51 protein-coding genes and 1 other annotated feature are annotated in these 53,315 nt (G+C 36.5%); of the genes, 5 read left to right on the top strand and 46 right to left on the bottom strand.

The features are described 5' to 3' along the window. Nucleotides 1-194: 194 nt before the first annotated feature. From HBB17_RS12205 to rpmG, 11 genes are all read right to left on the bottom strand, one after another. Nucleotides 195-884 carry a DUF6709 family protein gene (locus tag HBB17_RS12205; protein ID WP_167957778.1) on the bottom strand — a complete coding sequence of 230 codons (690 nt, stop codon included), beginning with the start codon at nt 882-884 and terminating at the stop codon, nt 195-197. A 248-nt stretch (nt 885-1,132) separates the two neighbouring features. Beyond that, nucleotides 1,133-1,498, bottom strand: coding sequence for a 50S ribosomal protein L7/L12 (gene rplL / locus HBB17_RS12200; RefSeq protein WP_167957777.1), 366 nt, complete (start codon nt 1,496-1,498; stop codon nt 1,133-1,135). Nucleotides 1,499-1,584: 86 nt separating this feature from the next. Further along, on the bottom strand, nt 1,585-2,079 hold the full coding sequence (gene rplJ / locus HBB17_RS12195) for a 50S ribosomal protein L10 (RefSeq protein WP_167957776.1): 495 nt from the start codon (nt 2,077-2,079) through the stop codon (nt 1,585-1,587). Nucleotides 2,080-2,169: 90 nt separating this feature from the next. Further along, nucleotides 2,170-2,307: a sequence feature (ribosomal protein L10 leader region), on the bottom strand. A gap of 626 nt (nt 2,308-2,933) precedes the next feature. After that, on the bottom strand, nt 2,934-4,502 hold the full coding sequence (locus HBB17_RS12190; RefSeq protein ID WP_167957775.1) for an ABC transporter substrate-binding protein: 1,569 nt from the start codon (nt 4,500-4,502) through the stop codon (nt 2,934-2,936). 52 nt (nt 4,503-4,554) lie between these two features. Further along, complete coding sequence (locus HBB17_RS12185) at nt 4,555-5,481, bottom strand: carbohydrate ABC transporter permease (RefSeq protein WP_167957774.1); 927 nt, start codon at nt 5,479-5,481, stop codon at nt 4,555-4,557. A gap of 14 nt (nt 5,482-5,495) precedes the next feature. After that, nucleotides 5,496-6,413: an ABC transporter permease gene (locus HBB17_RS12180; RefSeq protein ID WP_167957773.1), complete on the bottom strand. Its 918-nt coding sequence runs from the start codon at nt 6,411-6,413 to the stop codon at nt 5,496-5,498. A gap of 1,129 nt (nt 6,414-7,542) precedes the next feature. Further along, on the bottom strand, nt 7,543-8,238 hold the full coding sequence (rplA, locus tag HBB17_RS12175) for a 50S ribosomal protein L1 (RefSeq protein ID WP_167957772.1): 696 nt from the start codon (nt 8,236-8,238) through the stop codon (nt 7,543-7,545). Nucleotides 8,239-8,424: 186 nt separating this feature from the next. Beyond that, on the bottom strand, nt 8,425-8,850 hold the full coding sequence (gene rplK / locus HBB17_RS12170) for a 50S ribosomal protein L11 (RefSeq protein ID WP_167957771.1): 426 nt from the start codon (nt 8,848-8,850) through the stop codon (nt 8,425-8,427). 83 nt (nt 8,851-8,933) lie between these two features. Next, nucleotides 8,934-9,452: a transcription termination/antitermination protein NusG gene (nusG, locus tag HBB17_RS12165; RefSeq protein WP_167957770.1), complete on the bottom strand. Its 519-nt coding sequence runs from the start codon at nt 9,450-9,452 to the stop codon at nt 8,934-8,936. An 11-nt stretch (nt 9,453-9,463) separates the two neighbouring features. Continuing rightward, nucleotides 9,464-9,679, bottom strand: coding sequence for a preprotein translocase subunit SecE (gene secE, locus HBB17_RS12160; protein ID WP_167957769.1), 216 nt, complete (start codon nt 9,677-9,679; stop codon nt 9,464-9,466). Nucleotides 9,680-9,745: 66 nt separating this feature from the next. Further along, nucleotides 9,746-9,895 (bottom strand): 50S ribosomal protein L33, encoded by a 150-nt coding sequence (gene rpmG / locus HBB17_RS12155; RefSeq protein WP_040893796.1) that lies wholly within the window; start codon nt 9,893-9,895, stop codon nt 9,746-9,748. 308 nt (nt 9,896-10,203) lie between these two features. Here rpmG and HBB17_RS12150 point away from each other — a divergent pair, with 308 nt between their 5' ends. Continuing rightward, nucleotides 10,204-11,481, top strand: coding sequence for a hypothetical protein (locus HBB17_RS12150; RefSeq protein WP_167957768.1), 1,278 nt, complete (start codon nt 10,204-10,206; stop codon nt 11,479-11,481). Between the two features lie 189 nt (nt 11,482-11,670). Here HBB17_RS12150 and HBB17_RS12145 read toward each other — a convergent pair whose 3' ends face one another. From HBB17_RS12145 to spoIIID, 10 genes are all read right to left on the bottom strand, one after another. Continuing rightward, entirely contained in the window at nt 11,671-13,260 is a 1,590-nt protein-coding gene (locus HBB17_RS12145; RefSeq protein WP_167957767.1) for a helix-turn-helix domain-containing protein, read from the bottom strand. Between the two features lie 108 nt (nt 13,261-13,368). Then, entirely contained in the window at nt 13,369-14,460 is a 1,092-nt protein-coding gene (locus tag HBB17_RS12140; RefSeq protein WP_167957766.1) for an HD-GYP domain-containing protein, read from the bottom strand. A 286-nt stretch (nt 14,461-14,746) separates the two neighbouring features. Next, on the bottom strand, nt 14,747-15,538 hold the full coding sequence (locus HBB17_RS12135) for an RnfABCDGE type electron transport complex subunit B (RefSeq protein ID WP_167957765.1): 792 nt from the start codon (nt 15,536-15,538) through the stop codon (nt 14,747-14,749). A gap of 12 nt (nt 15,539-15,550) precedes the next feature. Then, the gene (gene rsxA / locus HBB17_RS12130; RefSeq protein WP_167957764.1) at nt 15,551-16,126 is read right to left on the bottom strand and encodes an electron transport complex subunit RsxA; all 576 of its coding nucleotides are present in this window, start codon (nt 16,124-16,126) and stop codon (nt 15,551-15,553) included. Then, nucleotides 16,123-16,917 carry an RnfABCDGE type electron transport complex subunit E gene (locus HBB17_RS12125; RefSeq protein ID WP_167957763.1) on the bottom strand — a complete coding sequence of 265 codons (795 nt, stop codon included), beginning with the start codon at nt 16,915-16,917 and terminating at the stop codon, nt 16,123-16,125. Before HBB17_RS12125 ends, rsxA begins: the two co-directional genes overlap by 4 nt. An 11-nt stretch (nt 16,918-16,928) precedes the next feature. Continuing rightward, nucleotides 16,929-17,570: an RnfABCDGE type electron transport complex subunit G gene (locus HBB17_RS12120; RefSeq protein ID WP_167957762.1), complete on the bottom strand. Its 642-nt coding sequence runs from the start codon at nt 17,568-17,570 to the stop codon at nt 16,929-16,931. Continuing rightward, nucleotides 17,563-18,501, bottom strand: coding sequence for an RnfABCDGE type electron transport complex subunit D (locus HBB17_RS12115; protein WP_167957761.1), 939 nt, complete (start codon nt 18,499-18,501; stop codon nt 17,563-17,565). The genes HBB17_RS12120 and HBB17_RS12115 overlap by 8 nt, the downstream gene beginning before the upstream one ends. A 135-nt stretch (nt 18,502-18,636) precedes the next feature. Beyond that, the gene (rsxC, locus tag HBB17_RS12110; protein WP_167957783.1) at nt 18,637-19,956 is read right to left on the bottom strand and encodes an electron transport complex subunit RsxC; all 1,320 of its coding nucleotides are present in this window, start codon (nt 19,954-19,956) and stop codon (nt 18,637-18,639) included. A gap of 691 nt (nt 19,957-20,647) precedes the next feature. Beyond that, nucleotides 20,648-21,271, bottom strand: a complete 624-nt coding sequence (locus HBB17_RS12105) for a TetR/AcrR family transcriptional regulator (RefSeq protein WP_167957760.1) — start codon at nt 21,269-21,271, stop codon at nt 20,648-20,650. A gap of 135 nt (nt 21,272-21,406) precedes the next feature. After that, a complete protein-coding gene (gene spoIIID / locus HBB17_RS12100; protein ID WP_167957759.1) occupies nt 21,407-21,667 on the bottom strand; it encodes a sporulation transcriptional regulator SpoIIID in 261 nt (86 codons plus the stop codon). Nucleotides 21,668-21,890: 223 nt separating this feature from the next. Between spoIIID and HBB17_RS12095 the strand changes: the two genes are divergently transcribed. Then, the gene (locus HBB17_RS12095) at nt 21,891-22,178 is read left to right on the top strand and encodes a hypothetical protein (protein WP_167957758.1); all 288 of its coding nucleotides are present in this window, start codon (nt 21,891-21,893) and stop codon (nt 22,176-22,178) included. Between the two features lie 207 nt (nt 22,179-22,385). Here HBB17_RS12095 and nspC read toward each other — a convergent pair whose 3' ends face one another. The 7 genes from nspC to aguA all read right to left on the bottom strand — a co-directional run bounded on the left by nspC (nt 22,386) and on the right by aguA (nt 30,494). Continuing rightward, on the bottom strand, nt 22,386-23,585 hold the full coding sequence (gene nspC, locus HBB17_RS12090; RefSeq protein ID WP_167957757.1) for a carboxynorspermidine decarboxylase: 1,200 nt from the start codon (nt 23,583-23,585) through the stop codon (nt 22,386-22,388). 16 nt (nt 23,586-23,601) lie between these two features. Further along, on the bottom strand, nt 23,602-24,801 hold the full coding sequence (locus HBB17_RS12085) for a saccharopine dehydrogenase family protein (protein ID WP_167957756.1): 1,200 nt from the start codon (nt 24,799-24,801) through the stop codon (nt 23,602-23,604). Between the two features lie 157 nt (nt 24,802-24,958). Continuing rightward, nucleotides 24,959-25,810 carry a polyamine aminopropyltransferase gene (speE, locus tag HBB17_RS12080; RefSeq protein ID WP_167957755.1) on the bottom strand — a complete coding sequence of 284 codons (852 nt, stop codon included), beginning with the start codon at nt 25,808-25,810 and terminating at the stop codon, nt 24,959-24,961. A 91-nt stretch (nt 25,811-25,901) separates the two neighbouring features. Continuing rightward, entirely contained in the window at nt 25,902-27,359 is a 1,458-nt protein-coding gene (locus HBB17_RS12075; protein ID WP_167957754.1) for an aminotransferase class I/II-fold pyridoxal phosphate-dependent enzyme, read from the bottom strand. An 83-nt stretch (nt 27,360-27,442) separates the two neighbouring features. Further along, nucleotides 27,443-28,246: an adenosylmethionine decarboxylase gene (gene speD / locus HBB17_RS12070; RefSeq protein WP_334297184.1), complete on the bottom strand. Its 804-nt coding sequence runs from the start codon at nt 28,244-28,246 to the stop codon at nt 27,443-27,445. Between the two features lie 228 nt (nt 28,247-28,474). Beyond that, nucleotides 28,475-29,344, bottom strand: coding sequence for an N-carbamoylputrescine amidase (gene aguB, locus HBB17_RS12065; RefSeq protein ID WP_167957753.1), 870 nt, complete (start codon nt 29,342-29,344; stop codon nt 28,475-28,477). A 43-nt stretch (nt 29,345-29,387) separates the two neighbouring features. Further along, nucleotides 29,388-30,494, bottom strand: a complete 1,107-nt coding sequence (gene aguA / locus HBB17_RS12060; protein ID WP_167957752.1) for an agmatine deiminase — start codon at nt 30,492-30,494, stop codon at nt 29,388-29,390. Between the two features lie 238 nt (nt 30,495-30,732). Here aguA and HBB17_RS12055 point away from each other — a divergent pair, with 238 nt between their 5' ends. Next, nucleotides 30,733-31,113 carry a CidA/LrgA family protein gene (locus HBB17_RS12055; protein WP_167957751.1) on the top strand — a complete coding sequence of 127 codons (381 nt, stop codon included), beginning with the start codon at nt 30,733-30,735 and terminating at the stop codon, nt 31,111-31,113. Continuing rightward, nucleotides 31,094-31,771 (top strand): LrgB family protein, encoded by a 678-nt coding sequence (locus HBB17_RS12050; protein WP_167957750.1) that lies wholly within the window; start codon nt 31,094-31,096, stop codon nt 31,769-31,771. Before HBB17_RS12055 ends, HBB17_RS12050 begins: the two co-directional genes overlap by 20 nt. Nucleotides 31,772-31,813: 42 nt before the next feature. Here the strand turns inward: HBB17_RS12050 and HBB17_RS12045 are convergent, their stop codons facing one another. Beyond that, complete coding sequence (locus HBB17_RS12045) at nt 31,814-32,674, bottom strand: metallophosphoesterase family protein (protein WP_167957749.1); 861 nt, start codon at nt 32,672-32,674, stop codon at nt 31,814-31,816. A 323-nt stretch (nt 32,675-32,997) separates the two neighbouring features. Between HBB17_RS12045 and HBB17_RS12040 the strand changes: the two genes are divergently transcribed. Next, nucleotides 32,998-33,720: a phosphatase PAP2 family protein gene (locus HBB17_RS12040; RefSeq protein WP_330588220.1), complete on the top strand. Its 723-nt coding sequence runs from the start codon at nt 32,998-33,000 to the stop codon at nt 33,718-33,720. Between the two features lie 148 nt (nt 33,721-33,868). Here the strand turns inward: HBB17_RS12040 and HBB17_RS12035 are convergent, their stop codons facing one another. The 17 genes from HBB17_RS12035 to HBB17_RS11955 form a co-directional block, all read right to left on the bottom strand. Further along, nucleotides 33,869-34,885, bottom strand: a complete 1,017-nt coding sequence (locus HBB17_RS12035) for a glycosyltransferase (RefSeq protein ID WP_167957748.1) — start codon at nt 34,883-34,885, stop codon at nt 33,869-33,871. Between the two features lie 288 nt (nt 34,886-35,173). Then, nucleotides 35,174-36,082: a hypothetical protein gene (locus HBB17_RS12030; RefSeq protein WP_167957747.1), complete on the bottom strand. Its 909-nt coding sequence runs from the start codon at nt 36,080-36,082 to the stop codon at nt 35,174-35,176. 97 nt (nt 36,083-36,179) lie between these two features. Continuing rightward, entirely contained in the window at nt 36,180-37,505 is a 1,326-nt protein-coding gene (locus tag HBB17_RS12025) for a pyrimidine-nucleoside phosphorylase (protein WP_167957746.1), read from the bottom strand. A gap of 110 nt (nt 37,506-37,615) precedes the next feature. After that, nucleotides 37,616-38,032, bottom strand: coding sequence for a cytidine deaminase (gene cdd / locus HBB17_RS12020; RefSeq protein ID WP_167957745.1), 417 nt, complete (start codon nt 38,030-38,032; stop codon nt 37,616-37,618). A 179-nt stretch (nt 38,033-38,211) separates the two neighbouring features. Then, the gene (deoC, locus tag HBB17_RS12015) at nt 38,212-38,877 is read right to left on the bottom strand and encodes a deoxyribose-phosphate aldolase (protein WP_167957744.1); all 666 of its coding nucleotides are present in this window, start codon (nt 38,875-38,877) and stop codon (nt 38,212-38,214) included. Between the two features lie 73 nt (nt 38,878-38,950). Beyond that, nucleotides 38,951-39,655 carry a purine-nucleoside phosphorylase gene (deoD, locus tag HBB17_RS12010; RefSeq protein ID WP_167957743.1) on the bottom strand — a complete coding sequence of 235 codons (705 nt, stop codon included), beginning with the start codon at nt 39,653-39,655 and terminating at the stop codon, nt 38,951-38,953. Nucleotides 39,656-39,861: 206 nt separating this feature from the next. Next, a complete protein-coding gene (locus HBB17_RS12005) occupies nt 39,862-41,043 on the bottom strand; it encodes a phosphopentomutase (RefSeq protein ID WP_167957780.1) in 1,182 nt (393 codons plus the stop codon). 58 nt (nt 41,044-41,101) lie between these two features. After that, nucleotides 41,102-42,220, bottom strand: a complete 1,119-nt coding sequence (locus HBB17_RS12000) for an aminopeptidase (RefSeq protein WP_167957742.1) — start codon at nt 42,218-42,220, stop codon at nt 41,102-41,104. Nucleotides 42,221-42,316: 96 nt separating this feature from the next. Beyond that, complete coding sequence (locus HBB17_RS11995) at nt 42,317-44,857, bottom strand: hypothetical protein (protein ID WP_167957741.1); 2,541 nt, start codon at nt 44,855-44,857, stop codon at nt 42,317-42,319. A gap of 77 nt (nt 44,858-44,934) precedes the next feature. After that, on the bottom strand, nt 44,935-46,116 hold the full coding sequence (locus tag HBB17_RS11990) for a class I SAM-dependent methyltransferase (protein WP_167957740.1): 1,182 nt from the start codon (nt 46,114-46,116) through the stop codon (nt 44,935-44,937). Nucleotides 46,117-46,438: 322 nt separating this feature from the next. After that, on the bottom strand, nt 46,439-47,758 hold the full coding sequence (locus tag HBB17_RS11985; protein WP_167957739.1) for a hypothetical protein: 1,320 nt from the start codon (nt 47,756-47,758) through the stop codon (nt 46,439-46,441). Between the two features lie 57 nt (nt 47,759-47,815). Further along, the gene (locus tag HBB17_RS11980) at nt 47,816-48,709 is read right to left on the bottom strand and encodes a sensor histidine kinase (RefSeq protein WP_167957738.1); all 894 of its coding nucleotides are present in this window, start codon (nt 48,707-48,709) and stop codon (nt 47,816-47,818) included. A gap of 85 nt (nt 48,710-48,794) precedes the next feature. Continuing rightward, a complete protein-coding gene (locus HBB17_RS11975) occupies nt 48,795-49,577 on the bottom strand; it encodes a hypothetical protein (protein ID WP_167957737.1) in 783 nt (260 codons plus the stop codon). Further along, nucleotides 49,570-50,499: an ABC transporter ATP-binding protein gene (locus HBB17_RS11970; RefSeq protein WP_330588218.1), complete on the bottom strand. Its 930-nt coding sequence runs from the start codon at nt 50,497-50,499 to the stop codon at nt 49,570-49,572. The genes HBB17_RS11975 and HBB17_RS11970 overlap by 8 nt, the downstream gene beginning before the upstream one ends. Before the next feature lie 97 nt (nt 50,500-50,596). Then, a complete protein-coding gene (locus HBB17_RS11965) occupies nt 50,597-51,268 on the bottom strand; it encodes a response regulator transcription factor (RefSeq protein WP_167957736.1) in 672 nt (223 codons plus the stop codon). Nucleotides 51,269-51,634: 366 nt separating this feature from the next. After that, nucleotides 51,635-52,450 carry a YwmB family TATA-box binding protein gene (locus tag HBB17_RS11960; RefSeq protein WP_167957735.1) on the bottom strand — a complete coding sequence of 272 codons (816 nt, stop codon included), beginning with the start codon at nt 52,448-52,450 and terminating at the stop codon, nt 51,635-51,637. Between the two features lie 229 nt (nt 52,451-52,679). Continuing rightward, complete coding sequence (locus HBB17_RS11955; RefSeq protein ID WP_167957734.1) at nt 52,680-53,165, bottom strand: flavodoxin family protein; 486 nt, start codon at nt 53,163-53,165, stop codon at nt 52,680-52,682. Nucleotides 53,166-53,315: the final 150 nt, after the last annotated feature.

Genomic DNA, 53,315 nt, shown 5'->3' with positions numbered 1-53,315 from the left:
AAACGAATCAAAAAATACAAAGAAAAATGGTGTGCATAAAAAATGACCATACCTCATACGAAGTATGGTCATTCAGTAAACACTCATTTTAGATATTTAACCTGTCTACTTGACAGGGGGCATATCAGGAACCCGTACTACGCCATTTATCTGTTCTTTTATTTCATATAGGTTGTTTATGTATATTAATATGATTATCTAGAATTCTCCGATACTATTTTGTTGCGATCTGAGTAATTTCCATGTGCAATGTCCGGTAGTAAATTGTAAAAATAAAAGTAAACATTTTCTCGGTTTTTATCTGAACCAACAATAATCTTTGTCTCGTTCTTATCCTTATCTAAAAATAATATATTATGCTCAACTCGGGTTGTTCCTCTCTTGTAATTGGTATAAGTGAAGTCGCATCGATATACTCCAATTAGTTGATCTAATTTCACCATCTTATAGCCAAATGGCCAAACACGACCAATAAGCCACTTCTTTCCAACCCATATTCCTTTTGAACGAAATTGAACCTGTTGAAGATCATTGTTAGCCTCTTCTAGCTCTTCCTTGAATGACTTTCCATTGGTGACATAACGCAGAATAGACTTTCCGATCTTCGTTTTTTGGGGCCATACAATTCCCCGCAGCGCAACCAACAGTGCCACAAATCCAAAAACTGCTATAATCGCATACGGAATCGCCAAACTTTCCACACTTGGTGTGCTACACAATGGTTCTGACCAGCCCATTGCCTCCGCTTGTTTCTGATATGTAATTTGAATATCCAACCTTCTAGCTGGCGCGTCCAATACACCTTTCAATCCCGCTATGAATACACTACAAGGTATGATTGCTCTCTTTAATACCGTATTTCTCATTTTATTCTTTAGATTCATATTTTCTCCCCTTTACTCTCTTATATATAAGTACCTACACGTATTTGATATCCCCCTGATTGTTAAGTGATTAAGTGCGTTTTATCTACACTCTTTTGATTATACCGAAATACATAGGTGTTGACTATAGGAAGAAAGTTTGCATACTTAGTAACGAAAAAACAAATAATCTACCAATCGGCTTATTTATGCGCTCAAAAAAAGAGAAGCATGTCTGCTTCTCTTTTCTATATGCATTATACTCTAAATTATTTAAGAGTAACTTTAGCACCTTCAGCTTCAAGTTTAGCTTTGATATCTTCAGCTTCTTCTTTAGATGCGCCTTCTTTAACCATCTTAGGAGCTCCATCAACAACTTCTTTTGCTTCTTTTAATCCTAAACCAGTTAATTCACGAACTACTTTGATAACTTTAACTTTGTTTGGACCACATTCAGTTAACTCTACGTTGAATTCAGTTTGTTCTTCAGCTGAGTCTCCACCTGCTGCTGGACCTGCTACTACAACACCTGCTGCTGCAGATACACCAAATTCTTCTTCACATGCTTTTACTAAATCATTTAATTCTAATACAGATAAGCCTTTGATAGCTTCGATAAATTCTTGAGTTGTCATTTTATTTACCTCCAATAATTAATTGTTTTATTTGCGTGGTCTATGCCACTGTCTTTTCTAGTAATCTCGTTACGTTTCCGTATGGATTAAGCAACTTCTTCGTTCTTTTCAGCGATTTGTTTAAGAACACGAGCGAAGTTTGTAATTGGTGATTGTAAGCTTCCAAGTAATTTGGAAATAAGAACTTCTCTTGAAGGAATGTTCGCGATAAGCTTAACACCTTCAGCATCATAGTAAGTTCCTTCAACTACACCACCTTTGAATTCAAGAGCTGGAGCATTCTTAGCTACATTGTTAAGAATTCTTGCTGGAGCTGTTGCATCGTCGATTCCGAAAGCTACTGCTGTAGGTCCTTCTAAATGAGAATCTAATTGAGCAAAGTCAGTTCCTTCAAAAGCTCTGTTTAACATAGTGTTTTTGTATACTTTGTATACAACACCTGCTTCTCTTAATTGTTTACGAAGAGCTGTATCTTCTTCAACAGTTAAGCCACGATAGTCAACTAAGATAGCTGATTTCGCATCTTTAACATATCCTTTGATCTCGTCAACGATAGGTTGTTTGATTTCTACTTTTGCCATTTTGCGTACCTCCTTATAGATTGATCGAAGCAAATTCACTTTGACATATTCCTAAGAATTCACCAAAAGTTCATTTCCTTCAAGGCACCGCCGTTAATAAAGAAAACCTCTCTATCAAGACAGAGAGGTTATTATAAGTCATCGTATGATTATCTTATATTCCTCGGTAGGCGTTTTCTCCTTATGCCTTTCGGCACCTACTGTCTTCGGCAGTTATTGATTCGATTAACGAACCTTGTTCATAATATCAGATTTAGGTTTTTTTGTCAACGTTTTTTTTATTATTTTCTTTTTTTATTTTACACCATACTTGAACTATATATTCTCTATTCATTTTTTTCTTCTATTCCATTTTTAGTTTTCATTCCATCATTATATGTTTTGTGTATCTTGTATTCATTTTTTCTTCATCTTATCTTTTAATCTTTGTGTTATATCTTTTAGCCATCTTGTATTCTACCCTATTCTCGATAACTCCCTATTCTCTTCTTCCCCTCTTTCACCTCTTGTATTCTTCCCCTCTAGTCTCCTATCCCTCTTGTCTTTATTTTTTCCGTCGTTTATTCCTCTTGCCTTTTATTCCTCTTGCTTTTTATCCCTCTTGCCTTTTATACTTTTGTTTTTACCCAGTGTATTTATTATCATATATTTTTTACTAGATCTTTTTTCACCTTCGAAGTCAGACTACATCTGTATATCATGTGCCGAAAGATCTGGTTTAATCAGATTCTTATATATCTGGTTTCACATCAACATCAGGTTATCCATTAATCAAAAAAGAGATACCAGAGTGCTAATTTCTTAGCCCTCTGGTATCTCTTATGTATTGATTATCGAATTAATTCTAGAGAAAACTATTTAACTGCTAACCAATCAGTATATTGTTGTTGAGCTGTTGCAAGAACGTCTTGGAATCCTGCTGCATCTAATGCATCTTGGTAACCTTTGATTCCTGCTTCTACATCTGCTGCTGCGTATCCACCATTTTCAAGAACATAACCAAATTCTTGGAATACTTGTTGACAAGCTAAGTATTGAGTTTCAACTGCTGAGAAATCAAATCTGAAACCATCTGCAACTGAATCTTTTGCTCCATTATTAAAATCTGCATACATTTGTACTTTATTTTCTGGTTCACCTTTTTCGATTGGAAGTACAGTAACTGTTGTAGATTCCCACATACTGTGGTTGTATCCAGCACCGTCAACTTTTGCTACAGCACCGTCTTCCATATTGTAATCTACTCCCTCAATACCAAATGTATAAAGATTTGCAACTGTTTGATCAGTGTATAATAAGCTTAAGAATTTTAAGCAAGCATCTGCTTCAGCTTCTGAACACTTTGAAGAGATACAGTAGCAAGAACCTAAAGTACCATTTGATTGTAACCAGTTGTCAGTAACTTTTACCATTTCAGCATCTTGTTTCCAACGAACATTTGCTTCTGCATTGTTTGGTACATCTGTCCACCAAGTAACACCCCAGTCTTTACTTTGTGTAGTTGTATCATTTGTTGTCTTAGTTAAGTCATCTTCATGAAGATATCCTTTATCTGCCCAGTCACCCATTAAAGTACAGAATTCTTTGTATTCAGGTGTTTCAAGAATATTAACTACTTCATTCTTTTCTTTATCTACAGCCATGAAGCTATCTTGGCTAAAGAAATCAAATTTATCAAGGTAATATCTGTAGAACATTGCTGTTCTTTGAGTTAAGTAAGGATATTTTAATCCTTCTGCTTTACAATCTGCTAACATTGGTTCGATATCTTTAATAGATTTAACAGATGATATATCCCAACCATACTTATCTACTAAATCCTTACGGAATGCGATATCATATCCTTCTGCTGACTCTTTGTAAACAGGTACAAAGTAGTTCTTTCCAGAGTATGCAGCTGATCCCCATACCCAGTCAGGTAATGCAGTATAGATATCATAGTTTGGTAACATATCTGTAATGTCATAAACAGCATTTTGTTTTACAACATCATCACATCCGATTGTTTCTTGCCAACTTGCAGTCCAAAGTAAGTCGATTTCTCCACCTACTAAAGCAAGGTTTGCTTTATCACGATATTCTGCACTACTAATATCATGAAGTTCAACTTCTACATTAATTTTGTCGCCTATGTAATCATTAATTGCATCTTGTACTTTCTTTACTTCTTCTGTATCTGGAGCAGCAATATTGAAACATGCTCTGTAAATAGAGATTTTTGTTTTCTTATCACTTGCAGTAGAAGTTTCCTCAGTACTTGTTTCTTCCTTTGTGTTGTCAGTATCTGTTGTCTCTTCAGTAGTTACTTCTTTAGTAGCGTTATTGTTTTTCTTGTTGTTTTTTCCACAACCACACATAGTAGCTACCATTGAAAGAGTTAATAATGCTACAACAACTTTTTTACCCATCTTTTTGTTAAACATATAATATCCTCCCTTTTTTGTTTTATATTCATAGATGCAAGCATCTGGAATATCAACCTTTTACAGAACCAACTGTAAGACCTTTAATGAAGTATTTCTGGAAGAATGGATATACAACCAGAATAGGTCCTACAACCATGATAACTGTTGCCATGATACATGAGTATTGCGGAATATTTCCTTGCATAGCTGCCAATGCAGATCCTGAAATATCCTTACTATTTAATAGGAACTCAATACTCTTTTGAATTCTTACAAGAAGTAATTGTAATGGTGTTTTTGATTCACTTTCAATATAAAGTAACGCATTCTGCCAATCATTCCAATATGCCGTAGCCATCATAAATCCTACAGCGGCTAACGCTGGTTTCATAAGTGGTAATACAATTTGGAAGAATGTACGATATTCGCCTGCTCCATCAATTCTAGCAGAATCCATTAATTCTTCTGGAACACTTGTTGCTACATAAGTTCTCAAAATGATTACATTCATTGTTGTTACACTTAATGGTAAAATTAATAACCAAATGCTATCTTTCAAATGATACATCTGTGTAAAGATAACATAGGATGCCATCTGTCCACCTGAGAAAAGCATTGGGAAAATCATGAATATTGCAAAGAATTTTCTTATTCTAAAATCTCTTCTACTAATGGAGTATGCATACATGCTCATGAAGAGAAGTCCCACAAAAGTACCAACTACTGTAACTGTGATCGTTACTCCATATGATACAAGTAATTGTTTTCCATAACGGAACACATACTCAAAACCTTCAAGTGCAAACGAACTTGGGAAATAAGAGAATCCCTTTGTCGTAATACTATCATTTGATGAAAAGGCTACTATAAATACTAATACAACTGGAAGTAAACAAAAAAGTGTATATATTCCAAGCAGTATTCCAAGGATCAATTGTCCTGTTCTAAACTTTTTCTTTTTTGCTACTGGCTGAACAGTCTTAGCTACTGAACTCATACTTTTCCCCCCTTCTAGAATAGTGCATTATCTGGTGCGAGCTTACGAACTAAGCCATTGGCACCTAAGATTAACAACAGACCTACAATCGATTGATAGAAGGTGGTTGCAGCTGTAAAACCTGGATTTGCTCCTGTAATAACCGCATTCAACACATAAGAATCAATAACCTGTGTTGTTGAGTACAAGATACCTGAGTTTCTAGTTACCTGATAGAAAAGACCGGTATCAGAATGCATGATACCACCAACACCAAGAAGAAGCATTGTTGTAATCATTGGAACAAGTGCTGGTAATGTAATATGTAATATTTGTTGTCTCTTATTCGCACCATCAATCTGTGCTGCTTCATATAATCCTGTATCGATACCTGCAAGTACTGACATATAAAGTACGGAACCATAACCAACGCTGTTCCAAATCTTAACGATCGTTAGGATTGCTGGCCATGATGATGCATGTGTGTACCAACGTACTGGAGTTCCACCGAAAAGTTCAATCATACTATTTACGATACCATCGCTACCATTAAAGAACGCATAAACAATAAACTGAACTGCTGCGAACGAAATAAATACTGGCGCAATCATAATTGTTTGGAACGTTTTACCTAATTTTTTCTTGATAAAATTATCAAGTGCAATTGCTAGTGCAATACTAGCGCCTGTTCCAACAATTGTAAATACGACATAATATAATAATGTGTTCTTCGTCATTCTCCAGAATGTGTCACCTGAAGCTAATACGAATTTGAAATTATCTATGCCATTCCAACTACTATTCCAAATTCCCAAACCATAGTCAAATTTTTTGAAAGCCATTACAAGACCTGTCATTGGAATGTAACTGAATAATAGTAAAACTAAAAAAGCCGGCATACACATAAGAAAGTGTGCTCTATGTTTCCATGTGTTATGCATAAATCCTTTCATAAAAGTTTCCCCCTTTGCGAGCTTGTTGTTTATTACTTAAACCTTTTCGTAACTACACTATATAACATTTTGCACAGTTTTGCAAGTACTTTTTTTGTCTTTATTGATATATATTACTATCCGAATGAAAAAACACAGTAAAATCTATTGTTTTTTACCAACCAAATTAGATATCTTACGCATCAAAAACAGTTTTTTACTTATACCTTTAAGTAACATAAAATCATAACTTGATTGTATATTTTACTTAGGATTTTGCCCATTTATACGCATAAATTAGCGGTTTTGTTTAAGTTTTTGTTGAGTAAAGCCCACCATATTAGTATGAATTTATTCGTGCAATATGCACTTATATTTTGATAGAAAACCACTGTTTAGAATCCATTTTCATGATAAATTGGTTACTTTATCGAAAATTTACTAAACTATATTGTTATATATGCCAAGCATCCAAAATGCTTCATTTTTCCCCATACTTACACGCTTTATTGCGGATTAAGTTATTTTGAGTAAAACTTTCCTGCGTCAGTTTTTATGTCTATTTTTCTTTTTTACACTTACTCCCTTAACATTTTCTTAACGTTTTTAGGATATTTATACAAAAACATATGCGTGAATATTAACAACTCACTTATATTTCATCTGATATATGCATGTGTCTCCATGCCTTACAAGTTAATTAGATCATCCTTTTATTATGATAAATTACAAGAACGGAATTTCAAATGATAGATCGCAAGATCTGTTATACATTTTCATTATTTTATATAAACATATGAAAATTATAGTAGAACTTACTTTTAAGAAGTGTTATTTAGACTTTTATACCAAGATAATTTATCGCTTAATGCATTTAATAATAGCATAGCACACATTGTTTGTTGCCTATCACACGCAAACTCACTTCCTCAAAAGCATTAAAGATATATATTAACTACACTAAAATATACAAGCCACATACATGTTAAGAGAGCATTGTAGCGACTTTAAATCAAAAGATGACCGGATACAATTAACTGAATTGTGTTATTCCTTTGTATACTATCACCCCATTAATAAAACCACCCTAAAAAACAAAGAAGGTATACCAATTGATCAAATCAACTGGTATACCTTCTTCTATATATAATTACTGAGCTAATTTAACAGTGTTTAATTTAACACCAGGTCCCATAGTTGAAGTAAGTGTAACACTCTTCAAGTATTGTCCTTTTGCTGATGCTGGTTTTGCTTTGTTAATTGCGCTCATAAGCGTTTGGAAGTTGTCCGCTAATTGTTCTTCTGTAAAAGAAGCTTTTCCCACTGGCACGTGGATAATGTTTGTCTTATCAAGTCTGTATTCAATCTTACCTGCTTTAATATCGTTAACAGCTTTTGTAACATCCATTGTAACAGTTCCAGCTTTTGGATTTGGCATTAAGCCTTTTGGTCCAAGTACACGACCAAGACGACCAACAACACCCATCATATCAGGAGTAGCAACTACAACATCGAAGTCTAACCATCCTTCATTTTGGATCTTTGGTACTAATTCGTCTCCACCTACAAAATCTGCTCCAGCTGCTTCTGCTTCAGCAACTTTATCGCCTTTTGCAAATACAAGAACACGAACAGTCTTTCCTGTACCGTGTGGTAATACAACAGCACCACGAACTTGTTGATCTGCATGACGTCCATCAACACCAAGTCTGATATGAGCTTCTACTGTTTCATCAAATTTTGCAACAGCTGTTTTCTTTACTAAACTAATTGCTTCTGCTGCGTCATAGAAGTTAGCTCTGTCGATGAGCTTAGCAGCTTCTGCATATTTTTTACCTTTTTTCATTCTATTAACCTCCTAGTGGTAGTATCGGGAGTTAACCCTCCCACGTTTAAAACTTTGCCGTATGAAATCTTTTTATTGCTTAAAAACATCGGTTAATGGTTTCTTAAAAGTAGTTGTTGACATACAAACCTGTACGACAGTTATATGAATAATCATGACATTCTGTCATATCAATTTGTTCAATAATTAGTCAACTACAGTGATACCCATACTCTTTGCAGTTCCTGTGATCATGCTGATAGCTGCATCAATTGTTGCTGCTGTTAAGTCAGGCATTTTAAGTTCTGCAATTTTTTGGATCTCTGCTTTTGTAATAGTAGCTACTTTTGTTTTATTAGGAGCGCCTGAACCAGATTTGATGTTGCAGGCTTTCTTTAATAATACTGCTGCTGGAGGAGTTTTAGTAATAAAGCTAAAACTTCTATCTTGATATACAGTGATAACTACTGGAATAATCATTCCATCTTGGTTTGCAGTTTTTGCATTGAACTCTTTTGTAAATTGTACAATGTTTACTCCGTGCTGACCAAGTGCTGGACCAACTGGTGGAGCTGGTGTAGCCTTTCCAGCAGGGATTTGTAATTTAATATAACCTTGAACTTTCTTTGCCATTATAGCATACCTCCTGAATAATGTGGTGTTCGCGGGATTAACCCTCCCACTATCTAGTAATATAATATTCTAGATGTTTCTTTTTACAATTTTTTAATTTCTGTGAAACTAATCTCAACAGGTGTTTCTCTACCAAACATATCAACATTAATCGTGATAATTTGTTTATGACTATTGATCGTCTTAACAATACCTGTAGTTCCTTCCCATACGCCTGATGTTACTTCAACAGTATCACCAAGTTCAAGGTCGATCATGACTTCGTCAGAATTCTTAATTCCCATACTCTGCATCTCTGCTTCTGTTAAAGGAACTGGTTTTGATCCTGGTCCTACGAATCCTGTTACCCCTCTGGTATTACGTACAACATACCACGTGTCATCATTCATCTCCATATTAAGAAGAACATAACCAGGGAACATCTTCTTCTGAACCTGTTTCTTCACACCATTCTTAACTTCAATTACGTCTTGCATAGGAACGGAAACCTCAAGTATTTGGTCTTGGAGCTTTCTGTTTTCGATTGTTTTTTCAATGTTGGCTTTAACTTTGTTCTCGTATCCTGAATACGTATGAACAACATACCAATTCGTTTCTGACATACACTCACCCTTTATCCTATTTTAAGAATCTGTTCTATGCCATATTGAATGCCTAAATCTAATATAGCGATAACTACTCCAAGAGCTACTGAAATAGCTACTACTGCTGCAGATTGTTTTGCAAGTGTTTGTTTGTCTGGCCATATAATCTTTTTGAATTCAGATTTTACGCCTTTAAAGAAACTTTTCTTTGGAGCATTTTCTGTATTAGTTGCAGTATCTCCCATGCTTTCACTTTCCTTTCTGCAAAACAAAGTATTATTACTTTGCTTGTAACGGATAATTAGACATAATTACTTAGTTTCTTTGTGTAATGTGTGTGATTTACAGAATCTACAGTACTTCTTAGTTTCCATTCTGTCAGGATGTGTTTTCTTATCCTTTGTCATGTTATAGTTACGTTGTTTACATTCTGTACATGCCAATGTGATTTTTACGCGCACGACTTCCACCTCCGCTAAATTTCGTTTGATTGTGATTTATTCGTAGTTTAATCTGATACAGATCTTACGAATATCAGTTTTTAGGCATAAAAAAAAGACCTCTTCCATCGCTAGTCCAATATAGCATAAACAAGCCATTCCGTCAACAACTTTTTATAACTGGGTAGAATTTCTTATACAAATTTCCCCTATACCCTTGTTTTTTTTCCCATATGCTATCGACATTTTAAAATCTACATATTATAATGAAATCAAATATTATAAGATAGAGATTAAAAAGTCTGTTGAACAAAGGAGGTGACTGTTTTATGGTAACATCTACATATAATTATCTTGTTGCAAATTATGAATCCGGAAGACCTATTCGTTACACTTCGCACAAGACAAGTGAATTACGCAAAATTTACAATAATATAGTGAAAATCAGCAAGCAGTCTCCCCTCTATTTATTAGATATCTCTCTCGAGCGGCAAACCTATGCACTTAACTTAAAAGATGCTGCGATGTCATTGCATACGATTCTTAATAATTTTTCAAAGGACGATACTAACTCTGTCTTTCATGATAAGAAGGCTGTTTCCTCTAATGAGAATTATGTATCCGCTACCATTGTCAAAGATCACGCACCTACACTTCCAACAGAGTTTAATATTGAAGTTACTAATCTTGCTAAACCACAACAGAATGTATCCGATTCCTTTCGTCCGAATACATTGCAATTGCAATCCGGTACTTACCAATATTCCATTGACGTGGAAGGTAACTCTTATAATTTTTCATTTCAGGTTGCCTCTGGATCCACACACAAAGATATCATGGCGCAATTATGCAACCAGATTAACAAATCGGAAATTGGCATACACGCTTCAGAATATACAGACAAAAATTCAAATGAACTCCGTTTGATCTTAGAATCAGATACCACAGGAGATACAGGTACCCCGCAGTTTACTTTACAAGATGACGTATATATTGGCGGCGAAGGCATTGTAGATTACTTTAATCTTAATCAGGTATATCAGCCAGCAGAAAGTGCTAAATTTAAAATTGATGGAAAATCAAAAGAATCTTTATCCAATCAATTTACTTTTAATAAATCCCTTACAGTGTCCTTACATAACCTTACCAATGAACCTGTTCATATATCTTATGCTCCAAACTCTGATCGGATCGTAGATGAACTGAATACTATAACAGATGGATACAATTATCTTCTATCCTTAGGCAATGCGCACTCTAACGAGGAACGACGCGCCAACAAATTGGTCTATGAGCTTGATTCTATCGTTTATCAATATCAGAACGAATTAGAGGCTTGTGGTGTTACTAGAAAAGATTCTGGAGAATTATCTCTAGATTCCTTTTTGGCTTTACAAGCAGCTACCGATGGTACGATTAAAGAGCTTTTTACCAACCCAGAAAAGATCTCTACTGATCTTTTACGAGAAACGAATCAAGTTACCGTTAATCCAATGGATTACCTTGATCAAAAGATCTGTACCTATCCGAATTATAACTCACACCACTTCCCAAACCCTTATCTTACTTCTGTATATAGTGGTATGTTATTCAACTTCTATTGTTAACTTTATAATAGGTATATAAACATAAAAACCATCTTCCATAACTCTTAGAAGATGGTTTTTTCATGTCTACATTCTTATATTCTTGTGTACTATTTATTTACTTTTTGTGTTTTTTTCTTTTTTATTTCTTTTAAATATCCAATCTGGCTTTTTCTTTCTTTTATTTTTTCGTTATATTACTTGTTTGCATTACTTTTCTTCTTCCTGTTCTTCATTTCGACGCTTCTTAATCATATCACGAAAATCTTTTGGCGACATATTCTCTACACTTCGAAATGTTCTACTAAAATAATTCGGATCCTTGTATCCTACCATTAGACCAATCTGTTTTAAAGGATAGTCAGAAGTTTGAATTATTTCTTTTGCCTGGTTAATTCTTCTACGTGTAAGATATTCAATAAAGGTATCTTTGGTTTCTTCTTTGAATATCTTACTTAAGTATTGGGAACTAACCCCTACACGTTTTGCAACTTCTTCTAATGTAATATTCTCTTTAAATTCCGCTTCTACAATATTCAATGCGTCACTTACAGCTTTAGAATACAACCGGGTCTGATCAATTTGACTGTGCTGAATAAACTCAAACTTCTGATGTGCCCAAGCTTTTATCTCATTTGCGGGTATCTCTTCAATTTGGTTAAGGTATTCTAAAAAACTTACCTGTGTATATCTTTCCCAATCCACCCCAGAAATCACATGTCTGGTTAATGCCAAAAGTTCAATTATCTTACTTTTTTTCGCATCATCACTGAACAAATCCAGGCAATCCAATAGATTATTCAAGTAATTCGATCCTTCTCCATCTTTCATTCGAAGTGAAATCAAAAATTTCTTCTCTAAATCTTTATAAAGATTGCTATCGTAATATTCTTTCTTTTTCTCAATATACTGCTTTCCTGACTCACCTTCTATTCGAAGACTACGGATAGAATCTTGATAAGAGGCATAGATATTACCTATATCTTCTTCTCTTCCTAATCCAATCTGAACGCATACACCCAGTTTCTTATCCAATACTTTCTTTATATGATGTAATATATCAACCAAATTAAGTTTTATTCCATCAATTGTTTTATCAAAAGAAACATAACATACGACTCTTTTTCCCACACGTGGGCCTACTGCAAATCGAATCATTGCATTCTCATATTCATGAAACACATCATATACCTGTATTGATACCGATTGTTTATTGATCATTTTTACATTATCTGAATAGAATTCCACATTGATCATACACCCATGTGTACCAATATCCAATAATTCGATATACTTTTTTATATCCTTTGTTGTAAGTCTATTGAAAACAATCGTGTAGATTAAGCTATATTCAATATAGATTTTCGCTTCTCTATATTTATTCGTTACGCTACATATATTCTGCTTATATACATTATTCTTTTCAATCTCATCCAAACATAGTTCTGTAGCATACCTTAATTCATTTTCATTGGTTGGAAGCGTTATGAACTCGTCTGCCTTTAAACGTATTGCTTCCCTTGCAAACGCAAGATAACTATATTCTGATAGTATAATAATTCGAGTTTCTAAGTTTTTCTTTCTTACTTTTCGAATCGCCTGAAGACCATTTACACCTGTAATTTCTATATTAATAAATGCAATGTCAATTCCAGAAAAATCTTTTGCTAATAGTTCAATTACTTCTCTTGACGTTCCAACGATATGCGCCACTTCACAATTTGGATAGGAATGATCGATCATATTTTTAATCATTTGTATATACTCTGAATTTCGTTCTGCAATAAGTATCTTAAACATATTTCCACCACCTGTCTAAACCATAGCCTGTTTAATTGATTTTCCTTTTTCTTCTTACATATATTAAAAAGAAAAAGGAAACTGTACGAAACAATCCCCCTTCTCCCTCTAGCCAACTTGTTTGGATTTATCTTCAGTAATATAGTCAAATTCATCCCCAGCTATTACAATATTTAATTCTGTCATCAAATTAACATCATATATATCTTTACTGGTTCCATCTGCTTCTTGTAAAATCCGTACCATCGGGCGTAATGGCATTCCCGGATTTTGTTCCTTTACAATACCTATTCTCCCATCTGAAAGTCTCACCTGTGTTCCATTCGGAAAAACAGCAATTAGATGTAGAAACTGACATACCAGTTCTGTTTCAAATTTAGTTCCACACGATTGCATTAGCATGTCCATCGCTTGGCGATTGGACCATTTTGCCCGATAGCATCGCGTAGAAGTTAATGCATCGTAAACATCCGCTACTGCAACTATTTTCGAAAAAGTATGTAACTCATCTCCTTGTAACCCCCGCGGATACCCCGTTCCATCCACATGTTCATGGTGGGTAAGAGAAATGATTCTTGAAAGCTCTGATAGCGACTTACAGCCCTTTAGAGCATTATATCCTAATATTGTGTGTTTCTTAACATATTCATATTCTTTATCTGTTAATTTTCCTTCTTTGAACATGATATCTCGGTCTATATAGATTTTTCCGATATCATGTAAAATCGTTCCCATAGCCAACCGTTTGAGCATATCTTCTTTATATCCAACTCGTTGTCCTAGCATTAAGGCATATACGGTTGTACTCACCGAATGCGTATATGTATACTCATCGGCAGCGCCAATATCATTTAAGCTAATTAATACATCTTGGTTCTCTAAAATTTCATTTATCACATGGTCTATGACATCTTGCATCGTATCTACTTGTAAGATTCCCTTCTGTGTAAAATCTTTAAACGCAGTACGAAGGGTCTCTTTACATATATTTCTAGTTTTTGATGTGATTACATCTGGAATGGTAATTCCTTCACTGATGTCGTCTTCTACATAAATCTCAAAAATCCCTAAACGATTAAGATTTCTAATATATCTCTCTAGATTATTTGTTCCATTTGCCAAAATCAAACAACCTTCACTGTAAATTGGTCTGGCCAATACCATATCTGATTGAATTTGTGTGGTTGATATTAATCTCATGCCATTCTCCTATATAGAACTATTGTGTATATATAATCTTACCTTTACTACAACAGTTCTTTCTTAACAATACCAACTTATCATATGGAGCTATTCTATCTATTCGTAAGCAAAACATTACATACTATCAAAGTCAAATGTTCATGAGTCTCATGCTTGTATGAAACTCATGACAGTATGACCCTCAAAATACAAGAACATAGCCTAAATAGGACGAAGTTCTAATGTTTTCTTATTGTACGAGCACATAATTGATAGCAAAACATAGAATCTACATTCTATACCATTATATGATCACCTTTACAGGACATTTTTCTGCACATTTTCCGCAGTTTGTACATTTATTATAATCAATATGGGCAAGATTATCAACCAGTTCAATCGCACTATATTCACAATTTTTCTGGCATATACCACACCCAATACATCCTGCTTCACAGGCAACTTTGACTTCTTTTCCTTTATCTTTGGAACTGCATTGTACGCGATGTTGAGATGCATATGGTACAATTTCAATCAAGTGATTTGGACATTCTTGCACACATTTCCCACAAGCAACGCATTTTTCCTGATCTACAACAGCAACACCATTAATAATATGGATGGCATCAAAACCACATACCGTTACACAGCTTCCTCCACCCATGCAACCATACGAGCAGGCTTTCCCTCCACGTCCAGGTACCATGGAGATTTTCTTACAATCTGCTATTCCATAATAGTTATACTTTGTAGCTACTTTATCACAAGTACCCGCACATTTTACAAATGCCACCTGCTTTGCTTCTTCTTGCGCTTCCACACCCATAACTGCACTAATTAATTTTGCTTTCTCGGGTCCAGCCACTGGACAGGCATTCGTTGGTGCTTGGCCCTGCGCAATTGCTTTTGCCAATGCATCACAACCTGCAAATCCACAGCCACCACAATTGTTCCCTGGCAAAAAGTCTCGCACTTGTTGTTCTCTCTCGTCCACCTCAATCTTGAATTTCTCGCCTGCTAGGCCTAATAACAATCCAATGATCAATCCTGTAACACCGACGATCGCTGCGGCGATAATAATTCCCTCTATACTCATCGCTTCATCCTCCTATAGCAATCCAGAAAATCCAAAGAAGGCAATTGCCATTAATCCAGCTGTGATTAATACAATTGGCGAGCCTTTGAAGGATTTTGAGATATCATTATGTTCAATTCTCTCTCGGATTCCAGCCATGATGACGATGGATATTGTAAAACCAAGAGCAGTACCAAAACCATTTACTACACTTGTAACTAAGTTATATTCTTTTTGTACATTGATCAAGGCAACACCAAGTACTGCACAGTTTGTAGTGATCAATGGTAAATATACACCTAATGAATTATATAAACTTGGGCTAATCTTCTTAAGTACCATTTCAACAAATTGAACCAATGCTGCAATCACCATGATAAATACAATGGTCTGCATATAGGTTAAATTAGCTGGTACTAGAACAAAATCATAGATTAAACTTGTGCAAGCAGATGCAATGGTAATAACAAAGATTACTGCTCCACCCATTCCTACTGCTGTCCCAACTTTTTTTGATACACCTAGGAATGGACACAATCCTAAGAACTGACTTAAGACAACATTATTAACTAATGCTGCTCCAATTAATATAATGATTAGTTCTTTCATTTACTCTGCTCCCCTTCCTTTACTTCCTTTGCTTGTTTTGCTTTCAATGCGGCTTCTTTTGCTTTTGCAATTTTCTGCGCATTTTTTTCTTCTTTCTCTTTCGCTAAAGCTTCGTGATTCGCAACGCAATCAACACCATGACAATTACTGCAGTTTCCCCCACACGCAATTGGTTCATTAGTGCCTTCTCCATTGGTTGCGGAAGGTGCTTTGAGTTTGTTCTGTAGAGCAGTCAACATAGCCAATACAAAGAATGCTCCTGGTGCTAAGATAAAGATTGTAGCTGGTTCATAGGAATCAGGCATGATTCCCACATTAAAGATAGAACCATTTCCAATAAGTTCACGAAATGTACCAATCAGTGTAAGACCTACTGTAAAACCTAGGCCCATTCCCATTCCATCAAAGATTGAAACTCCTACTGGATTCTTTGATGCAAAAGCTTCTGCTCTTCCTAGAATAATACAGTTTACAACGATTAGTGGTATATAGATTCCCAAGGTATCATACAAACTTGGAATATATGCTTGTAATGCAAACTGCACAATTGTTACAAATGATGCGACTACAACAATAAATGCAGGCATTCGAACACTGTCTGGTATCATTTTACGTAACATGGAGATCAACATATTGGACATGATCAATACAACCGTTGTTGTTAATCCCATTCCCATTCCATTGACAGCAGATGTGGTAACTGCCAAGGTAGGACACATCCCCAACATCAGCACGAAGGTTGGGTTTTCTTTCACTATTCCATTAAATAATCGTTCAACATATTTATTCATTCCCCTACCCCCTATTTTATTAAGCAGTTTTTCGCAAAGCAAACCCCTGCATTTACTGCTGATGTAACGGCCTTTGTTGTTATTGTTGCTCCACTTAATGCGTCAATTTCATTTTCATTTGTTGCCTTTGTCTTGGTATACGCAAATTGGTCTACATTCTTATCCTTAAATTGATCTTTGAACTTGCCCTCTGTTGCTTTCATCCCCAAACCGGCTGTTTCATTAATGGACAGGATTTCCATACCAGTTACCGTTCCATCTATTTTAATTCCCATGGAAATTGTAATATTTCCACCATATCCGTTGGCAGTTGTAACATTCATAACATAACCGACTAAAGCATCGGATTGATCATAAGCTTCTAGTGCTTCATCAATGGTAACTCCGCTGTAATCCTCTCCATTGCTCTGCTTATTCTCTTTCAGCAATGCTTGAGATTGGTCTAAAGCAGACTTAACAGCGTCACTCTCTTTAAAGCTTACCGCATCTGCAAATACCGTCTGGTATGCTTTTTGCTTTGCCTCTTGCTCTTTCTTCTTGATTGGATCCTTTGTAATCTCATACACAAAGCCAAGTAGGATACCTGCCACTAATGTTATACAAAAAAGGGCAAGTGCATCTTTAATAATTGTATTCTTTTTCTTATTACTCATGTTTTGCACGCTCCTTTCCAAATGGAGTAGGAACCGTGATCTTTTCAATCAATGGTACTAACAGATTACAGAAAATGATGGCATATGACACACCTTCTGCTGATCCTCCAAAGATTCGGAAGATACCTGTCAAGATTCCAAGTAAAATTCCAAATATAATTTGCCCTATTGGAGTTATTGGACTTGTTACATAGTCTGTTGCCATGAAGAAAGCACCCAATAAAAGGCCTCCTCCAAACAAATGTTTCAATAAGAATGTTCCGTCAAAACCATTTCCACCGAATAAAACAAGAAATACCATAAAGGAACCGATGTAAGTAAGGGGTATACGAAGTGTGATGACTTTTCGAATCAACAGATACGCTGCTCCAAGCAAGATTGCCAACGCTGACGTTTCCCCTATCGTTCCAGGTATATTTCCTAAAAACATGCTTGTTACAGATGCCGTTTCTTCACCATTCTTAAGTAATGCCAATGGAGTTGGCCCACTTACACCATCGAAAGTAAATGTTGTCATTCTTCCTGTAAAGGAGATTAATAGAAAACATCTTGCAGCCAGAGCTGGATTCATAAAGTTTTGTCCCAAACCTCCATATAATTGCTTTACAATTAGGATTGCAAATACTCCACCAATAATCGGAATCCATAATGGCACACTTGATGGTAGATTTAATGCCAATAGTAATCCTGTTACAAGTGCACTGTAGTCATATGTTGTAATGGTTTTGTGCATTCCTTTTTCATATATGTACTCTGTCAATACACATGTTGCAATGGTTACTAATATAATTACGAGCGCCTTGCATCCGAAGTTAATCACACCAGCTATACTTGCCGGTACTAATGCAAGAGCAACATCCCGCATGATGGTTTGGGTTGTGTCCTTACTTCTCACATGTGGCGATGCTGATACATTTAATAAATCGTTCACGATTTCGCACCTCTCAATTCTTTTTCTTTCCAGATTATTTCAATATTAACATGTAACTGTTCAGAGGCCTAGAAACACTCCGTGTTTCTAGATTCGTTCTAAACAATTACCTTACTTTTCATTGTCATTTCTTCCTTATTTCTTTCTCTTATCCATAACACTTCTTCTTGTTTGCTTAAATGCTTGCGTTAAACGACGCTTTGCCGGACAGACATAGGTACAGCTTCCACACTCATAACATTCCATTCCATGGATCTTTACAAAGCCTTCCTCATCCGAACTCTGTGCATACTCTAACATCTTTTGTGGAATCAATTTACTTGGACAGGCAGCTACACAACGTCCACAACGAATACATGCTGTTGGTTCCTGTTTAGCAACCTCATCTGATGTAAGACATAAGAGTGCAGAGGATGTCTTTGTTACTGGTATATCAAGTGAATACAATGCTATTCCCATCATTGGTCCACCTGATACGATCTTCTCAGGTTTTGTAACGAATCCTCCTGCTTCCTCAATTAGTTCCCGATAATTCATTCCTGTTTTTACATGAAAGTTACATGGATCCTTAATCGCATCACCTGTAACTGTTACGATTCTTCGCATTAATGGAGTCGATTCACAGACTGCCATATAGATCGAGATAATGGTATCAACATTATTCACTACACAGCCTGCATCGGAAGGTAACATCGTTGAATTGATCTTTCTTCCTGTAGTTGCATAGATCATCTGTCGTTCTGCCCCCTGTGGATACTTTGTTTTCAGAACCTTTACTTCAATTCTTTCTTCTTTTTCAACTAATCCTTGTAACTTCTTAATTGCAACCGGTTTATTATCTTCAATTGCAATAATACCTTTTGCATGTTCAAACAAGGAAAGTACCACCTTTAATCCAGTTACAATCTTCTCGGATTCTTCTATCATCATTCGATAATCAGAGGTAAGATATGGTTCACATTCTGCACCATTTACGATAACATAATCAATCTTTGTGTCATCTTTTGGAGTGATTTTCACATGCGTAGGGAAACCCGCTCCTCCCATACCAACAATTCCAGCCTCTTTCACAATTTGGCGAATCTCCGCTTTTGATAGTTGCGTATAGTCTCTTTTATTCCCAACAGTTGGAAGTGATTCATATTTTCCATCATTTTCAATCACAATCACTGTATCCTTATTACCAGAGACCACCAATCTCTTCTCAATTGCTTTCACCGTTCCCGACACAGACGAAACAATATTGGCGGATATAAAACCTTGCGCTTCTCCAATTAATTGACCAGCAAGCACATAATCTCCAACTTGAACAATTGGTTTTGCAGGAGCGCCGATATGCTGTGACATCGGATATACCAGGTCGCCTTTTGGCAGAACAATCCTAACTGGCTTATCTTGGGATAACTCCTTACCTTCATAAGGATGAATTCCACCTCTAAATGTTGCCAATCCCATTCTCTTTCCCTCTTTTCTCTCATAATCAATCAAATCACTTTTCCCATTTTATAAAAATACAGTTCATCGTATAGTAATGCCACATATACAGATTCTACCTAATCTAATTTATGTAGTTTCAAGTGATTTCATTTCTTCTTTCTTCTATTTTGTATAGCCATGTCTATTATATTAAAGATTTCTTGTATATTCAAGAAATGATATTTATTTAGCAAACTTTTATACTTTTTCAGCCGATTTTTACATTTTTCCACTTTCTTAGATAGTATTTTAGGTGTCAAATGAGTCGAATTATGAGAGTATTGAATACATACGATAATTTCCTATTATACAACTGGATAATTATTCATTCTCTATTCAAAGTGTTCATATAATGCAAAAAAACAATCCCTGCGCATGGTTTTTCGATCTCCATACAGCAGGGATTGTTATTATGCTAAGTAAATGCTAAAGTTCTAGCAAATGTGCAATGTGGCGATTGCACCGAATTGTATATTGTTTCACGAACTAATTTGAACAGTAAAAATTTTATGATGTCCGGCTAAAAGGCATCTTTATTCCGTTTGCTATAAAGAAATTGCATACCTCCTTTTCTATCTGGAACACGTGTCCCACCATTACCATCAAAAAAGCTCTTTAACAGAGCTACTTTATCATCATAAGGTTATTCTAACACTTGTGTCGTAATAAGTCAATTCATATTCTTAATTGGCGATAGCAAATATACAAGGGCATCGTCAAAATACTTTCTGCTTCCTTGATGATGTTCTTGGATATAGTGTTGTTCTCTAGGGATAACTCTTTGCGCAAGACCTAATAATAGTGATATAATAACTCCCAATTCATTATCCACACAAGTACTTCTTCGAATACTTCCATCCGCAAGGCCTTCTCTGTAGTACTTATTAGCAGGGTTTCTATATTGATTGTTAAAGGCAACATAATCTCTAGCTTCTTCACTATCTGGATACACATCTGTAAATATTTGATCGAACTCATCTAAAAATCGAATCTTCTCTGGATTTTCAATCATTGTATCAACCATGTAATTTAGATACTGGCTTAATTTCTCATAGCCACTCTTCTTTACCGCTGTTTTCATTTCTTTGGGTTCTTCTTGAATCTCCCCTAAAATCTGCATCGCAATATAGAATGAAATAGCTTCCTTATTCACAAAACGACGATACAGCGTACTTCTTCCAATCCCCACATGTTTTGCAATATCCTTCATCTCCGTTTTTCGCATTCCTTGCTCTAAAAACAACGTTCTTGTCACCTCTATAATTTGTCGATCCACCTCATCAAAAACTCGCATATTATTTCCTCTCTTTTTCAATACCATTTATTCACAATAGTTACCATATAATTTTTTTTTGCTGTTGTCAAGTAGAACAAAGGAATAAAAAAGAGCCATCATACTAAGAATTCTTAGCACAACAGCCCCTATCCATTATCTTTCGCCTACCCTATGTAAATACTTTTCTCTTGTCGCTAAACCGCCACGAATATGTCTTTCCGACTTGTTAAGATCAAGAACAACACGTGCACGTTCTGCCAGAGAATGATTAATATACGGAAGTCGCTCCGTTACGTCCTTATGTACGGTTGATTTTGATATTCCAAACTTCTTAGCTGTTTGCCTTACCGTTGCATTATAATCGATAATATAATTTGCAATATCGATTGCTCGCTCTTCTATGTAACCTTTCAAGAGGAGTCCCCCTAGTAACCTTGTTTTTACAATCTATGCTTTGCCGTGGTATTTTATGCAACGCGATTCTTATATTAAGAATTTACCTAGAAGACCTCAATCTTAGTAAATATATGCTTTGTTTCAAGGAGAAAACTTAACACTTTCTTTTTCTTAATCGGATTGTTTTACTATAAAATATCATGTATAATAGAATAAAGAATAGCAGAGAGGACGTGATTTTATGAAATACGTAAGAACTGGTTTACCTGTAGATGCTGTACAATATACACTGAATTCAGGTATTGAAGATGGGTTTGAGTTATGGAGTAAAATCGTTGTAAATGGTTGGATTAAAACGGACCGTTTAATTCAAGTTACACGTAATGATGGTACGGTTGTTTGCCCTTACATTGATACCAGACGTGGACGTTCCTTTATTAAGCAGGGTGACTACGTTATTACGGAAGAAGCCGGAGACCGTATTGTTTGCGGGGAAGACAAATTCTCTACCCGTTATCGTAAAGTTTAATGTTTATAGACACAATATTTATACATGAAAAGAACAAAGTGTACTTTGTTCTCCGCTTTAAACAAAGAAAAAAGACAATCTTTCGTTGATTGTCTTTTTTCTTATGCTCTTTCTGTTGCTTCTACTTGATGTTCAAATTATTCTATTATTCTAAAATGTATGAACATAAAATTTACCTGCATTTTAAGGTAATTTACCAGAGAAAACTCAGGATAATCGATTCTTAAAATCTGTATATCCAAAAGAACGAATTACTTTCATCTTCTGTTCTTTCGTATACAGTATGATCGTTGGCAAATTAATTCCATTGAACGTATTGTTCTTCACCATTGTATAATGGGACATATCTTCAAAGAACAACAACTCCCCTTTTTGTAATGGTTTATCAAAAGAGTAATCGCCTATTACATCTCCAGACAAACAAGTCGCACTGGATAGACGATACGTGTAAGGAAGTTCTCCTGCGACCTTAGCACCAATTACAGCAGGTCGGTATGGCATCTCCAGTACATCCGGCATGTGACAAGCGGCGGAAGTATCGAGTAGTGCAATCTCCATTCCATTCTTCATCACATCTAATACCTTGGTTACCAGTATCCCTGTATCCACACCAATTGCTTCACCCGGTTCCATATAAACTTGAACATCATAGGTGTCCCTCACATGAACAATTAACTTCTCAAGTAATGGAAGATCATAATCCGGTTTTGTTATATGATGTCCCCCGCCAAAGTTAACCCATTTCATTTGTTTCAGATACACTCCAAAGAGAGATTCTACCCGGTTCAGTACCCGTTCTAATACCCCAGCGCCCTGTTCACACATGACATGAAAATGAAACCCTTCTAACCCTTCTAAAGCCTTTGGATCTTTCTGAAGTTCTTCTTCTAACCGCTGCAATGTCACACCAAAACGAGAGTTTGGAAAGCATGGATTATATAAGTCCACTTCCACTTCCGAATACTCTGGATTAATCCGAAGTCCACAAGAGACCTTTCTATCCACAGCCTGCACCTTTTTCTTATACGTTATCCACTGTTCGAATGAGTTAAACACAATGTGGTCACTGGTCTGAAGAATTTCATCCATTTCTTCCTCACGGTACGCAGGAGAATAGATGTGTACTTCTTTTCCAAACTCTTCTCTTCCAAGTTTCGCCTCGAACAAACCACTTGCTGCAGTACCACTTAGATACTGCGCCAACAAGGGATAGGTGGCAAACATAGAAAATGCTTTTTGTGCCAGCAAAATCTTACAACCGGTTCTCTCCATAACGCCGCTTAAGATCTTCGCATTCCGTTCTAATAGTTCTTCTATCACAACATAGGAAGGTGTGGGAATTTCCCGTAATTGTTCTACTGGGATCTGCACCCCTTCGTATGATATTGTATCTTGTACATTATCCATAACAATGATCCTTTTCCTAATCCACTAATGTTGGATTAAAATCTTCAATCCATGGTAGTCCGAACTTGTTAAGCGCCTCCATGAATGGATCTGGATCAAATTCTTCCACATTGTATACACCAGGTTTTTTCCATTTACCTGTCATTACCATAGACGCACCGATCATTGCAGGAACTCCAGTTGTATAAGAAATTGCCTGAGAGCCTACTTCTTTGTAACATTCTTGATGGTCGCATACATTGTACACATAGTATGTCTTTTCTTTTCCATCTTTCACGCCCTTGAAGATACAACCGATGTTTGTCTTACCAACCGTTCTAGGTCCTAAGGACGCTGGGTCTGGTAAAACTGCTTTTAAGAACTGTAAAGGAACAATCTTCTTTCCTTCGAACTCAATTGGTTCAATCGAAGTCATGCCTACATTCTCTAAACATTTCAGATGGGTCAAATAACTTTGTCCAAATGTCATAAAGAAACGGATTCTTTTAATTCCCTTAATATTCAGCCCCAATGATTCTAGTTCTTCATGGTGAAGAAGATACATGTCCTTTTCACCCACTTGATCAAAATTGTATACTCTCTTAATCTCCATTGGTTCTGTTTCAACCCATTCGCCATTCTCCCAATAGCTTCCCTTGGCAGACACCTCACGAATGTTAATCTCTGGATTAAAGTTTGTGGCAAATGGATACCCATGATCTCCACCATTACAATCTAGAATATCAATTTCATGGATTTCATCAAAATAATGTTTCATGGCATATGCTGAGAATACACCCGTTACACCTGGGTCAAATCCACAGCCAAGTAATGCAGTTATTCCTGCTTTCTCAAAACGTTCTCTATAATCCCATTGCCATTTGTATTCAAACTTAGCGGTATCTAGTGGTTCATAATTTGCTGTGTCCATGTAATCAACTTTTGTTTCCAGACAAGCATCCATGATTGTAAGATCTTGATAAGGAAGTGCCACATTGATTACAAGGTCTGGTTGTACTTCTTTGATTAAGGCTACAAGCTCTTCTACGCTGTCTGCGTCCACTTGCGCAGTGGTAATCTTTGTTTTTCCACCATCTAACTTTTCTTTTAATGCATCACATTTGGATTTGGTTCTGCTGGCAATGCAGATTTCCTCAAATACTTCACTGTTTTGACAACATTTATGAACAACTACACTGGCAACTCCGCCAGCTCCAATAATAAGTGCTTTTCCCATTTATTCATAGCGAGATTTCTATACGGTATATCCCCACATTGAATATAACCTGTAGAATCTCTTCCTCCTTTTCTTAGTCTTTTTTATGTATTTATCGTAGAAACTTGGTCCGATTCCTTACTTATTGCGCCAATATACAACCAGCGCCTACTTCCTGTTACTCACATTCCATTAATAACTTCTTCACGTAATTTGGTAATGCAAATGCACCCAAATGCAAATCTGTATTATAGTATCTTGTCTCAAGTCCCAGCTGATTCCACCATTCTGCATTCAAATCTTTAATTGGTGACAGCCCCTTTGAGGCAAATCCAAACATCCAATGTCCCGAAGGATAGGTTGGAATATGCATCTGGTAAACTTCACTCACAGGAAATACTGCTTTAATATTTCGATGTGCCCGTTGCATTGCATTGGCGTCACTTTCATAATAAGGACTTTCATGCTGATTAATTAGAATTCCCTGGTCAGTTAATGCTTTAAAACAGTTTCCATAGAACTCTTTTGTAAACAGCCCCTCTCCCGGTCCGAAAGGATCCGTAGAATCTACAATAATAAGATCATACATGTTGACTGGTTTTCGTACAAATTTCAAACCATCCTCATAATGAATATGTACACGTTCATCCTCTAGCTTGCATGCTGTTTGTGGTAAATACTCCTTACAAACGTTAACCACTTCCTGATCAATTTCAACCATATCAATCCATTCAATGGACGTATATCTTGTTAATTCCCGAATGGTTCCTCCATCGCCTGCACCAATCACCAGTACCTTTTTAATCGCTGGATTAACAGCCATCGGAACATGGGTGATCATCTCATGGTAGATGAACTCATCTTTCTCCGTAACCATCAAATACCCATCTAAGGTCAGGATTCTTCCAAATTCTTTTGTATCAAATACATCAATTCGTTGAAAGTCCCCTTGTTTACTTACCAATTGTTTCTCAACTTTTATAGAAAATCGAACATTTTTCGTATGTTCTTCCGTAAACCATAATTCCACAGACGTCATTCCTTTCTTTCACAAACTTTACAACTCTTGTCATTCATTCAAGACAACACTCCGTAAAGTTTGAATCACATGGTAGCACAAGTTAACCCTCTTCGATTACAATATTAATGTTCTCGATCTTCATATCTTGCGTACCTGTCATAAAGCAGCCTTTTTCTTTTGCATACAGGATATAATTCACAATATCCTCTGTAATTCGCTCGCCAGGAGCCAAGATTGGAATTCCCGGTGGATAACACATAACAAACTCTCCACAGATATATCCCGCACTCTTTTCAATTGAAACAGACTTCTTTTCTCCATAAAACGCTTTCTGTGGCGCCATAACGACATCGGGATTAATATATTCATGGTCGAACAAACCTGTTTTATCTTTTTCATATAGACGTTTGATTTCCGATAAAGCACTAATTAAGCGTTCAATCTCTAGATTACGATCTCCTGCTGATACAATAGCAAGGATATTACCGATATCACCAAATTCAATCTGTATATCATATTCATCTCGTAACAGATCATAGACTTCAATTCCTGCCAGTCCAATGGCTCTTGTATGAATGGATAATTTGGTTTTATCAAAGGCATATACGGCATCTCCATCAACTAGTTCTTCTGCAAACGCATAATAACCACCTAGTTTGTTAATCTCTTCTCTTGCATATTCCGCAAATTCCACCGTCTTACGAAACATCTCTTTCCCATTCATACTCAGGTTCTTACGTGCAATGTCTAAGGAAGACATGAGCAGATATGAACCACTGGTGGTCTGGGTCAGATTAATGATCTGACGAACGTAATCCGCATTTATACTCTTATTACAAAGCAGGATGGAACTTTGCGTTAACGAACCACCTGTTTTATGCATACTAACTGCTGCCATATCCGCCCCCGCTTCCATAGCAGAAATCGGCATGTCTTCTCCGAAGTAAAAATGTGTTCCATGTGCTTCGTCTACTAATACAAGCATATTGTGTGCATGTGCCAGCGTAACAATGCGTTTCAAATCGGAACAGATTCCATAATATGTAGGATTATTGACCAGAATTGCTTTTGCTTCTGGATTTTCTAGGATTGCCTCTTCTACATCCTTAACTGACATACCAAGAGGAATACCTAATTCTTTGTTTATCCCCGGATTGATATAAACGGGTAATGCACCACATACAACTAAGGCATTAATTGCACTACGGTGAACATTTCGGGGCATGATAATCTTATCACCAGCCTTACAGGTGGACATCACCATTGCCTGTACTGCTGCTGTTGTTCCATTTACGATAAAGAATGCTTCTTGTGCACCAAAAGCCTCTGCCGCTAATTCCTGTGCTTCCTTGATCACCGATACCGGATGACACAGATTATCTAATGGCTTCATAGAATTCACGTCTAGGCGGAGACAAGTTTCTCCAAGGAAATGTTTTAACTCCTTGTTTCCACGTCCTCCCTTATGGCCGGGTACGTCAAAGTGTGCAATTCTTTTTGAATCATGTTGTTTCAGCGCCTCATATAAAGGCATACATTCTTGTGATCGTTGATCCATGATTAACCTCCTGGCTAGCTGACTATCCCTTCTTGTATAGTCATACTCTGCTGTCTATCTCAAGTTTCTTACCAAGTCCCGGACTAGTAGATATTCATTCCACTAAATATCTCGATCATCTCTTTACGCAGACTATCCGTTATAGCTAATCGCTGTTTCGGAGGGAGTTCGTATACATCTTGATTAAAGAGATAATTCTGTAGCTCAATCTCTTTGATCAACATCTTGGTATGAAAAATATTCGATTGATAGACATTCACATCAATGGCATCATAACGTTCCAACGTCTTGTCATCGATGTAATTCTGTATCGAAGTAATATCATGGTCAATGAAAAACTTTTTACCTTCAACATCACGTGTAAAACCACGAACCCGGTAATCAATGGTTATGATATCCGAGTCAAAGCTTGAAATCAGGTAATCTAAAGCATTTAGTGGTGATACTTCACCACACGTAGATACATCAATATCTACACGAAAAGTGGAAATTGCATTATCCGGATGATATTCAGGAAAGGTATGAACGGTAACATGACTCTTATCCAAATGTGCATGGACCATGTCGCGTTTCTCTGTTACATACTTACCTAAATTGCAGGATTCGTCGATACTTTCCGTTGCAAGGGAATCTTCAGCAATCAGAATATTCACACTTGCACCTTGTGGTTCATAATCCTGTTTTGAGATATTAAGAATATGAGCACCGATCATATCGGTTACATCGCATAATATCTTCGTTAATCGGTCCGAGTTATATTGCTCGTCAATATATCTAATATAATCTTTTTGCTCTCGCTCACTTTTTGCATAGCAAACATCATAGATGTTGAAGCTAAGTGTTTTTGTGAGGTTGTTAAAGCCATACAGTGTCAGCTTTTTTTCCAACCCTAACATCACAACCTTTCTTATATGATTTTGTAACAGGCGCACTTCTCCCGTTACGGCACTTCTCATGATTTCTGTATGTATATCTCACATGTATTCTTGTGTAAGTATATTTTTTTCCTTTTTAGCCAACTACATAAAACAAGCTGACTCTTAAGGTTGTCACGTCATAAGCAGCTTTCATTAGCTTACCATGTTTTTCATAAAAAAACAATTGTAGAAAAAAATCTATCGTTTTCTTGCATCTAGTTTATACAAGGCATCATACATCTCTGGTCTACGGTCTCGGAATACGCCCCAGCCAATTCGAAGGTCCCATATGGCATCCAAGTCAAATTCTGCAACCAAAACACATTCTGATTCACGATCAGCACTGGCAACCAATGCTCCTGTTTCATCTGCAATAAAGGAAGAACCATAGAACTTCATACTACTATCTCCTTCGGTTTCAACACCAATACGGTTAGAAGCAACCACTGGCATAATGTTTGCTGCCGCGTGTCCTTGCATGCACCTTCTCCAATGTTCCATACTGTCAACCGTCATAACAGGTTCTGAACCAATAGCAGTTGGATATAATAAGATCTCTGCTCCCATTAACGCCATACATCTCGCAGACTCTGGAAACCATTGATCCCAGCAGATTCCTACGCCAACTTTTCCATAAACAGTATCCCACACTTTAAACCCCGTATCTCCAGGAGAAAAATAGAATTTTTCCTCGTAACATTCCCCACAAGGAATATGGGTTTTTCGATAAGTTCCAAGTACCGTTCCATCTGCATCGATCATGGCAACTGTATTAAATGTTGTATTCCCCGCTGCTTCATAAAAGCTGACAGGAATTACAACATGAAGTTCTTTGGCGATCGCCTTGAAATGATTTACCGCAGGGTTTTCCTCAACCGAAGTTGCTAACCGATAATAGTCATATACTTCTTTCTGACAGAAGTAAGGCATCTCGAATAATTCCTGCAATAGAATAATATTTGCCCCTTGTCCTGCTGCTTCACGTACGAGTCGTTCCGCCTTCTGTAATGTCTCTTCTCTATTCCATGAACACGCCATCTGTGTGGCAGCTACTTTAACTTTTCTCATCCCTTGTCTTTCCTCCCACTAAATTAACCCAAATCGATTTCTCTTATACGGTTGTTCTTCCCGCAGGTACTTGTTGAGTAATACAATGAATATTGCCTCCACCAATTAAGATATTTCTGGTTGGTACTTGCAGAACCCTTCGTTCTGGAAACAAATTTACTAGAACTTCTCTTGCTACTTCATCCATCGGGTCCTCAAATCCCGGCATAACAACACAGGTATTCCCAATATAGAAGTTTACATAGGAGGCTGCTAAGCGTTCGCCTGCTTCTCTTGTTGGCTCGTCTTCACACCAAGCAATTCCTTCGCAATCCTCTTCCGTCATATGAATCGGTTTTGGTAATGGTAATTTATGAACCGTAATCTTCCTTCCCTTTGCATCCCGTTCGCGCTCTAGGATTTCAAGACAGCTGCTTGATAATGCATACTGCGGATCATTCGTATCCTCTGTCCAAGCTAAAACCACTTCTGCAGGCTTAACAAAGGCACATATATTATCAATATGTTCATTAGTTTCATCAAGGTATATTCCATTCTTCAACCAGATAACCTTTTCTACTGATAGATATGCCTTTAATTGTTCTTCAATTTCCTGCTTTGTCATGTCAGGATTTCGTCCCTTACTAAGCAGACAGGCTTCTGTAACCATTGCAGTTCCTTCCCCATCTACATGAATCGAGCCACCTTCTAATACAAAATGTCTCGCGTTATAGACATCTTTTTGTTCAAGATCGCAAATCTTTCTAGCTACCTTATTATCCTTATCCCAAGGAAAATATAATCCATCCTCTAGTCCACCCCAAGCATTAAAATACCAATCGATTCCCCGAAGTTCTTTCTTCTCATTTACAACAAATGTCGGTCCACAATCTCTTACCCAAGCATCGTCCGTGGACATCTCAACTACACGGATTTCCTCTGGAAGCATCCGGCGAGCTGTATCATATTCTTTTTCACTGACTAACATCGTTACTTGTTCCGAAGATTGAATCGCTTTTGCTACTTCCACGAATTCTTTCTTTGCAGCGATTCCACCAAATTGCCAGGAATCCGCTCGCTCTGGCCATATCATATAGCAACCTTGGTGTTGTTCATATTCAGCTGGCATGTGGAAGCCATCTTCTCTTGGTGTTGTTTTCAATATCCGCATATACGTGTACCCTTTCCTAGTTTTCTATAAAGTACCATAGAAGTAATCTTTCTGTCAATTCAGTTATTTCCCAAAACTCCGTAAATGCAGCCGTTCATAAAGTACATGCTTCTTAATTTAGCGAATCGATGTCGTACAATTTCCTAACCACTCCCTTATACTCTGCCCAATTACAATTTGACGTTGCTTTGGAACTATGCTAGGATACAATAGAAAAATATGAATTAGGAGACTCCAAATGAAAATAATCAAACAACTTTGTCTGATCTTTGGGATGTGTCTCGTGGGTGTTGCAATCTCCTCTGTACTCCCTTTTACCTTCCCTTCCAGTCTGATCAGCATGTTATTACTTCTGTTATTGTTAATAACCAAATGTATCAAACCCGCATCAATTAAGGAAACCTCGGAATTTTTGTTAAGCTCTATGGCATTTTTCTTTGTCCCTTCTGGAGTTGCAATCATTGAACAATACTCTTTTTTAAAAGGTAAAATTGCCGTGTTAATCCTAATCTGTATCGTGACTACTATACTTACCTTTCTCACTACAACTTTTACCGTCACAATGATCATAAAATATATGAATAAAGGAGCCAAATCAAATGAACTCGATCCTAAATAGTCCTTTTTTCGGTTTAACACTAAGCTTTGGTGTCTATTGGTTATGTAAGAAGATAAACGAAAAGACCAATCTTGCTTTGCTTAACCCCTTACTTTGGACCACAATCATCATTATCGCTGTGTTAGCAATTTTTCGCATCCCATTGGAATCCTATAATCTGGGTGGTGATTTTATCACCATGTTTCTTGCACCTGCTACCACTGTCTTGGCATACTCGATCTATCGGCAAATTACCGTTCTAAAAAAGAATTTTATACCAATAGCTGCTGGTTGCCTCGTGGGAAGCGTTACTTCTATGGGTAGCACCTATCTCTTATGCAAGGCATTTGATTTGGAATCCACCATTACCGCTTCCATGATTCCAAAATCCGTTACAACCCCAATTGCAATGGAAGTAAGTAGCAGTCTTTCAGGTATACCGTCCATTACGGTAGCCGCTGTTGTTGTCACAGGAATCTTTGGTTCCATGGCTTGCCCAATTTTGATCAAACTTTTTCGTGTAAAAAGTAAGATTGCTGCTGGTGTAGGAATTGGTACCTGTAGCCATGCCGCTGGAACTTCAAAGGCAATTGAAATCGGCGAAGTGGAAGGTGCAATGAGTGGAATTGCCATAGGTGTCGCTGGAATTATGACAGTTCTGCTATCTCTATTTTTATAACAGTTCTATTATTTCTAAAAATGGATTTCATTACAGTACAAGTCAATCCAACAACCCCATATGTTTTGCTGCCAAATTCCAGTACTTTGGTGGAATGTGGTTCCAATCTGCATTCCCCAATTCTTGTTTAGCAAGGTCATATGCCTTTTTAACACAAGTCGGCGCATAATTCACCCCATCCTCGATGGAATGGAGGATACAACACATCCACAGATATGCTTTCTCCTTCATTTCACTTGCTTCAAATTCTTCTCGCAATCTCTTAAAATCATAGGGTAAGGTCACCCCCTTCATTTTCCACATTCCCTCTTCCCAACTCAAAACCGCCATATGGGCGCTTTTTTTACATCCAATGGGAACACCTACAGAACCCGGATTAATCAACTGTTTCCCCTCATATTCATATTGGAACTGTTTATGCGTATGCCCACATAACATATACGATGCAGGTATTTCTTTTAGGAGCTTATTGGTATTCTCGGCTTTCTCATATAAAAGTTCCCTTGTATTAACCAATGATCCATGTGCAAGAATAATGTCCTTTGTCCCTTCCAGTTTCACTCTTCCTTTATTGGATAGTGATTGAAACCACTTTAAATCTTCCGATCTAAGATTTTCATAAGTGTAGAGAAGATTACCTGTATTCGCTTGGTAGACCCAACCATCCGCATATCCTTGTGCATGACGGATAAAATACTCCTCCCGATTCCCCCGAATACACCATGTTTCGTAATTTTTACGAATCTGCGTAAGCAGATTCATAGTGGTTTGGGGGTTGGGGCAATCACTTACATAATCCCCCAAAAAAATAATCTTATTAATTCCCTCTTTTTCTATATAATGCAAACAGGCCTCTAATGCAAAGTGATTGCTATGTATATCACTTAATACGGCTACTCTCATTTTTTCCTCCCTTCGTTTGTTCCTCGGAGTAAAAACATTCTTTCTATTCCATTTGATTCGTTTGTCAAAAAGTACATTGACGCCCCTTTGACTCTTATACCATTATTATAAACAAATTTTTCTTCGTGCGCAAATCCGTCAATTTCATTCAATTCCCTATATTATAAACTACAAAATAAATAATAGCTCGTTACGGAAATCTTAATACTTTTTTCATCTTTCTATGGATTGCACCCCTACCCATCTTATGCTATAATCACGTATGTCATTAGTTAATTGGACATAACTGTTGTTATTCATTATCCATAGAAAGGCGGCATATTTTGAACACATCAAAGCATAATAAGCCTAACCATGTTTCCCCTAAGGGGAATTCGATTATAAACTTTTTTAAGAAGTATAAACATGCTTGGACACTCGTTTATCTATTTGTTTATTTTCCTTGGTTCTTTTATTTAGAAAAAACCATTACTACTAATTATACGTCCATTCATATACGTTTGGATGATCTGATTCCTTTTAATGAACTATTTATTATTCCATATTATTTGTGGTTTATGTATGTGGCAGTAGTCATTGCATTTCTTTTATTTACATCAAAAGAAGAATATTATCGATGCTGTGCTTTTCTTTTTATTGGTATGACAATCTGCTTGACCATCTATACCATATGGCCAAATGGACAGGATCTGCGCCCTACCACATTTGCTAGGGATAATTTCCTTGTAGACATTGCAAAGAAATTATATGCATCTGATACATCAACAAATGTCTGTCCAAGTATTCATGTATTTAATTCCATTGGAATTCATATTGCCGTTATGCATTCCTCACGATTAAAGAATAATCACTTGGTTCGTCGTACTTCCTGCGTATTATGTATCTTAATCTGTTTATCAACGGTCTTCCTAAAACAACACTCTGCGTTTGATGGAATTGCCGCAATGATCTTAAGTGTATTCATGTACCTACTTGTATATGTACCGAATTATACAAAGTTATTTAACAAAAAACAGTCATTATGTGAGACGCATAATGAAGTATAGAAATTCATTCTTACCAAACTATATTATCGCGGCAGTCGCCAAGGTTTCAAGTAAACTTGGACTTTGGCTCGTTGCTCGCGTAAAACAATAAGACCTAGGTCAATATATTGACCTAGGTCTTATTGTTGAAGTTTATTTTTTATCTTCATCAACCAAATCCAATAACTTTTTGAGAGATCCGATAACCCATACGTATAATAGCATGTCCCATATGTCCTGGTAGATGCATGCTATGACCTAGCACACTATGTCGTATCTTACGATACATCTTAGGGTTTTCTTTTCTAAGATAATTCCACAATTTTTTCTTCTCATGTAAACTTTCTTTCGTTCCAATCTTAACTAAGTATACAGAACAAACCATCATCATAACCGACAAATACTTGAGCATATAATTTCGTAATTTCTTACTAGATATCGAAAATACGTCGGTAGACTCAATCATCAGTTTGGTTACTCTGATCTGTTGGTCGATTCTACTCATAATCACTTTCTCATTCACTGATTGATCCTCTCGACCAATAAAATACCGATAGAAGTTCTCATCCATATAATACATCGTCTTCACATATGGCAATGGCTGATATACGAATATATTATCCACATAAAATGTATGTTTTGGTAATTGTAGTTTACAATCTCTTAATAATTGCGTCCGATAAAATACGGAATGCATCAGGATATTTTGACTCTGTTTAAAGTGTTTCAAATCATCCCATGTAAATAGCTGGTCAACGGGCATAGCCCCTTTGTAATCAATTACCTTCTGTTTATTCAGGTTTACTTTCTCATATACATAATTTGCAATTAACAGATCTAACGATACCTTATCTGATACCATTTTACGCAATAGAGCAAGGACCCGCTTTAGTGAGTCTTCATTAACCCAGTCATCACTGTCTACCACCTTAAAGTACATACCTGTTGCATTCTTTAATCCCGTATTCACAGCTTGTCCATGTCCACCATTTTCTTGGTGTACTGCTTTCACAATTGTTGGATACTTCTTCTGGTATGCATCAGCAATCTCTCCTGTCTTATCCTTAGAGCCGTCATTTACTATGATAATCTCCATCTCTTCTCCACCGGATAGTAACGTCTCAACAGCTCTGCCCAGGTATTCTTGTGAATTATAACTTGGTATTGCCACCGATAATAATTTCATAATGCCTCCCAAACAACTAACAAGGACAAATTCACTAATGTCCTTTGTCCTTTTATCTTTTCCCCATGTATCTGATTTAAAATACATCTTTTTATATAGTAAACTGGATTATTCCAGTAATATTCGTTTTTTACTTTCCAAACATTGTTAATGTATATAATCAAATTTGCTATCTATAGTATTCCCAATCCGATCTTCATTATCCATTCAAAATATCTGACTGATTACAACTTTCTAAGAAACACTCCTTAGGATCCAATACCGCTAAGGAGTGTTGATTAAAACGATTTACTGCATTTTAATGTAAATATACATAATAAATAATGTAACAAGCATATCTAATCCTAAAATCAAGAAAGACGTAAAGACACGTTTGTTTTCATCTTGAACTTTTCCATTATTTAATGCTGTATGTACATATAAATAACCTGCAATTCCTCCAAGTGAAACGACCGCAAGTGTCAAGTATAAATTAAATAAAGAAGTTACAATTCCTACAGCGATAAATGGTAATGTAGGTGCTACTTTAACTGCTGCAAGACAAACTGCTTCCTTAAACGTCATATTAACTTTAGCAAATTGCTTTTCAACAATCATGGAAATTCCAGCAAATGTAGCTGCAAATAGTATAATAAAGATTAATGTAGTAAATGCTGTTTTCGCGTAAGGAATCTTAACTGCATCTGACATGAGGTAAGAGAACCCACCAAACAACGACATAATAGCTGAATATGCCTTTCTAAGTAATAGACAAGAAAAGATCATCGATAAAACAGCTTGCACACCGACTAAAATCAAAGCGTTGGTGAAGTTTTTCTCATCAACAAAACTCTTTACATTATCTGCTGGTGCTTTCCACATATCTAACAACATCTTCCAAACATTCTTTGCATACTTTCCGGCAACTGCAGCTGCCTGTGAGGCTTGTTGACTGAATTGGCTTGGTGCTCCCTGACTTTGCATTGGTTGGCCTTGCATTGGTTGACCCTGCATTGTTGGTTGCTGCTCCCCTTGTGTTGTCTGTCCATAGGTATATCCAGGCTGAACAGGCTGTTGAACTGACCCCTGCTGTGCGTTATTTGTTTGCGCTTCATTGACTACAGATGTAGTTGTTTGTTCTTGTTCACTCCCCAGAGAACATGAGCATACTTCTCCATCTTGTAAAGGCTTTCCGCACTTACCACAAAACTTTGCCATACTAAATTCCTCTCTCTCTTTGAAAAATATTAATCAAGTGCAACCACTTTTGGAAATTATTATGATTGCACTATCATCACATCAACTATACCATACATTATGAATACTTTTCAATTCCTTCTTTGCTTACTCTTGCAAATATTAGAGGTTCAATAAGAGGTTTATCCTCTGCAATGGTATATGCCTCTAGTAACAATTTCTCTGCATCTGCAAACATTTTCTCTTCTGCGGCATATAAGGTAGCAAGAACTTCCCCTTTTTTCACATATGCACCAATCTTTTTCTGTAAGATGATTCCTGCAGAATAATCAATGGTACTTTCCTTTGTAGCACGTCCTGCACCAAGTTCTACAGATGCAATACCACATTGTTCTGTGTTCATATGTGTAATATATCCTTCACGATCTGCAATAACATCATGCTGTAAAGGCGCTTTTGCAAACAATTCGGTATTCTTTATTACTGCAGAGTCTCCACCTTGTGCTTCTACCATTTCTATTAACTTTCCTAGTGCTTTTCCAGATGCAACTGCTTCTTCCGCCATCTTTCTACAGCTATCCACATCTCCTTTTCCTGCAAGATGCAACATATTCGCAGCAAGACTTAAACATACACTTGTAAAATCCTCTGGCCCATGCCCTTGTAGGGTATGTACAGCCTCAATAACTTCAAGAGAATTACCAATTGCATTTCCAAGTGGAATATCCATGTCTGTGATTAATGCAACTGTTTTTCTACCTTCATGTTCCCCTATTGCAACCATTTTTTGTGCCAATAGAATAGAATCATCTAATGTTTTCATGAATGCACCACTACCTGTTTTTACATCAAGTAGAATACAATCGCTTCCTGCTGCTAACTTCTTACTCATGATTGAGGATGCAATTAGTGGAATACTGCCTACTGTGGCTGTTACATCCCGTAAAGCATATAATTTCTTATCCGCTGGTGCCATGTTACCAGATTGACCGATCACACTTAAACCTGTCTTGTTCACAATATCAAAGAATTTTTCTCTTGGAAGGGACGTCTGCATTCCTGGAATAGATTCCATCTTATCAATGGTACCACCAGTATGTCCAAGACCTCTACCAGACATTTTCGCTACTTTACCACCACAGGCTGCAACAATAGGTGCTATTACAAGCGTTGTCTTATCACCAACACCACCTGTACTGTGCTTGTCCACCTTAACACCATTGATTGCTGATAGGTCTACCATATCTCCTGAGTGTGCCATTGCACCAGTCATTACTGCCATCTCATGGTCTGTCATTCCCTTAAAGCAGATTGCCATAAGCATTGCTGACATCTGATAATCCGGAATCTCTTCTTTTACATAGCCATCTATCATAAATTGGATTTCTTCATCCGTTAGAATTTCTCCCTCTTTTTTCTTCGTAATCAAATCTACCATTCTCATACAACTCATCTCCATTTCGTCTTCTTGTATCATAGATTTCATTTTAAACAATGCAAAATCAGAGTGCCAAAAGATAATTTGCCACTCTGATTACTACGTATTATCATCTCTTAGCCTTCTAGTAAATCTCCAGGTCCAAATCCAAGTGGTAATAACTCTTCTAATGTAAATTCTTTATACGTATCCTCTGATTCAGCTAATATAATCTTGAATGTTTTTGGATCACAAAACTCCATCATAACCTGTCTACACACACCGCAAGGAGCTGTCATTCCTTCTACTTTTCTATTCTTTCCTGCAACAATCACAATTTTTTCAAATCCACGTACACCTTCACTAATTGCTTTAAAGAAAGCTGTACGTTCTGCACAATTCGTAGGTGTGTATCCCGCATTTTCAATATTGCAACCCGTGTAGATCTCGCCATCTTTTGTTACAAGAACAGCAGATACATTAAAGTTTGAATAAGGTGCATAAGAATATTTCAAACCATCGATTGCTTTTCTAATTAATTCTTTATTATCCATATGGCAATCCTCCTATTTTGCTTTTCGATCCAACTTCCTTTGTTACTCCAACTCTTTACAAACCGCATCTGTGAACTTACATACCAACAAACAGATTTTTATGGAGTTACTCTTTATATAGAAGTGAGGGTATTACAGAAAGATTCCTTTCTAAATACCCCCATTTTCAAACACGTATCTTAATATCCTGTAGCAGTTTCGTTCTTTGCTAATTTAACAATACGGCTTGTTCCTAATCTTGAAGCTCCAAGCTCAATGAATTTTTCGGCGTCTGCAAAAGAAGATATACCTCCAGCAGCTTTCATCTTAATACCCTCACCAATATTCTTTGAGAACAGTTCAATATCAGCAAATGTAGCACCAGCAGTTGAGAATCCAGTTGATGTTTTGATATAATCTGCACCTGCATCTGTAACAACCTTGCACATTTTAACCTTTTCTTCATCTGTCAGCACACATGTTTCGATGATTACTTTTAGAATCTTATCTTTACATACTGCCTTTAACGTTTTAATTTCTTCTTCAATCAAATCGAATCTTTGATCTTTCACCCAGCCAAGATTGATAACCATATCAATCTCATCTGCTCCATTTTCAATTGCATCTTTCGTTTCAAATGCTTTCACTGCAGTTGTGTTGTAACCATTTGGAAATCCGATAACTGTACATACTGCCATTTGGTCTTTCACATATTCTTTTGCTTGCTTAACATAAGATGGAGGAATACACACACTTGCTGTTTGATAGTGAATTGCATCATCACAAATTGTCTTAATATCTGACCATGTAGATGTGATACCTAATAATGTATGATCAACTTTTTCAAAAATATTCTTTTTATCCATATCTAATCGATCCTCTCTCGTCTATAATGCCTCCGAAATGACGACTGCATAGTCTCTTTTGCTTCTGTTCCAATTACTCTGCTGTCTCTAATGCAATTTCCATCATCTCACGGAAACTTGTCTGCCTTTCTTCTGCTGGTAAAGATTCTCCTGTAAATACATGATCAGATACCGTTAGAATACATAAAGCTTTCTTGTTTGCTCTTGCTGCGATCATATATAATGCTGCCGCTTCCATCTCAACAGCAGCTACATTCATCTTCTTCCATAATTCATTTGTCTTATCATAATCATTGTAGAAGTGATCTGATGATAAGATATTGCCTACAACTACTTTAATGTTTTTTGCTTCTGCTGTATCTACTGCTTTACGTAATAAAGAGTAATCAGCGATTGGAGCGAATGTTCCTGGTAACTTATATTGCTCTGCATAATTAGAATCCGTAGAAGCACCCATACCAATAATTACATCACGTACTTTAATATCATCACCGATTCCGCCGGCAGAACCAATACGGATAATGCTTTCTACATCATAAAAATTGTATAGCTCGTAAGAATAGATACCGATGGATGGCATACCCATACCTCCACCCATTACAGAAACTCTCTTTCCTTTGTAAGTTCCCGTATATCCAAACATATTACGTACTGTATTAAAACATGTTACATCTTCTAAGAAATTCTCTGCAATATATTTTGCTCTTAATGGATCGCCTGGCATTAGGACCGTCTTTGCTATGTCTCCAGGTTTTGCTGCATTATGTGGTGTTGCCATAATTCTACCTCCTACTATCTAAATTTGTTTGCTGAAAATCATAATAAATCTCGTCATTCTTTGCCACATTCGTAACAAATAGACTGAATTTTAGTATACTACATTTTCCCTGTATTATCAATGAAACTGAAGTGTTTTTTCATTGTAGCTTATAAATTTTATATGATTTTCTAATAAATGGTTATATAATGAAACAATTGATTATTTTACTGTATCTCGTCTAGTAGAGATGTTCCAGCTACCTTTGATTCCACTCCCAAATATGCAAGAACCGTAGCTGCAATATCTGCAAAGGAATCTCTTGTTCCCAAATTTGTGTTTTTCTTGATCTTATCACCATAGATTACTAATGGTGTGTATTCTCGAGAATGATCCGTAGAAGGTGTAATAGGGTCACAGCCATGATCTGCTGTGATCATTAATATATCATCTTCTCTTAATCCTGCTAACAAATCAGGTAATTTCTCATCAAAATACGTAAGTGCTTTCGCATAACCTTCTGCATCATTTCTATGACCATACAACATGTCAAAATCAACAAGATTGGTAAAGCATAAACCATTAAAATCTTTCTTCATGTATTCAAGCGTACGTTCAATTCCCTCTGCATTGTTAGCGGTACGTACCATTTCTGTAATTCCTTTTCCAGCAAAGATATCATTGATCTTACCAACTGCCAAAACATCAAGACCTGCTTCTTTTAATTGATCTAGCATTGTTGTTTTTGGTGGTACAAGAGAATAATCATGACGTCTTGAAGTACGTTTAAATGGTGCTTCTCCTTCGAAAGGTCTAGCAATAACACGGCCTACTCCAAACTCGTCCTTGCAGATTTCTCTTGCAATCTCACAATACTCATACAATTGTTCAATTGGAACGATTGCTTCATGTGCTGCAATCTGGAACACACTATCTGCAGATGTGTAGACAATCAATGCTCCTGTCTTCATATGTTCTTCTCCATAATCACGAATAACATCTGTACCGGAATATGGTTTGTTGCAGATCACTTTTCTACCAGTACGTTGTTCAAACTGATCTAACAATTCTTTTGGAAATCCATTCGGAAATGTTGGTAATGGTTTTTCAGAAATAATACCTGCTATCTCCCAATGTCCAATTGTTGTATCCTTTCCCTTTGAAGTCTCTGTCATACGTCCATATGCGCCAATTGGTGTAACTTCTTCCTTCGCCCAGTCTTCCTCTGGACGAGCGATTTCAACTCCATCAATATTGAAAAAACCAAGTTTTTTCATATTAGGCATACGAAAATAAGGACTAGTAGAAGCAGCTTTTACTGTATTGCTTCCTTCATCTCCATAATTTGCTGCATCTGGCATTTCACCAATACCAAAACTATCTAACACGATTAAAAATACACGTTTCATACCATCACCCATGTATCCAACAATTGAATACACTTTTCCTTTCTCTTAAATGTAATTATTATTTTAGGTTTTCAGGATTCAAACATTCTAATTCTTTTACAACAAAACGTCCATCTTTTCGAATCAACACATCATCAAAATAGATTTCACCACCACCACATGCAGGTGTTTGAATACAGACAAGATCCCAGTGAATGGACGATTGGTTTCCATTTGGTGCATCATCATAGCAGTTACCAGGTGTAAAATGGAAGGATCCCATGATCTTCTCATCAAATAACGTATCCTTCATCGGTGTAATAACATATGGATTCACTCCAATGGCAAATTCACCAACATAACGAGCGCCTTCATCCGTATCAAATACTTTGTTTAACCGCTCCGTGTCATTGGCCGTTGCCTTAATGATTTTTCCATCTTTGAATGTCAATTGAATATTCTCAAAGGTAAATCCTTGATATACCGCAGGTGTATTATATTGTAATGTACCATTAATGGAATCCTTTACAGGTGCAGTAAATACTTCTCCATCCGGTATATTACATTCCCCTGCACATGGAATTGCTGGGATATCTTTAATGGAGAATGTAAGATCTGTTCCTGGTCCAACTATATGCACTCGGTCTGTACGATTCATATAATCCACCAGGTACTTCATTGCTCGATCCATCTTTGAATAATCCAGATTACAAACATCAAAATAGAAATCTTCAAACTTCTCTGTACTCATATTCGCTAGTTGTGCCATTGAACTATTTGGATAACGTAGAACAACCCAACGGGTCTTTGGTACTCGTATCTCATGATGAACCGGAGTCATATAGAGGCTAGAATAGAGTTTCATCTTCTCTGCAGGAACATCAGAATTCTCCGTGATATTATCACTTCCTCTCACACCCACATAGCAATCCATCTTTGCCATCTCTTCTGCATCAACCTTCGCCATGATCTTAAGCTGTTCTTCCGTACAATTTAATAGCATTTCCCTCTCCACAACAGGATCACTATAGTGTGGAAATGGATTACCACCTACTGCATACACTTCTTTGACCAATTGCTTTGCTAACATCTGCGTAGAAGGACCTACATAATGAATATAAACATTATCTCCTTTTTTTACTTTCATTGAATAATTAACCAGATTTTTTGCTAATACTTTAATTCTCTCATCTACCATTGTTCTTCTTCCTTTCCTGGGAATACCTGTGTAATCCCTTATAATTCTCCTGCTGCCTTTTCCTGATGTAAAATAAACAATATATATAAATGCAGTTTACTCAACATAACTAATGAATATATTTCCTGCTTCCTCAAACATCTTTGAACTGTCTTTGTAACCTTCTTTCCATGTTCTCCCTAGTTCTGGATCAACCATAGTTACATTAAATTCATCATACTCTGTCAGTAATACCGCCTGTCCATTATTCTTAATAGCGATTACCGCTCTTCCTTCGCTTATATAGTAAAGGACTTCTTCAAGTGTACAACCCGTCAGATTGACCGGTTCTTTCTTCATATACTGTGTTAGTATATCCATAATGGAACGCTTTTTATCCCCTAATTGACTCTCTGTCACATTAACTCCAGCATTTGCTAATAACATCTTAGCACAAGCTTTCTTACTGTTCAACTTCGCACTGGAATACACTGGTGTTATACCACTTAGACTTGCTCTTGTGCTCTTCTTTCCACGTTCCCAAATAACTTTAAAATTTTGATTGATAACAGATCCCATTTTCTCATCTGCCAATACAACTGCTTCCCCTGCATTATCATATACATTCAATACTTCACCTAACGCATAGACATAATAGCGCTCCTGGTTACTTCGATCCAGATCAATTCGAAGAGTACGATCATCTTTGATCACTGTATTAACTGTTCCTTTCACATCTGGCTTCTTCGTAAGTTCAATGGAATCCGGAATACTAAGATATAATTCTGTAAGCATCTTATCCGTAACACGTGTCGTTACTTCAATCTTTTTCCTTGTTTCTTCTGCCCTGTTTAGAATATAATCGGATTCAGTAGCTTTATATCCCGTATCACTAGCTGCCGACTTTTTCACCCGCTTTAACTCGATCACATTATCTGTTACCAGGGCAGCTACCGTATAATAATTCTTTACGGAATAGCTCTTTAATTCCTGCTTCTGTTTATCAATGATGGATACTTTATAAGCTGGTGCTAGTATACTTCCATCGGTATCCGTTGCTAGGTTTTTGTCCTTTACATAACCATAGATCAGATTTTCATCAATTTTTCCAAAGATTCGTAGACTCTGTCCTTTTTTTGCTGTGATTTTGCTCTCTACTCCTGTTTCTAGGTCTAATAACGTAATGTTTGTTGCTTCTCCCAATTGGCTTGAATCTGCCCATGCAATATAGGACTCTTTCTGAGATACCATTAAATTTTCCTGATTGGCTTCCTCTACAATTGTTGTTAACTCTTTGGTAATCATATTATAGGAGAAAATTCTATTTTCTAACGAGAAGTAGAATACACTGGAATGATTAACATAACTAAACCCTTCCAAATCTTCCTTCATTACCTCATATGGCAAGGTCATTGGAATATATACCTGTTCCTCTACCCGATTATCCACAGACGTATAACGGTATAAGATCACTGCTGTCCGTCCTTCATACTCTCCACGATTCATATAACCATATACAACAAAATCAATATTACCATCTGCATCGATATTTAAAATCTTAATATCATGGTGATCATAACAATCTCTTATAAAATCCGAGTTGTCCTGTTGGAAAGAAAATACTCTAACCATTGAATTTGCAATCATATCGTAATACCATAAAGTCTTATTTCGAACAAATCCAAGTTTTGTCTCAGCGTCATCTGTCAGATAAGACAATTCATATTCATTGGAAACACCTAACTTCAATTCTCCCTTTTTAACACTGATGTAATCGGGATTAAATATTGCCTCTGCTTTTCTCTCATAATAGAGCAAATACATTCTGGCAGGTGTATACTTCACACGGAAAAATTCTGATATTGTGTATTCCTCGATTCCTGTATCTGTTTCCACTTCTACCTTATACTGAAGGACAAAGGAAGCCGTATCCCTGTTCATCTCCGTAATCCTAGTCAATACATCTGTAGTAATGGTAGGTTTCAATTTTCCCCACATAACCATGTCATAACTTGAATGAATATTAACATATGCATACGTTGTGTTATCCATCGTAGCGTTGGTTTCAAGATAAGAACCAATCTTTGCATCTTTGTCTTTTTTTATGATTGCCTCATGAATGGACATAGCAAAATCATATTTCTCATTCAGATGCGCATCCGTAATTTTCTTTACTCTTGTGTAAAAATAAATCTTCTTGCCTGTGGAAGTTACTCCTGTAATCTTCATTGCATACTCAGCGTTATCCTGCAATGACTCTTTTATCTTAATCTTTGCTGTCTTGGCGCCTTCCTTCTGAGTGAGTGCACTTATAGAACCTCCCTCTATCAACTTATATTCGCCACAATCCCTTATCTCGTAATTTATTTTTTTAACATTAGTCTTCTTTTGGTCAATATAGATATTAACTGCCTGATCTGTATCTAATAAAGTAATTGTTTCCCGTAACATATTAGCATCAATGTTGGTACTATACCCATGCAACGGATTCATAAGTCCTTTCTCTGTTTCAATATACATGACCGGAAATGTGGTAGTCGCCATTGTAGTCGTTTTACTACTTTCCACTGCTTCTTCCTTAATATTATTCCCCATAAAAAATATGGAAACCACAAACACGATCACTAATACAATGCTTCGATATATGTGCTTTAACATACGATTCCTTCCATCTCTTTATATTATTCATAAACTCTAGCTCTTAACTTTAATATTTAAAATACCTCTGTCTTACTCTACTTAATCAAATGATCTTTTTTACAAAGAGTATAGAATGTTGGTTCAACATGAAGATATTCCTTGCATCTCATATATTCTTCCAACAATTGTGCCCGGTTTTTCACCGTTCCCTCTTTCACCGCCCGAATTAGTATATTCTTTGGTGTATGTTCCATATCGATAAATTCAAGAATCTGTGTACGATACCCTAAAATCTCTAATAAAGATGCACGGAGAGAATCGGTTACCAATGCGGCAGTACGCTCCTTGATCAATCCATATTTCAGAACTGGCTCTAGATCCGGACAAGCAATTTGTTTATTTACCTCATGTTGACAACATGGTACGGATAGGATGACCTTTGCTCCCCAAGTAACGGCCTTGTGTAGGGCATAATCTGTAGCTGTATCACAAGCATGAAGCGTTACTACCATATCCACAATACTTGTCCCTTCATATGTGGCAATATCTCCATGAAGGAACTCTAATTTATCATAACCATATCGTTTTGCCAACTTATTGCAGTGCTCAATCACATCATGCTTTAAATCTAATCCAATTACATGGATTGGATATCCTTTTACCTCATGTAGATAGTAGTATAATGCAAATGTTAAATAGGATTTGCCACAACCAAAGTCTATGATTGTCAGTTCTTCTTTCTGTTTTAACACCGCTTCCAAACTTGGAATAACGTCTTCAATGAATTCTACATAACGATTAATCTGTTTGAATTTATCATATTTGGCATGAATAATCTTTCCTTCTGCAGTCATAACCCCAAGATCCACAAGAAATGGTACTACCGTTCCCTCCTGTAGCAGATACTGTTTGGTACGATTATGGGTAAGGTTCTGCTTGACTCCTAAAACCTTCTGTTGTTTTTTCTTAATGGTTACTTTGCCTTTTTTACTGATCAGTATCATATACTGCTGTTCTTTTGTTCGAATCTCTGCCTGGCGAAAATGTTCTGAGAACCAATCCTGTGCCTTTTCTAATATAATTTCTCTCGTATCATTACTATGAAATACTTGTTTGCCATCGAATTCTTCTACTTGAAATAACAATTTATTCTGCAATAAAATTGGGCGAACCTTAATCTTAATGATTCCTTCCCTTTTTATTGGATTACTGATAATAATATCGTACAAATCTATTGTTAATGCCTCTTCCAAAACAGAGGTGATCTTGCTATCCATTTGTTTTGTTTCTCCTTTCAATGCAATCGCATCTTACTACTACCCATTTTACCTAGTTTGTAAGCTTTCTACAACTAGGTAATTCTTAAAATACTCTTATTTTTTTATTGCTCGAAACAATTCTCTCTCCTTATAGGAAATTACTGTTCTTGTACATTATTATCACATAGATTCAATCAAATAACAAGTAACGGGACTACTGCACTCTATATTAATTATAGTAATTACAGCAATCCCGTACTTAATAACTAACTAGTTAGGGTCAACAGCATTTCATAAAAGGTATCTTAGTCAACCTACGAATGATTAACCTAGCCTTATACTAGTACCGAAAACGACGATATCGATATCTCCTCCGACGATTTAGCATCTCCTGGTATAACATACTCTGAATCATCTGATACAGCCAATTTGGTCTTCCATCCTCATAACAATCTACGCAACGATTATATGGACAATATCTTCTGTCACAATACTGATTTATCATTACCTCCTTTTGATCTTGTTCTACTTCCCTAAGCTCTTTCACATTTTCATAGATACGAAGTGCAATTCGATTCATATTCGTACGATCTGGATATTCATCAAACATACAACTTCCACAGTATTCTAATTTGTCGCACTCATCCTCCACATAGCGAAGTACTTTTCTTGCAGCTTGTGGGTATAAACTCTTCATGTATACCGTGTCGTCGTCCGTCCGCTCTTCTTCTTGATTCACTCGATCTGGCATGTAATAACCTGACATATCATCTATATATCTGGAATAGTTAGGTGCTTGGTATCGATATGGTACCCTATCGTCTTCTGACATATAATCGTTCATTTGATATCCCATGTCGTTGTTCATTGGGTTTCTCATGCCATCATTCATTCGATCTCTCATTTGGTCTCTCATGCCATCATTCATTCGATCTCTCATTTGGTCTCTCATTCCATCATTCATATCTCCTGGCATGTTGTCATTCATTCGATTTCTCATTCCGTCGTTCATTTGGTCATTCATATCATCTGACATACTGTCATTCATTCGATCTCTCATTCCGTCGTTCATTCGGTCATTCATTTCATCTGACATACTGTCATTCATTCGATCTCTCATTCCGTCGTTCATTCGGTCATTCATTTCATCTGACATACTGTCATTCATTCGATCTCTCATTCCGTTGTTCATTCGGTCGTTCATATCTCCTGGCATATTGTCATTCATTCGATCTCTCATTCCGTTGTTCATTCGGTCGTTCATATCTCCTGGCATATTGTCATTCATTCGATCTCTCATTCCATCATTCATGTCACCTGGCATGTTGTCGTCCATTCGGTCGTTCATTTCTCTATTCTCTGGCTGGCGTGGTTCCATATAATTTTCTTCTTGCTCCTGCCACTGATTACCTTCTTCTTGCATGTTGTCATTTCTATTTGTATTTCTTCTACTCCTACTATTCCGACTCATAGGGTTACGGTTATCCTCTTCTTCATTTCTCTCCGTGTTCATCCCTTTTTCTACTGTAGTCTCTTCATTCCTCGTTGTATTGCTCTTAATCATATCTCTATACATATCTTCATAACTTAAGTAATTATTTGTTAAGAAATCAACAAAATCATTGGCTGTGGCTTTGCAATTACCTATATTGCTACTCATGACTACGCTCCTCAATCCTATATCATTACTAATATATGAGTGAAATAATGATTTGTGCTATAAGGTATTCGCATTCTCTGCACTTAGAAAGCTAATTTGAATATCCAACACCTGATTTTCTATACTCGCTTTTGCGCTTCCTCCCATTTGTGTGACAAGCAGCTTAACAATCGCCAAACCAAGTCCCGTAGTCTGTCTCGCACGGTTTCCCACATAAAATCGTTCAAATAATTGCTCTGGTACAATCTCTTCCCCTTTGATTATAGGGTTTTTAACATGCATTGTCACTTGATCTTTTTCTCTAGAATAACATATTGCAATGTACTCTACTGCATGCACAATACAATTTCGAATAAGATTTTCTACAATCCGTTTTGTCATTCCAAGATCGCCTTTGATATATATGGGCTGCTCTTCTAATCTGGTATCTAGTTTCTTCTCCTCTAACGCAGGTATGACTGCTGCAATTCCTTCCATCACCAGATTTGTCAGGTTGATTCGTTTCTTTTCAATCACAGGATTGGAATCCATCAGATACGCATATTCAAAGAACTGTTCTACTCGATCCCCTAACTCCATCGTGTGTTTTTGAGCAATGGACAACTTTTCTCTTTGTTCTGCTGTTAAGTCACTCTTTTCTAGTAATTGAAGATATCCTTTTACCGCCGTTAATGGTGTACGAAGATCATGGGATATATTCGCAATCAAATCTTTAAAATCCCGTTCTTCATGGATGACCTTAAGGCGGAGGGTTTCCTCCGCCTTAAGACATATATTCACATTCTCCGCCAATTGGTTCAATTCCTTATCATACAGTTCAAGACTAACTACTTGATTTGTTCCCTTTTGTATTCTCTTCTGAAGTAGTCTGTTCATGTTGCGAAGCTGACGTCGCATAATAATAATATAGCAAAACAGACACACAAGAACTACCGTTAATAGTATGATCATATTAATACCTCATCATCTTAATATTTCAACTCCACTACTACAAACAATCCAGCTATTTTAAATAATTTCCTTAGTAACAACCTTGTTACTTTACTTCTGACTTTCTAAACAGCAAATAAGCAATCCCACTCATAATAACAATAAAGACTACACTGATAAAAATTGTTTTTATGTATTCTCCTCCGCTTTGTTCCAAAGTTATTACTTGATGGGTATATGGAGTCATATCAATAAGATCACATAATCCATCAATCTTCTCCATGCCTGCTACCGCAGCGTCTACAACAAATCCGAATACTACTCCTATTGCGGTAACTAAAACAGGTTTTCTTACTGCAAATGCCACTGGTATACAGATGCTTAATCTACCTGCATATAAAATTATTGTAGTGAACAAAAGCCCAATGGTTTTTAATATGGTAGCACTATCTTTTTGATAGTTACCAGTACTGGCTAACAAATTGGTATAAGAAGAAAATCCAAATAGTTCTGAAAAACTTCCTCCACTTAAGAAACCAATAAACGCAACCAATACATAAGGTAATACTAAGATACAAACAACCAAGAGAAAACTAATGGTCTTACTAAGCACGATTGCACTTCTTCCGCAACTAATTGCATCATGGATGTCTTTGCTTTCAAAATCACCACAAATCAAAATACCTACCATTAGTGGTACAATTACCGACATTAGGAAAATGTCGGATAACCCTGATACCGTGTTTGCAGCAATATCAATTTCTCCCTCCATAACACCATGAGAAACAAATGCTAACAAAACTGCACAGATGGTTACAACCAATAAACAACCTTTTAATGCCTTTGATTTTTTTAATCGAAATAAATCCGCATGTAGTAAATTAATCATTGTTCTTTCCTCCAATCACAGGTAGATAATAATTTTCTAAGGTATCTCCTTCCACTGCAAATTTGGTTGGTATGATTCCACTATCCACAATGGTCTTCATGACATACTTTCGATCTTCTAAAAATCCATCTAAATGTACGCTACCATCCTGCAAAACCCTATAATCTGTTGTTTGCAATTTTGTCTCGAAAACTTGCACTAACTTTTCTACTTCATCACACTCGATAACAAGATGATGGCTACACTTTTTTTCAAGTTCTGGTAAAGTCAGTGTTTGACAAACACGTCCCTTATCAATAATAATATAGTCTGTTGCCGTTTGGTACAGTTCAGGCAAATTGTGACTGGAGATCAATATCGTAATATTTCTTTCTTCACAGATTCGTTTTATTAAGTTTCGAATCTCTACAACACCTACAGGATCCAGTCCATTCACTGGCTCATCAAGAATTAATAATTCCGGATTCCCGATCATAGCAATTGCAATTCCAAGTCTTTGACGCATTCCTAAAGAAAAATCTTTTACCTTTTTATTCTTTGTGTCGCCTAACCCAACCATTTGTAACAATTCATCCTCAATGGTTTTGTTGGGTATTCCACGAATGATGCGATGAAGTTTCATATTTTCCTTTGCGGTCATATTTCCATCTAATGCTGGATATTCAATTAATGAACCAACTCGTTTTCTTTCTCTGCGAAGTCCTGCTTCCTTATTCTCACCAAATAACTCAATGGAACCTTGCGTTGGATAACTTAGACCTGTGATCAATCGCATAAGGGTTGTCTTACCTGCCCCATTTTTTCCAATTAATCCATAGATCTTTCCCTGCTTTAATTGAATGCGTACTTGATTAAGTGCTGTAAAATTCTTAAATTGCTTTGTTACATCATTTATACGTAAGATATACTCTTCCATCATCATCTCTCCTTTGCTTACTCCTTTTACTATCTCTATCTTACTTGACAAAGGTTAAGTAAAGGTTAAGATTTTTCATAGGAACGATAAGAAAACATAAAATCTACTGTTTTAAACGGTAACCAATTCCACGAACCGTCTCTATGTACTCTTGTTCCCCATCATAATGGGCAATTTTACTTCTAAGATTACTCAAGTGGGTTTTCACCGTATTATCATCTCCATAATACTCTTCTCCCCATATCGTTTCATAGATGCTTGCTTTCGTAAATACTTTATTCGGGTATTCCATCATAATCTCTAATATGGAATACTCTTTTGCCGTCAAATCAACTTCCTGTTCATTCAGCCATACCCGCTTACTCGTTGCATCTAACACCAGATTCTTGTGTTCATACTTCTTGTTTTGCTTCTGCTTTCTCTCCTGTCTACGAAGGTTGGATTCCACTCTTGCTAACACTTCATCTAAATCAAAAGGTTTCGTAATGTAATCGTCCGCTCCCATTCGAAGAAGATCAACTTTTGTTCCCACCATATCTTTTGCCGATATAATAATCACAATGGCATCCGAGAAGGTCCGCAGCTCCTTTAGAATCTGGTCCCCACTTTTATAAGGGAGCATAAGATCCAAAAGAACCAGCGCATATTCTTTCTTGTGTAGCATCTTCATACCATCTATGCCTGTATAGGCAGATTCCGCCTCATATCCCGCTTCCACCAATGTCTCCCGCAGAAGGTCATTCACATCCTTGTTATCTTCAATTACTAAAATCATTGTTAACCCCCTGTCTTTTGTTTCTATCTTTTTTGTTTCTATCTTTTTTGTTTCTATCTTTTTATTCCTATTCCTGTTTCGTTCCTATCTCTTTCGTTGCTTTCCATATCGGAATATGTTTAGAATGCTTTGTAAACGGTGCAAAATTCCGTAATCCTTCTTATCTATTGCCTATCTATGTACGTTCTCAGCTTCAACAATCATAAGCCTTACATTTAGTATAAAATGTCACCAGAAGGATGTAAAGAACAGGCTTGCTATATTTCAACAAAAAACGCGCTCTCACTCTGTACGAAGTTGTCGGTATTTATATCAAATGATCCAACACACTTCAGCAAAGCGAGGGCGCTTGTAAACCCAAATCAATTAATAATCCTGATTTAGAATAGGCGTTGCTACATATAATTTTGTTGTATTCTTCTTTTCATTATAGGTAAATGCAAGATTTACATTAATTTTACTTCCCTGCGATTTAATATAATCATCAATCAACCCCGTATAGGCATAAATCGTGTAAAGCTCGTCTCCACGCTGCTCCAATACAATACTGGCTTGCAGGTTACGTAGGAACTGGTCTGTTACTTGATTCCGTTCCTCCATTGATAACTTACCATCATATCTACCCGTAAAAGTGACTTGACTTTCTACATCTCTGGCCTCTAAACCTTCTGCACTCTTTTCAGCCTTTTTCTTATAAGTCAATATACTATTCACGTCTTCTTTTATTGTAAGGTCTACGATCAAATATCTTCGCACCATCTTCACACCATCTTTTTCCTCTTCCTGATTACGAATCAGTTTAATGATGGTTGTAGCAGCATCTGATACACACTTCGTATACAGTACCTCTTGCTCTTCCCCTTTTGTAATTTTACAGTCTTCATCAATTCCAATCTTAGATGCCATGTACTGGATAAGATTTTTCTCGTCTTCTTCCTTCATATAATCGGTTCCTAAGTCTGCAACCATATATAGATTACTATCCATAATCGCCGAATTCGTCTTCGTAAATGCATCCACAAGCTTACTATCATCTGTAAAATACCGATTTACACCAATTTGAGAAATGACAGCAATCCACAGGACGATGCTAACATATGCAATTGTTTTTACTTTTCTATTTTGTTGTTTTAAAAATCTGATCGTCTTTTGTAGGAAAGAAACTTCTTCTTTTTCCTTCATGATCATTCTCCTATCTTGTCACCATGTATTTAACGGAATCCCTACCATACGCAACCATCTTTTATTATCATTACAATGTGTCAATTCCGTCTGTTTCTTTATGTTACTGTTTATAGTATTACCAGTATTTGTCACGGTAAACATGTAGGTGAATGTTCAAATTTTATTACAGTATAAGTTTTTTATTCCAATAGATTTTTATTTCAATAACTCTAGACGCCTTAATTTTCTATTCTTTCATTTTGCTCATTACATTTTTAGCAAATTCTTTTACTTTTTTCTCTGTTTCCTCTTTTTGTAAAGCTGCATTGGTTAAACTCAATGTATCTATAATATGGGAATATCTCTCCTTCATATAATCAAAGAAACGACTTGCATCTCCTCCTGCACTGCTAGCAAACAAAGCTATTGTCTTTTCTGAGAGGTCATGATCCCGCAGAAATGTATTCAACGGCGGTGTTATACGGCTATTCCAGATTGGTGTACCAATCAAGATTAGATCATACTGGTTGCAGTCGCAGTCATATGGTTTTAGTTTTGGTTTTTCTCCAAAGGTTGCTGCTTTTCCTCCAAATATGAACTTACTTATTTTCCCTGTTGGGTACGCTTTTTGTGGAACAAGTTCTAATAAGTCTCCCTGTACCTCTTTTGCAAGCTCCTGTGCTGCAAACTTGGTGTTACCTTCCATTGAATAATAAACAACTAATGTTTTCATTTTTCGTACCTCCAATGTTTATCTGGTAGTGTCAAATTTTACTACCTTTTTTATTGTATAAACCTCGATTTTATGGGAGTTTGCAATAAAAAGAGCAATGACCTCCCTTTTTGAAGTATAATGTAGTCACCACAACAAACAAAATACGAA

Source organism: Anaerosporobacter faecicola (assembly GCF_012070565.1).
Taxonomy (GTDB): domain Bacteria; phylum Bacillota; class Clostridia; order Lachnospirales; family Lachnospiraceae; genus Anaerosporobacter; species Anaerosporobacter faecicola.
This window is presented reverse-complemented; position numbering and strand designations above follow the sequence as displayed.

Bases quoted from the DNA above. Each gene is read 5' to 3' on its own strand.
- HBB17_RS12205 (WP_167957778.1), bottom strand. From the start codon at position 884: ATGAATCTAAAGAATAAAATGAGAAATACGGTATTAAAGAGAGCAATC.
- rplL (WP_167957777.1), bottom strand. From the start codon at position 1,498: ATGACAACTCAAGAATTTATCGAAGCTATCAAAGGCTTATCTGTATTA.
- rplJ (WP_167957776.1), bottom strand. From the start codon at position 2,079: ATGGCAAAAGTAGAAATCAAACAACCTATCGTTGACGAGATCAAAGGA.
- HBB17_RS12190 (WP_167957775.1), bottom strand. From the start codon at position 4,502: ATGTTTAACAAAAAGATGGGTAAAAAAGTTGTTGTAGCATTATTAACT.
- HBB17_RS12185 (WP_167957774.1), bottom strand. From the start codon at position 5,481: ATGAGTTCAGTAGCTAAGACTGTTCAGCCAGTAGCAAAAAAGAAAAAG.
- HBB17_RS12180 (WP_167957773.1), bottom strand. From the start codon at position 6,413: ATGAAAGGATTTATGCATAACACATGGAAACATAGAGCACACTTTCTT.
- rplA (WP_167957772.1), bottom strand. From the start codon at position 8,238: ATGAAAAAAGGTAAAAAATATGCAGAAGCTGCTAAGCTCATCGACAGA.
- rplK (WP_167957771.1), bottom strand. From the start codon at position 8,850: ATGGCAAAGAAAGTTCAAGGTTATATTAAATTACAAATCCCTGCTGGA.
- nusG (WP_167957770.1), bottom strand. From the start codon at position 9,452: ATGTCAGAAACGAATTGGTATGTTGTTCATACGTATTCAGGATACGAG.
- secE (WP_167957769.1), bottom strand. From the start codon at position 9,679: ATGGGAGATACTGCAACTAATACAGAAAATGCTCCAAAGAAAAGTTTC.
- HBB17_RS12150 (WP_167957768.1), top strand. From the start codon at position 10,204: ATGGTAACATCTACATATAATTATCTTGTTGCAAATTATGAATCCGGA.
- HBB17_RS12145 (WP_167957767.1), bottom strand. From the start codon at position 13,260: ATGTTTAAGATACTTATTGCAGAACGAAATTCAGAGTATATACAAATG.
- HBB17_RS12140 (WP_167957766.1), bottom strand. From the start codon at position 14,460: ATGAGATTAATATCAACCACACAAATTCAATCAGATATGGTATTGGCC.
- HBB17_RS12135 (WP_167957765.1), bottom strand. From the start codon at position 15,538: ATGAGTATAGAGGGAATTATTATCGCCGCAGCGATCGTCGGTGTTACA.
- rsxA (WP_167957764.1), bottom strand. From the start codon at position 16,126: ATGAAAGAACTAATCATTATATTAATTGGAGCAGCATTAGTTAATAAT.
- HBB17_RS12125 (WP_167957763.1), bottom strand. From the start codon at position 16,917: ATGAATAAATATGTTGAACGATTATTTAATGGAATAGTGAAAGAAAAC.
- HBB17_RS12120 (WP_167957762.1), bottom strand. From the start codon at position 17,570: ATGAGTAATAAGAAAAAGAATACAATTATTAAAGATGCACTTGCCCTT.
- rsxC (WP_167957783.1), bottom strand. From the start codon at position 19,956: ATGGGATTGGCAACATTTAGAGGTGGAATTCATCCTTATGAAGGTAAG.
- HBB17_RS12105 (WP_167957760.1), bottom strand. From the start codon at position 21,271: ATGCGAGTTTTTGATGAGGTGGATCGACAAATTATAGAGGTGACAAGA.
- HBB17_RS12095 (WP_167957758.1), top strand. From the start codon at position 21,891: ATGAAATACGTAAGAACTGGTTTACCTGTAGATGCTGTACAATATACA.
- nspC (WP_167957757.1), bottom strand. From the start codon at position 23,585: ATGGATAATGTACAAGATACAATATCATACGAAGGGGTGCAGATCCCA.
- HBB17_RS12085 (WP_167957756.1), bottom strand. From the start codon at position 24,801: ATGGGAAAAGCACTTATTATTGGAGCTGGCGGAGTTGCCAGTGTAGTT.
- HBB17_RS12075 (WP_167957754.1), bottom strand. From the start codon at position 27,359: ATGGATCAACGATCACAAGAATGTATGCCTTTATATGAGGCGCTGAAA.
- aguB (WP_167957753.1), bottom strand. From the start codon at position 29,344: ATGAGAAAAGTTAAAGTAGCTGCCACACAGATGGCGTGTTCATGGAAT.
- aguA (WP_167957752.1), bottom strand. From the start codon at position 30,494: ATGCGGATATTGAAAACAACACCAAGAGAAGATGGCTTCCACATGCCA.
- HBB17_RS12055 (WP_167957751.1), top strand. From the start codon at position 30,733: ATGAAAATAATCAAACAACTTTGTCTGATCTTTGGGATGTGTCTCGTG.
- HBB17_RS12050 (WP_167957750.1), top strand. From the start codon at position 31,094: ATGAACTCGATCCTAAATAGTCCTTTTTTCGGTTTAACACTAAGCTTT.
- HBB17_RS12045 (WP_167957749.1), bottom strand. From the start codon at position 32,674: ATGAGAGTAGCCGTATTAAGTGATATACATAGCAATCACTTTGCATTA.
- HBB17_RS12035 (WP_167957748.1), bottom strand. From the start codon at position 34,885: ATGAAATTATTATCGGTGGCAATACCAAGTTATAATTCACAAGAATAC.
- HBB17_RS12030 (WP_167957747.1), bottom strand. From the start codon at position 36,082: ATGGCAAAGTTTTGTGGTAAGTGCGGAAAGCCTTTACAAGATGGAGAA.
- HBB17_RS12025 (WP_167957746.1), bottom strand. From the start codon at position 37,505: ATGAGAATGGTAGATTTGATTACGAAGAAAAAAGAGGGAGAAATTCTA.
- cdd (WP_167957745.1), bottom strand. From the start codon at position 38,032: ATGGATAATAAAGAATTAATTAGAAAAGCAATCGATGGTTTGAAATAT.
- deoC (WP_167957744.1), bottom strand. From the start codon at position 38,877: ATGGATAAAAAGAATATTTTTGAAAAAGTTGATCATACATTATTAGGT.
- deoD (WP_167957743.1), bottom strand. From the start codon at position 39,655: ATGGCAACACCACATAATGCAGCAAAACCTGGAGACATAGCAAAGACG.
- HBB17_RS12005 (WP_167957780.1), bottom strand. From the start codon at position 41,043: ATGAAACGTGTATTTTTAATCGTGTTAGATAGTTTTGGTATTGGTGAA.
- HBB17_RS12000 (WP_167957742.1), bottom strand. From the start codon at position 42,220: ATGGTAGATGAGAGAATTAAAGTATTAGCAAAAAATCTGGTTAATTAT.
- HBB17_RS11995 (WP_167957741.1), bottom strand. From the start codon at position 44,857: ATGTTAAAGCACATATATCGAAGCATTGTATTAGTGATCGTGTTTGTG.
- HBB17_RS11990 (WP_167957740.1), bottom strand. From the start codon at position 46,116: ATGGATAGCAAGATCACCTCTGTTTTGGAAGAGGCATTAACAATAGAT.
- HBB17_RS11985 (WP_167957739.1), bottom strand. From the start codon at position 47,758: ATGAGTAGCAATATAGGTAATTGCAAAGCCACAGCCAATGATTTTGTT.
- HBB17_RS11980 (WP_167957738.1), bottom strand. From the start codon at position 48,709: ATGATCATACTATTAACGGTAGTTCTTGTGTGTCTGTTTTGCTATATT.
- HBB17_RS11975 (WP_167957737.1), bottom strand. From the start codon at position 49,577: ATGATTAATTTACTACATGCGGATTTATTTCGATTAAAAAAATCAAAG.
- HBB17_RS11970 (WP_330588218.1), bottom strand. From the start codon at position 50,499: ATGATGATGGAAGAGTATATCTTACGTATAAATGATGTAACAAAGCAA.
- HBB17_RS11965 (WP_167957736.1), bottom strand. From the start codon at position 51,268: ATGATTTTAGTAATTGAAGATAACAAGGATGTGAATGACCTTCTGCGG.
- HBB17_RS11960 (WP_167957735.1), bottom strand. From the start codon at position 52,450: ATGAAGGAAAAAGAAGAAGTTTCTTTCCTACAAAAGACGATCAGATTT.
- HBB17_RS11955 (WP_167957734.1), bottom strand. From the start codon at position 53,165: ATGAAAACATTAGTTGTTTATTATTCAATGGAAGGTAACACCAAGTTT.